Raw genomic sequence first — 56,657 nt, forward strand, 5'->3', positions numbered from 1 at the left:
CGACGGACACCCTTGCTGTTCAGCTAACGGTTCCCGCTATCAGGGTCCGTAGGGGACTCTCACCCCCAAGTCATCCCGCCAACCACCACGGTTGACCGGATAGCGCCTGAGCGGCGCTTCGCGCCATGCCTGGCGCACCACCAAAAAAAGCCCAGCGCGTTGGCGCTGGGCTTTTAGACCACAGAACAGGCAGGTACTTCGCACGTTAAGGAAAATCTGGCACTATCCTGCAGGTCTCGATGGTTCACCACCGCCAGAGGCGGTGGCAACAGGCTTATGACTGGCTAGCCATTTCTTGAACGCGCTGCATCATTTCCGGATCCTGCTGGATGGATTGACCGATAGCATTGAACGTGTCGACGTCCAGACCGCTGTCTTCGACCACTTCGATCATGCGGTCATTGGCTTCAGCGCGAACTTCCTGTTGGGCAGCTTCGTCTTCTGCTTCCTGCAGACGCTGGGTGTACTCCTGAGAGATCACGGCGATTTCTTGAGAAGCATCGGCGAACTGCTGTAGCTGCTGATCAGAAAAATCCTGTGCAGGCGCCTGCTGGGTCGCCATCGGATCTTGTGCCGGGTCCTGGGCTTGCTGGGCGTGAGCGGTGCCCGCCATCAGACCCGTCGCAAGAAGTGCAGCAGAGAACAGAGCAGTCATACGTTGCATGGTAAGAAACCTCATTGACGCGTTATGAATGTGCCCAGTGTGACGCGTGGTTCAGGCACAGGTTCCATCTTTTATGTAAAAACACGTTTCAAGAAGAACATAACGTAACAACAACAGATAAACAACACGCTGGCAAATAGGAGCTTTATGTCTAGCCATTTCAAGGCCTTGCAAAACATACACGGCCATTCGCTCGCCCTGGCCGCCATGCCTGGGCTCTTCGTGCTGTTATGGAGCACGGGGTTCATTGGTGCCAAGTTTGGCCTGCCCTACGCCGAACCCTTCACGTTTTTGTTTATCCGCTTCGTGTTGACGCTGCTGCTGCTCGTGCCGCTGACCTTGCTGATGCGCATTCCATGGCCGAGTTCACCAAGGCTATGGATGCATATCGGGATATCGGGCCTGCTCGTGCATGCCACCTATCTTGGCGGCGTATTCTATGGCATTTACCTGGGAATGCCAGCGGGTCTGGCGGCCTTGCTGGTCGGCTTGCAGCCATTGTTGACCGCCGCCTGTGCAGGCCCACTGCTGGGCGAACGCCTGGGCGCGCGGCAATGGCTGGGCCTGGCGCTGGGGCTGGTAGGCATCTGCCTGGTGCTGGGCAGCAAGCTGGAGTTTGGCAGTTCGCTGTTCAGCGGTTTTGGCATGGGGGCACTGGTCAGTGTACTCGCCGCATTGCTGGGTATTTCACTGGGCACGCTGTACCAGAAACGCTACTGCACCAGCATGCCGCTGCTGTCGGGTGCAGTGATTCAGTACCTGGCAGCAGGCACCCTGCTGGGCCTGGGCGCGCTGTTGTTCGAGACCCGCTCCGTAACGTGGAGCACGACCTTCCTGCTGACGCTGGGCTGGCTCGTGCTGATTCTGTCAATTGCCGCTATCCTGTTATTGATGGCCTTGATAAAAAAGGGGGAGGCTTCCCGCGTGGCAAGCCTCTTTTATCTGGTGCCTCCCGTGACCGCGCTGCAGGCGTGGTGGTTATTTGATGAACGGCTGCCGCTGATGGGGCTCATCGGCATGGTCATTGCCATCGCAGGGGTGGTGATGGTCGTCAAATCCGCCAGCAAATAACCCTAATAATTTTGATCGTTCCAGGGCTTGGAAGAACATGACAGCACAACCTCATTGCGCCAGAGTAAACGGCGTCTGCAACCGCTGCGACACACCGGTACCATTCGCGTTTACCATGGCCTTTCAGCCCATCGTGGACGTAGCACGTCGTAAAGTGATCTATTACGAGGCGTTGGTACGAGGCGTCAACGGTGAGTCCGCTTTTTCCATTCTTGAGCAGGTGACCGACGACCTGCTGTATCGCTTTGACCAGGCATGTCGGGTCAAAGCCATCGAGTTGGCCAGTGAGCTGGGGATGGAGGCGCGTCTCTCGATCAACTTTCTTCCCAATGCCGTCTACGAACCCGAAGCCTGTATTCAATCTACCCTGGAAACATCACGCCGGGTGGGCTGGCCCACCGAGCGGCTGAACTTCGAAATCACCGAAACCGAACGGGTGGTCGACCGAACACACCTGCGCAACATCATCGATAGCTATCGCCGCATGGGGTTCACCACGTCGTTGGATGATTTTGGCAACGGCTATGCCAACCTGAACCTGTTGACCGATTTGCGACCGGATACGCTGAAGGTAGACCGAGAGCTGGTCATGGGCTGCGACGGCAATCCACGGCGGCAGGCCATTCTCAAAAGCCTGGTCGCCCTGGCGCGCACGCTGGGCACCCAACTGGTGGCCGAAGGGGTCGAGACACGGGCAGAGTCACGCTGCCTGCTGGACTTGGGCATTTCGGTACAGCAGGGGTACTATTTCGCCAGGCCACAGGTAGGTGTGCTGGCCAGCGTGGCTGACGAGCAATACGATTGAAGAAGGTTCAAAGCCGTTCGAGGTAAGCCGTGCCACCCAGATTACGCATCTGTTGGCGGATCCACTGGCCGCGGCGCTCGACCTGGGCGTCGGGTCGCGATGCGCTGCGAGTGCGCGGGCTAGGCAGGATGGCCGCCAGCAGGCTGGCCTGGCGCTCGGTCAAGGCACTTCCGGAAGCACCAAAGTAGTGGTCGGCGGCAGCTTCCAGCCCAAACACCCCGGTATCCCACTCGGCCACGTTCAGGTACACCTCCAGAATCCGCTGCTTGCTCCAGAAGGTTTCGATCAGCAGGGTGAACCACGCTTCCAGCCCTTTGCGCAGCCAGCTGCGCCCACTCCATAGGAAAACGTTCTTGGCCGTTTGCTGGCTGAGCGTACTGGCTCCCCGCAGCCTCGAGCCATCGCGGCTGGCCTCCCAGGCACGACGCAGCTCCACCACATCGAAACCACGATGAATCGGGAAGCGTTGGTCCTCGGCGGCAATCACCGCCAGCTTGGCGTTATTCGAGAGATTGTCCCAACTACGCCACTGGTGCTGGATGGTGATGGGTTCGCGATGGACCCAGCTTTGTACCTTGCGTTCCACCATCACCATGGAACCCGGCGGCGGCACGAAGCGAAACAGCCACACCAGCGCCACCGAGAGCAGCACAAAGGCCAGCGCGCCACGCCAAACAAGACGCCAAAGCAGACGAAGAACTCGGCGCAGCGCGCGATTGACCATGTCTCGGTACCCTTAACGTTTCATGAGGTGCTCCGCATGATAGCGCAAATGGTCCTCGATGAACGAGGCGATGAAGAAGTAACTATGATCGTAGCCTGGCTGACGGCGCAGCGTTAGCGGGTGATCATGCTCGGCGCATACCGCTTCCAGACGCTCGGGCATCAGCTGCTCTTCCAGGAACTGATCGGCTTCCCCTTGATCGATGAACAACCGCTGCCGGGAAGCGCCATTGGCTACCAGCTCGCAGGCATCGTACTGGCGCCAGCGGGTCTGATCTTCCCCAAGGTAGCTGGTGAAGGCTTTTTGCCCCCAAGGGCAGTTCATCGGGTTCACGATCGGCGCAAAGGCCGATACCGAACGGAAGCGCCCCGGATGACGCAGCGCCAGGATCAATGCACCGTGCCCCCCCATGGAGTGCCCACTGATCGACTCGCGGCCATTGACCGGAAAATGCTGACGCACCACGGACGGCAGCTCTTCGACCACATAATCGTACATGCGGTAGTGAGGCTTCCAGGGCGCCTGGGTGGCGTTCACGTAGAAACCTGCGCCAGACCCCAGATCGTAGCTTTCATGCTCGCCGGGCAACTCCGTGCCGCGCGGGCTGGTATCCGGACATACGATCGCCACGCCCAGCTCTGCCGCAATGCGGTGCGCGCCGGCTTTCTGCATGAAGTTTTCGTCATTGCAGGTCAACCCCGACAGCCACCACAGCAGGGGCACCCGCTCGTTTTCGGCTTGTGGCGGCAGGTACACCGCAAAGACCATGTCGCAGTCCAGGGCTCGGGAGTAGTGGCGGTAGCGCTTGTGCCAACCGCCAAAACTGCGGTTTGCCGACACCAGCTCCAACGTTTCACTCATGCTCATAGGCAGGCTCCTTAAACAGTGAAACGCGGCGGGTTGCCCCGGCCGCGTTCTTTCAGGCTGCTTTCATCATACTCAGTAATGCAGAACGGTACGAATGCTCTTGCCGGCATGGAGCAGGTCGAAGGCTTCGTTGATCTTCTCAAACGGCATGTCATGGGTAATGAAGTCGTCGATGTTCAGCTCGCCGTTCATATAACGCTCTACATAACCCGGCAGCTCGCTACGGCCTTTCACACCACCGAACGCCGAGCCTTTCCAAACGCGGCCTGTCACCAGCTGGAAGGGACGGGTTGAGATCTCTTCGCCTGCGCCTGCCACGCCGACAATGATCGATTCACCCCAGCCTTTGTGGCAGCACTCAAGCGCTGAACGCATCACGTTGACGTTGCCGATACACTCAAACGAGTAGTCGACGCCGCCATCGGTCATATCAACGATGACCTGTTGGATCGGGTCACTGTAATCTTTGGGGTTGACGAAATCAGTCGCGCCGAACTGCTTGGCCAGCACAAATTTGTCTGGATTGACATCAATCGCGATGATTTTAGAAGCTTTCGCCATCACCGCCCCCTGAATCACCGCCAAGCCAATGGCACCCAAGCCGAACACGGCAACGGTAGAGCCGGGCTCTACTTTCGCGGTATTCATAACGGCACCAATACCCGTGGTAACACCGCAGCCCAGCAGGCAGATTTTATCCATCGGCGCTTCTTTGGAGACCACCGCCAGCGATACTTCCGGCAACACGGTGTACTCACTAAACGTGGAGGTGCCCATGTAGTGGTGCAGCATTTTGCCGTCTAGCGAGAAGCGTGATGTGCCGTCTGGCATGACACCTTTACCTTGGGTCGCACGTACGCTACCACAGAGGTTGGTTTTACCTGAGAGGCAGAATTTACACTTACCGCACTCGGCGGTGTAGAGCGGAATAACGTGGTCGCCAGGTTTCACGCTGGTAACACCTTCGCCCACTTCTTGAACAACGCCCGCGCCCTCGTGGCCCAGTACGGCAGGGAAGTTGCCCTCAGGGTCGGCACCGGACAGCGTAAAGGCGTCTGTGTGACACACGCTGGTGGCGGCCATTTTCACCAGCACTTCTCCCGCCTTCGGGCCTTCAACATCAATCTCAACCAGCTCAAGCGGCTTACCCGCTTCTAATGCAACCGCAGCACGTGATTTCATGGTCACTCCTAGCTAAAGTTTATTGACTATCGTTTAAATGTCTGTGAGTGAGCACGCCGTGGCGCACTCGACTTACCAAGGGTGTGGATTACTCGCTATCGCGGGCGATAGGCGCAAACTCAATGGGCAGCCAGCGGTAGCCTTCTTCGTCTTCGACGATGTGACCGATGCCCGGGAACGGCATGTGAGCACCGGCCACCCAGTGCTTCTCATCGACCGCTCTCTCCAGCACCGCTTCACGTGTGTGTACCGCTTGCTCGGGGTCGGAATCGAATTCGATGGCAACGCTTGGGTCAGCAAACTGCACGCCGTAGCTGTGGACGACATCGCCCCATACCAACATGGCGTCGTCATCACTATTGAGCATAAAGCTCGCATGGCCCGGCGTATGGCCGTGAGTATCCCGCGCAACGATGCCCATCAGCAGCTCATCGCCCGACGCAAAGGGGCTGAATCGGCCAGCCTCTTGATAGGGCGCCACGGCCTCTTGTGCCATGGTAAAGAAGGCACGCTCCTCCTCTGGAAGCGCTTGAGAGCGCTCTTCGTCCAACCAGAAGTCAGCGTCGCCTTCGCTGGCGCGCAGCTCGGCATTGGGATAGACCGCCTCACCGTTCTCATCCACCAAACCGCACACATGGTCCGGGTGCAGGTGGGTCATCAAGATCGTATCGACCTGTTCCGGTGCATAGCCCGACGCGCGTAAGTTCTGCTCGACCTGGCCCAGTGTGGGACCAAAACACGCCGCCGACCCTGCATCAACGAGCACCAGGTTCTGGCCGGTGTGAATCAAAAAAGCGTTCACGGCAGTTTGCATGCCGTTCTCAGCATCGATGAATAATGCGTCGAGATGGCGCAGAATCTCGTCATGCTCCATGCCTTTTAAGAGCGAGGTGTCTAGTGTGGTATGGCCATCGTACAGCGCCGTCACTTCGGTATCGCCTACCATCATACGGAACCAGCCCGATGCCTGCTCTTGCTGCTGGGCAGGCACCTCTGCCTGAGCGGCAGCGACCCAACCGGCGCTGATAGCAGCCACCAAAGCACGCCGTGGCCAGCGTGAAGAGATCATCGACATCATCAAACACTCCATGAAAACGCGAGATAGACCTGAAGTGTAGGTCAGCTAGGCGAGAAAGATAAAGCGGGATACACTCACAAGATTATTGCTCCTGAGCAACAATCTCTTTCATTAAGGGTTCGCCATGCAGCGCTGGGATCGTATCGAAGCCTTCGTCGAGGTGGTCAGGCTGGGCACCTTTTCCGCCGCCGCTCGACACCTCAAAGTCTCTACCTCGCATATCAGCCGTTTGGTCAGCCAGCTAGAGAACCAACTAGGCGTGCAGCTACTCTACCGCACCACACGGCAGATTCGGCTGACCGATGCTGGGGCCTTGTACGCGGAGCACTGCCGCCATTTGTTCGATGGGCTGCGTGATGCCGAGCAGGCGATCAGCGAGCTGCAGGCCAAACCCCATGGGCTACTAAAACTGACCTCGGCAACGACTTTCGGTGAGCGCTACGTTGCCCCGCTAGTCAATGACTTCCAGCGCCTGCACCCTCAGCTCGAAGTACACATGCACTTCACCAATCGCCCGGTGGAGTTGATCGAAGAGGGTTTCGACATCGCCATTCGCATGGGGGTGTTGAAAGACTCCAGCCTGATTGCCCGGCGGCTGTGCGGACGCCGCGAATACGTGGTGGGCTCACAGGCCTATTTTCGTCAGGCGCCCCGTCCCCACACGCTGGGCGAGCTGAGCCAACACCGCTGCCTGCTGGGGTCGCGCCCCAACTGGCTGTTCGAAGTGCACGGTCAGCGGCGAGAGGTCAAGGTAGAGGGGTGCTGGAGCAGCAACTCGGGGCCTGCCCTGCTGGATGCCGCCCTCAAAGGGCTGGGGCTCGCCCAGCTGCCGGATTACTACGTGGCGCCTTATCTGGCCAGTGGAGAGTTAGTGTCGGTGCTGGAGCCATTCCAACACCACGACACGGCGGTGTGGGCGGTGTACCCTCGCCACCGCCACTTATCGCCCAAGATTCGTCAGTTGGTCGACCATTTGGTCGACCATATCGACACTCTGTTACCCGCTCATTAGCATTCGATGGCATTGACTGCGAGACCACCTTTCGAGGTCTCTTTGTACTTATCCTGCATATCGCGCCCGGTATCGCGCATGGTGCGGATCACTTTATCCAGCGAGACGAAGTGGTCGCCGTCACCGTGCAGCGCCATGCGTGCGGCATTGATCGCCTTCACCGAGGCAATGGCGTTGCGCTCAATACAGGGTACCTGCACCAACCCTGCCACCGGGTCGCAGGTGAGCCCTAAGTTGTGTTCCAGGCCAATTTCCGCGGCGTTTTCTACCTGCTTGGGCGTACCGCCCAGCACTTCGGCCAGCCCGGCCGCGGCCATGGCGCAGGCAGAGCCCACCTCCCCTTGGCACCCCACTTCAGCGCCGGAAATTGAAGCGTTCTTTTTGCATAGAATGCCCATGGCACCGGCAGTCAGCAAAAAATTCACTACATCGGCATCGCAGGCGTCCGGCTCGAACTTTAGATAGTACGCCAGCACGGCGGGCACGATACCCGCGGCACCGTTGGTAGGCGCGGTCACCATCCGCTTACCAGCGGCATTCTCTTCGTTCACTGCTAGCGCAAACAGGTTGACCCAGTCCATCACGGTAAAACTGGTCACAATCAGGCGCTGATTGTCGGGCGGCGAGAGCAATTGCTGATGCAGTGAATGGGCGCGGCGGCGGACATTTAAGCCGCCCGGTAGGCGCCCGGTGGCCTCCAGGCCATTATCAATGCTCTGGCGCATGGCGTGCCAGATGGTGAGTAATTCGTCACGTATCGCGGCTTCGCTACGCCAAGCTTTCTCGTTTTCTAACATCAGCTCGCTGATGCTTAGGCCGTGCTGCTGGCACAGTGTCAGTAACTCATTTGCTGACTCAAAGGGATAAGGCAACGCTGTTTTGTCTTCATCCAGCCCGCCTCGGTCAGCGCAGGCCTGGTCCACATAAAATCCACCGCCCAGGGAGTAATAGGTGTTCGTACTGATCACCGTATCTCCTTCATACGCCGTGAGTACCATGGCGTTAGGATGAAACGGCAGGCAGGCCTCATCCCATTCGATATCACGTGCGCGCTGAAACGCTAGCGCTTGGCCGTTGGGAAGCCTCAATGGCTCGCTGTTATCCAATGCGGCTAAGCGCTCGGCGATAGTATCAAGGTCAACCGCCTCTGGCGTCTCGCCCATCAACCCCATCACCACGGCATTATCAGTGCCGTGACCGACACCAGTCGCTGCCAGCGAGCCGTGCAGCCTTACCACAACACGGCTGACCTTGGGCGCTGTCAGCGCCATGACGAAATCTCGCGCTGCCCGCATGGGCCCAACGGTATGTGAGCTGGATGGGCCAATGCCAATCCGAAACAGATCAAACACACTAATTGCCATAAAAGTGCCTGCCCCTAGAGGTAATTATTACGCTTCTTGTAGCGCTACTTTGTAGCCTAACCGGCTAGCCGTCGAGCAATTCTCAGCTAGTTAGACGTGCGAGCATAGAAATGTGACGATATAATTAACATTCACCCCTGCATGTTTGTTTACCTCCCGTAACATTTTATCTCCGATAAGGACACTGGTATGTCACCATCTCCCCCCTGGGCGATTAGCTTTCGCACCGCGCTACTTCGTGCCACTCTGTACACGCTCGCCATCGGTGGTATCGCCCAAGGCGGTTACCTGGAAGTGCTTTACCTGCCTGAAGTTCGCTACACCGAGCTTGGTTTTACCGAATTCACCCAAACCTTGGTATTAGCAAGCTGCTGCGCGCTACTGATCTATATTCGCCACGTATTGAACGTATGGCCCACCGTCACGCTGCTGCTGGCGTTTATCAGCGCATCGCTCGTGCGTGAGCAGGACTACTTTCTCGATCACTACGTGGCGGAAGACACCTGGAAATATCTCGTCGCGCTGATTGTGCTACCGAGCCTTGCCTGGGTCATTATTCATCGTCAGCGTTTCCTGGATGAGTTCCGCTACTACAGCAATACGTTTTCATTTGGGCTGTTCGCGGCAGGTGTCCTGGTCACTTATATCTTTTCTCGTCTATATGGACGTCAGGATTTTTGGCGCGCCGTGCTTGAAGAGAGCTACATTCGCGACTTTAAAGATATCGCCGAAGAGGCCATTGAACTGCTGGGCTACAGCTTAATTCTGTTCGCCCTAATTGAACTATTTTTCCTCGCTCGCCGCCTGCATCGCGCACGGCTGACGCTTTAATACCTCCTGACGTTCGCCCCTTCTCAAGCGCCGCTGACTGGCTCAGTCAGCGGCGTTTCATTTTTTAAATTCCGCTATGCGTAAAGCCATTTGCGCCGCTTGCATCATCAACGTAGTGTCAGCCACCAAACCTATATAGGCATTTTTGCTGAAAAATAACCTATCAACGATATAAACCTTATGACAAACCCACAAAATCGTGAAGAAAACCTAAAACGCGGAGCATTTACCCGCTTTCTCGATAGCGTCGAGTGGCTAGGTAATCTGCTGCCGCACCCGGTCACACTATTTGCCATTCTCTGCGTACTGGTCGTTGTGGCGAGCGGCATTGCGGCAGCGCTTGGCGTTTCAGTCGCTGACCCGCGCCCCGCCAATGAGGGCGAGTGGATTGCAGTGAACTCACTCTTAAACGCGGAAGGTCTACGCCGCCTGGTTACCGAAATGGTGACTAACTTCACCAGCTTTGCGCCCCTGGGCACGGTACTAGTGGCCATGCTAGGGGTGGGAGTTGCCGAACACTCTGGCTTGTTGTCCGCTAGCATGCGCGCACTAGTGCTTAACCGTTCACCACGCATCGTCACCTATGCAGTGGTGTTTGCCGGAATCATGTCGAACATGGCCGCCGAGCTTGGCTATGTGGTACTGATTCCGCTAGCAGCGATGATCTTTCATTCCTTAGGTCGGCACCCGCTAGCGGGCCTGGCGGCGGCGTTTTGTGGCGTCTCCGGCGGCTACAGCGCCAACTTATTGATTGGCACCGTCGACCCGCTGCTCTCTGGCATTACCCAGGAAGCGGCACGGTTGCTCGACCCTACCTATTCAGTCGGGGCTGAAGCCAACTGGTTCTTTATGTTTGCCAGCACCTTCTTTGTGACTCTCATTGGCGGCTTGGTCACCGAACGCATTGTGGAACCTAAGCTTGGCAAGTTTGACTCCGCCTATGCGGATAGCGATATCGACCAGAACCGTATGGAGGGCCTGACGCCCACTGAAAAGCGGGCACTAAAAGGTACCGGCTTAGCCACCCTGGCCCTCATTGCGCTGGTCGCTGTGATGGTAGTGCCAGAAAGTGGCATTCTGCGGAACCCGGAGACGGGCCTTGTGAGCGGCTCACCCTTCCTGCGCGGCATTGTGGTTATTGTCGCCATTGCCTTCACCGTGCTGGGCTTTGTCTATGGTCGACTCGCGGGCACCATGCAAAACGATCGCGATATCGTCGATGCCATGGCCAAAAGCATGAGCAGCCTGGGGCTCTATATTGTACTGGTGTTCTTTGCCGCTCAGTTCGTGGCGCTGTTCAACTGGAGTAATTTTGGCACCGTGACTGCCGTGGCGGGCGCTGACCTGCTGGACTCCCTTGGCTTGCGCGGCCCTGGCCTGTTTGCGCTGTTCATCCTCATGTGCGCCTTCGTGAACCTGTCGCTGGGTAGCGCGTCGGCGCAGTGGGCGGTCACTGCCCCTATCTTCGTCCCCATGCTGATGCTCATGGGTTACGCGCCCGAAGTCATTCAGGCGGCGTATAGGATCGGCGATTCCGTCACCAACCTGATTACGCCCATGATGAGCTACTTTGGCCTGATTCTCGCAGTGGCGACCCGTTATCGTAACGACATGGGCATCGGCACGCTGGTCGCTCTCATGCTGCCTTACACGCTGTTCATGCTGATCGGTTGGAGCGTGCTGTTCTTTATCTGGGTGTTTATTCTTGGCTTGCCGGTTGGTCCAGGCTCTGCCACTTACTACACGCTCTAAGCTTTAAACGGCATAACATAAACCGAAAAGCCCGCCGTTCAGAGAACGGCGGGCTTTTCGGTCTTCGTGGCGACTCTATTTCACCACTCACTCTTCACTACTCGCGGCTTTACTCGTCTAGGAACGAACGAAGCGGTTCTGAGCGGCTGGGGTGACGCAGCTTGCGCAGCGCTTTGGCCTCGATCTGACGAATCCGCTCACGGGTGACGTCAAACTGTTTGCCCACCTCTTCCAGCGTGTGGTCAGTATTCATATCAATACCAAAGCGCATACGCAGGACTTTCGCTTCGCGGGCAGTCAAGCCACCCAGCACGTTGCGGGTTGCTTCGATCAAGCCTTCGCCGGTGGCCATATCGATCGGCAGCAACATGGTGCCGTCTTCGATAAAGTCACCCAGGTGCGAATCGTCGTCATCACCAATCGGCGTCTCCATGGAGATCGGCTCTTTGGCGATTTTGAGCACCTTGCGCACCTTGTCTTCCGGCATTTCCAGGCGTTCGCCCAGCTCTTCCGGCGTCGGCTCACGACCCATCTCTTGCAGCATCTGGCGGGAAACACGGTTGAGCTTGTTGATCGTCTCAATCATGTGTACCGGGATGCGAATGGTACGCGCCTGATCGGCAATCGAGCGAGTGATGGCCTGACGAATCCACCATGTCGCGTAGGTCGAGAACTTGTAGCCACGACGGTATTCGAACTTGTCCACCGCCTTCATCAAGCCGATGTTGCCTTCCTGGATCAGGTCCAGGAACTGCAGGCCACGGTTGGTGTACTTCTTGGCAATCGAGATTACCAAGCGCAAGTTCGCCTCAACCATCTCTTTCTTGGCGCGACGAGCTTTTGCTTCACCAATCGACAGCTTGCGATTCACCTCTTTGAGGTCGGCAACCGAGAGCTGCACCATGTCCTCTTCGAAGGCAATCTTACGCTGAGCGCGGGCGATATCGGCACGCAGTGGCTCTAAGCGGTCAGCGTACTTGGGATGCGCTTCTTGGAAGGCGTCCAGCCACGTCGGATCCGACTCGTGGCCCGGGAACGACTTGATGAACGTCTTGCGCGGCACCTTGGCTTTCTTGACGCACAGCTGCATGACCGCTTTTTCTTGGGCACGCACCTGTTCAACGCTGATACGTATCTGACCGACCAAACGCTCAAAGTGTTTAGGCACCAGCTTAATCGGCGAGAACAGCTCCGCTAGGCGGGCTTGTTCAGCCTTGAGCTCAGCGCTACCCCGACCATGCTTGGCCAGCACTGCTTCAACGGCAGCATTTTGCTCACGAATCTGCTCAAAACGTGCCTTCGCCTCTTCGGGGTCCGGGCCACCTTCACTGGCGGTAGTGTCGTCCTCTTCGTCGTCATCGTCGCTGTCGATATCGTCATCATCGCTCAGCTCAGTCTCAACGACAGGCTCCGGCACTTCCGCTTCAGCAACACCCGGAATACCTTCGTCGGGGTCGATAAAGCCAGAGAACAGGTCAGATAGGCGCCCAGGTGCTTCTTCATCCTGGGTAGCGTCGTAGGCTTCGAGAATAGAGGCAACTGCACCCGGCAAATAAGCCAGTGCGGACATCACTTCCCGCGTGCCTTCTTCGATCCGCTTGGCGATTTCGATTTCGCCTTCACGGGTCAAAAGCTCAACCGTTCCCATTTCACGCATATACATACGTACGGGGTCGGTGGTGCGACCTACGTCGCTTTCCACGGCGGCGAGTGCCGCAACGGCCTCTTCCGCAGCGGACTCGTCCGTGGAGTGATCCGACATCATCAAAGTGTCTTCATCTGGCGCTTCCTCAACGACACTAATACCCATGTCGTTGATCATGCCAATGATGTCTTCCACTTGATCCGGGTCGGCGATATCCTCGGGTAGATGGTCGTTGACCTCGGCATAGGTCAGGTAGCCCTGCTCCTTGCCGCGCGCGATCAACTCCTTCAGACGTGACTGCTGCTGCGCATTTCCAGCCATAGAAACCCTATCTCGACGAAGAAGAATGAAACACCTGGGGCGCTGAATCGATTAAACTCAACAAGCCGAACAGTATAGCGTAAATAGCTGGAATTTTTCCAGCGAAACGTATTTGCGCGGTCATTCAGGTGTGTTAGGTTGTTCGGTTAGGCCAGCGCCTGGCGACTAACCCTGTATGTGGTGCTGAAGCTTGTTAATTCAACCCCATTGTGCGAATTGCTTTGGTTTGACGCCCTCATATGCGCTGAATTAGCTCCATCATCAGACTCGCCAACCGCTGCCGCTGAGCTTTATCCAGCTTCTGGCCAGAACGCTCTAGTGCCAACAGCGCATCGTACTCTTCCTGGGGCGAACGCTTACGCTGCTTCTCGACCAAATGCTCTACCAGCCCGCTTAGCTCTGCTTCCCTTGCCCCCTTAGGAATCAGCAGCTCCCGCTGTGCCAGCTCTGCCAACACCTGCCCCTCATGACTACCCTGAAAATGCGCTAACACCACCTGCGGACTGCGATAGCGTCCGGCGCGCAGCAGCTCGATTAAAGCGCGGCACAGCGGCGCCTCTTCACTATTTTCTGGCAGCCAATCCAGCGATTCGGGTAGCGACGCCACCAAACGCGGCTCATGAAGCAGCAGTTGCACAATACGACTCACCGTAGAGAGCGTTTGCAGCCTTGCCCCTTGGCGGCGGCCACGTGCCGCCGAGCGAGGCAGCGCCTGCTCTGGCACCATTTCAGCGGCTGGCTCCTCAACAGGCCCCCACTGCGGCAACGCTTTTGCAGCGGCATCTGCCGTGCGCCTATCTAACAGCGCCTGCAACTGCGACTGCGCCAGCCCGCTACGCTTTGCCAGTGATTCAAGCAGTAGCGATTTGAGCATGCCTTCAGGCACTTTGTTCAATGCCTCTAGCACCTGGGTGGCAAAACGCTCGCGCCCTTCCACCGTGTTCAAGTCACGCCCCTGGGCGGCCTGCTCAAAGAGAAACTCCGAGAGCGGCATCGCACAGGTCACACGATCCTGAAATGCTTCGCTACCCTCGCGACGCACCAGTGAATCAGGGTCATCGCCATCGGGCAGAAATAGGAAACGCGCCTCACGTCCATCAATCATTTGCGGCAGCGCCGTTTCCAAGGCGCGGCTTGCCGCCTGACGGCCAGCACGGTCACCGTCAAAGCAAAACACTACTCGGCTCACCAAACGAAACAGGCGGCTTAAGTGGTCTTCCGTGGTGGCAGTTCCCAAGGTGGCGACGGCGTTATGAATGCCGTACTGGGCCAATGCCACCACGTCCATATAGCCTTCGACCATCACCAGCTGCTCGAGTTTGCTGGACGCTTGGCGCGCCTCATACAAACCATACAGCTCGCGCCCCTTATGAAAGACAGGGGTTTCTGGAGAGTTCAGGTATTTAGGCTGCTCATCCCCCATAACACGGCCACCAAAGGCGATGGTTCGGCCACGCAGATCGCGGATGGGAAACATCACCCGGTCACGAAAGCGGTCATAGGTGCGGCCGGTATCTTCCCGGTGAATCAGCAGGCCGTACTCTACCTGTACCGACTCGCCGATACCTTTTGCAGACAAGTGCTGTTTGAGCGCCTCCCAGCCACCCGGTGCATAACCAATACCATAGGTGTCGATGACCTCTGGCGACAGTCCACGGCCCTGCAGGTAGCGCTGAGCACTTTGACCCTCCTGCATTTTCAGCCGCTCACGGTAGAAACTGGCAGCCACTTCCAACAGGTTAACGCCCTCTTTACGCTTCTTCTCACGCTGCTGAGCACGCGGGTCATCCGCCCCCTCGCGGGGTACTTCGAGCCCTAAACGTCCAGCCAGTTGCTCCACCGCTTCGGGGAACGGCAGCTTGTCGTACTCCATTAAAAAACGCAGCGCGTTGCCATGAGCGCCACAGCCAAAACAGTGGTAGAACTGTTTATCGGCACTCACCGTAAACGACGGCGTTTTTTCTTGATGGAAAGGACACAAACCGGAGAAGTTGCGGCCCGCTTTTTTAAGCTGCACGCGCTCGCCAACCACTTCCACCACGTCAACGCGGCCAAGCAGGTCGTCAATAAAACGCTGTGGAATTTGGCCTGCCATGAACTGCGGGCATCCTCGCGCGAAGCGCTAATGGGCGGGCCTAACGTCATCAGGCAACGCGCCTGATCACCTTAAACCGCGCAAAACACACATCACAGAACGAAAAACAAACGGCCACCTAGTGGCGGCCGCTTGGCATCCCTCTTGAGATAACCGGCTAACTGCGCAGGCTATCCCCAGGTACGGATCAATAGAGCCGTTCGAAACGCTTACGCTCACGCTGCAACTTCTTGGCGTGACGTTTTACGGCAGCGGCCGCTTTGCGCTTACGCTCAGCAGTCGGCTTCTCGTAGTGCTCGCGACGACGTACTTCAGACAGAACGCCAGCTTTTTCGCAAGAACGCTTGAAGCGACGCAGGGCGACGTCAAACGGCTCGTTATCACGTACTTTTACAGAAGGCATTAAGCACTCACCTACCTTAAGGAGTCTTGAGTTCGGATAGTTCGCACACCGAACACAACGGTGTACGACCCAGTTTTACAGCGCACAGTAGTCTAGTCGCGGTTGGCGATCTTTGCAAATGCTTACGCCCCTCTACTGCCATAATGCTAGACTAGCCGGTTTTAAACCTCTGCCTTACCACCTACACGAGTTCTTTTGCCATGCGCGTACTGGGCATTGAAACGTCTTGCGATGAAACTGGCGTCGCTATTTACGATACCGCGTTCACCGGTGGACAGGGTCTGCTGTCCGATGCGCTGTATAGCCAAATCGCCATGCATGCGGAGTATGGCGGCGTTGTGCCTGAGCTGGCCTCTCGGGATCACACCCGCAAGCTATTGCCGCTAATTGAGCAAGTACTGAAGGATGCCAACCTCACCCGTCAAGACCTGGACGGTATCGCCTACACTGCCGGACCGGGCCTGGTTGGTGCCTTGATGGTGGGCGCTAGCACCGCTCACGGCATGGCCAAAGCTCTGAACATACCGGTGCTGGGCGTTCACCACATGGAGGGCCACCTTCTCGCCCCGATGCTGGAAGATGACGCGCCGGAGTTCCCGTTCGTGGCCCTTCTGGTCTCGGGCGGCCACACTCAGCTAGTCGAAGTACAGGGGTTAGGGCACTACCAACTGCTGGGGGAGTCGGTGGATGACGCCGCCGGGGAGGCTTTCGACAAGGCCGCCAAAATGCTCGGCCTTGCTTATCCAGGCGGCCCGCTGGTCGCAAAGCTTGCCGAACAGGGCGACCCAAAGCGCTTTCGTTTTCCGCGCCCAATGACTGATCGTCCGGGGCTGGATTTTAGTTTCTCCGGTTTAAAAACCCATACCCTGACGGCGATTCGCCAGTTAGAAGCAGCGGGCGAGCTGGATGAGCAGGCCAAAGCAGATGTGGCCCGGGCCTTTGAAGAGGCCGTGGTGGATACGCTGGTGATCAAATGCCGCCGAGCGCTCGACCAAACCGGGCTAAAGCGCATTGTTATGGCAGGTGGCGTGAGCGCCAATACGCGCTTGCGTGAACGGCTAGCGCTGGAGACCCAAAAGCGCCAAGCCCGTGCTTATTACCCTCGCGGGCGCTTTTGTACCGACAACGGCGCCATGATTGCCTATGTCGGTGCGCAGCGCTTGGCAGCCGGCGAGCGTGATGACAACGGCATAATGCAGGCGACCCCTCGCTGGCCGCTCGATACGCTTACAGCACCACGGTAGCTCTCGCGCCTATCCGCGTAGGGCTATCCGCGTAGGGCTATCCGCGTAGGGCTATCCGCGTAGGGGCGGCTCTTCCCCACGGCGTAAGCGGCGAATATTGAGGCCATGGCGGGCCAATACGAGCAGGCTAAAGCCCCCTACAACGCTGACGTAGCCGGGGGCTAGCCAGAGACACAGCAGCGGTGCCAACAGCGCGCTAACGAGCGATGCCGCCGCCGCCGTGCGCAACCGCCACGCGAGTAGCGCCCAGCAAAGCGCCGTGATCAGCGCCACGCTGGGCACCAATACCAGCAACACGCCAAACGCACTGGAGACCGACTTTCCACCACGGAAGCTAAACCAAATCGGGTAGCTGTGTCCCAGCAGCACAGCCAAGCCGACAAGCCCCTGCAGCCATACCGGCAGCGCCAGCAGCTTGGCAGCCAGCACTGCAGGCACCCCTTTTAACGCATCGAGCAGCAGCGTGGCCGCGGCGAGCCTTGGACCATACAGGCGGAGCACGTTCGAAAATCCTGGGTTGTAAGAGCCGCAAAACCGTGGATCCGTCACACCGGCCCACCGACATACGCTCACTGCCGCCAGCCAACTGCCGCTTAAATAGCCGATCACTATCCATATCATGGCCTGCCCACCCTGGCATTAGCGGCCAACGCCGCTGCCTTACTGTCGTTTCTGGTCATCCTCAAGTACAATCGCCCGCTTGTTGACCCTGGGGAAGGCCTGTGGACCGCATTTTGATCGAAGCACTCACCGTAGACACCGTCATCGGTGTCTACGACTGGGAACGCACGATAACGCAATCGCTGAGCCTGGATCTATCGCTGGCAACGGATATTCGGCCAGCGGCCGCTACGGATGATTTACGCTTAACGCTTGATTATGCCGCGATATGCCAGCGAATCCAGCAGTTCGCCGACGAGCATCAGTTCGCCTTGGTAGAAACCTTCGCTGAACGTCTCGCCGCCTGCTTGCAACATGAATTCCCGATTAGCTGGCTGCGCATGACCGTCCGAAAGCCGGGCGCGGTGCCTCAAGCGGCAAGCGTTGGTCTTGAAATCACTCGCGGTACGCTGCCGGAGGCTACCAAGGACCCGAACTTATGAGCCTGGTAACTCTCAGTCTAGGCAGCAACATTGATCCCGACACGCATATTCGCCTCTGCCTGGATGCTCTAGAAGCTACGTTTGGCCGCCTACAGATATCGCGCATTTTTGAAAGCGAGCCCGTAGGTTTCAAGGACAGCCGCAACTTTTACAACTTAGTGGTGGCGTTTGATAGCGACTGGTCGGTGGGTGAGCTCCAGGCGTGGTCTAAGCAGCTTGAGATTGATCATGGCCGCACCCCCAACATGGCTAAATACAGCCCCCGTGCTCTGGATATCGACCTGCTGACCGTCGGCAGTGTCTGCGATACGATTGATGGCGTCGCCCTGCCCCGCGCGGAAATCACCCGCAATGCCTTTGTGCTCCAGCCACTCGCTGAACTGTTACCCAACGAGCGCCACCCCGCCTGCCAAACATCCTACGCTACACTCTGGAAGCGCTTCACATTAGGTGACCAGCGCCTGTGGGCGATTGATTTTCACTGGCGGGGCCGTTGGATTTCCCAAGCAGATCCGCAGCCTCGTGCGGCGATGCCGCGCTAGCGCGACTACCCCTCGCCTAACGCACCTGCCACCGCCTTCTGCCGATGCTGGCGCAGCGCTTCTCCTAATGCCGCTCCCCGATACCCCTCGCTCAGCAGCGCTTGCGGGCTTACCGCTTGCGCTGCCTGCCACGCAGCGCGCAGCACAGCTTGGCGCTCAGGTGCCAGACGACTAACAAGCGCCAGCTGCGCCGCTACCTGGGCAGGTTTACGCCAGCCATCCAGCCGCTCCAGCCAGTGCAACACTCGCTCGCCGTTTAACGGTTCATTGAGCAACGCTTTAGTCAGCGCGGTATGGCGAGCCAACTGCGCTACTGAGTTGGGCAGCCGCAACCTGCTCGCTAGCGCGTCGCGCTGCTCATCACTAAGCACCGATACCAATAGCGCATAGCGCCAGTGGGCCAGCGCGGGTGACGAGGTCTCAGGCGCGCTGGCTAGCGCATCGAGGGCAGCAGTCAACGTCTCGCCCTCGGCAAGCTCAGGCCACCAAGTGGCAAGCGCCTGGCACTCGTTTAGCGTGGTGAAATATTGTTCAGGATTGGGTTCACCCAATGCTTTCTCGGTTTCTATCCACACCCGCTCTGCGGCTAAGTGGCCAAGCTCACCGCTTTGGCTCACTTCACGCATCAGCGTGTGGGTATCTGGGGCAATGGTAAAACCCAAGTGAGCATAGCGGGCTAAAAAGCGCGCAGTACGCAGCACCCGCAGCGGGTCTTCGCTAAACGCAGGCGATACATGGCGCAGCAGGCGCTGCTCTATATCCTGCTGGCCGTGAAAGGGGTCTGTCAGTTGGCCGCCTGGCCCTTGGGCAATGGCATTGATCGTTAGGTCACGCCGGGAGAGATCCTCTTCCAGTGTTACATCGGGGCTGGCATACACCTCGAAACCACTGTAGCCATGACCTGACTTACGCTCGGTGCGCGCCAGCGCATACTCTTCCGCCGTGTGCGGGTGCAAAAACACCGGAAAATCTCGGCCAACGGGTTTAAAGCCCCGCTGACGCATCGCTTCCGGTGTGGCCCCCACCACCACCCAGTCGTGGTCCACTACTGGCCAGCCAAGCAGCGCATCCCGCACCGCGCCGCCTACCCGGTAAACGTCAAGCCCTTGGGTCAATGCATCCTGTTGAAACACTTAACGGCCTCCTTGCAGGCTCGGCACGCTAGTACGCTCACCGGTGTCCAGGTTCATCGCGGTGAGCGAGCCACCCCACACGCAGCCGGTATCTAGCCCTTGAACGTTGATCTTCGCATTCGGCGTGCGCCCTTCCAGTGCCGCCCAGTGGCCAAACAGAATGTGCAGATCATCCTGACGAGCAAATTGAAACCAGGGGGCAAAGCCTGCCGGTGCGCTATCGAGCCCCTCCTTGGCGGCAAAATCGAGGCGCTCCTGCGCATCAATGAAGCGCATGCGGGTAAACACGTTAACGATGCAGCGCAGGCGATCCACGCCTTCCAAGTCCTCCCGGAAACGGTCAGGCTGATTACCAAACAACTGGGTCAGAAACGCACCCGCGCTTTCACTGTGTAGCGCCGCCTGAACTTCACCGCTCAGCGCCAGAGCCTGCTCAGCACTCCAGCTCGGCAACACTCCGGCGTGGGTCATTAACGTATTGCCTTCTTGAACCGCCAAAGGCTGGCTCTGCAGCCAATCCAGCAGCGCTTCCCGCTGGGGCGAGGCGAGAATATCGTCCAGCGTATCGTTTTTCTTCAATCTGCCGCCCCCGCGGGCGACCACCAGCAGGTGAAAATCGTGGTTACCGAGCACACAGCGCACGGCACTGCCCAGCGCTTTAGCTTCCTGCAGGCAGGCAAGCGACCCTGGGCCACGGTTAATCAAATCCCCAACCAGCCAGAGCGTATCGTGGGTCGGGTTAAAGTCTATTGCTTCCAGCAGGCTAATAAATTCAACATGGCAGCCGTGCAGGTCGCCAATGACATAGATACTCATGGGCATTCCCGGCTAACAGAGTTCAGTGCAGTTGACGGGGCACCGCTAGACGAAAAGGCGAAACGGGCACATCAAAAGCCCGCTGGGTATACGTATTAAGCAGGGTGTAGGCACCCTCCATCACACCGACCGGCGTTTGCAAAATCGCCCGGCTGGTATAACGAAAACGCTGGCCAGGGCCAATCAGCGGCTGCTGGCCCACCACGCCCTTGCCACGCACCTCTTGGCTGTCGCCGCTGCCCTGGGTGATTTTCCAGTAACGCGCCATTAGCTGTACGCTGTGCGGGCTTTGGTTATGAACCGTCACCGTGTAGCTAAACACGTAGCGGGATTCACTGTCGCTAGACTCTGCGTCACGAAACTCCGGCGTGACGCTCACCTCAATGTCTAAACCGCTCAAGCCTCATCACTCCCCTTAGTATCACCGTTAGCCACTGCGCTGGCCGCCTCATCGGCGGCTACTTGGTTGGCAATTGCCACGTACTCCGCCACGGTTAGAGTTTGCGGCCGCCGTGCAGGGTCAATGCCTAGCGCTTCCAACGTGTCGGCACTCACCCGCCCTTTCAGGTTATTCCGCAGGGTTTTACGCCGCTGGCCAAAGGCCAGCTTCACCAGCTCGAACAGCAGCGCCGGGTCATCGGCGGTGTGGGGCAGGTGTTCGCGGGGCGTTAAGCGCACAATCGCGGAATCTACCTTCGGACGCGGTACAAAGGCTTCCGGCGGCACGATGAATAGCTGGTCTACCTGGCAGTAGTACTGCGCCATGACGGAAAGACGGCCCCAGTCGGTGCTGCCTGGCTCGGCGGCCAAGCGCTCCACTACCTCTTTTTGCAGCATGAAGTGCATATCGGCGATGGCGCTGCCCATACTCAGCAAATGCACGATCAAAGGCGTGGAGATGTTGTAAGGCAGGTTACCCACTACCCTCAGCGCCGGGCCATCGCCCTTCAGCTCGGCAAAATCGAACTTCAGCGCGTCGCCTTCGTGAATCACGAACTCGGGGTAGTTGAAAAACTGCACCCGTAGGCCAGGAATCAGGTCGCGGTCGAGTTCGATTACTTCCAGCTTGCCAGTCGCCTCTAACAGCGGCGCCGTCAGTGCCCCTTGCCCAGGGCCGATTTCAACGAGTCGGTCACCTTCACGTGGCCCAATGGCGCGGATGATACGAGAAATAATACCGAGATCCCGCAGAAAGTTTTGACCGAAACGTTTACGAGCGCGGTGCTGCTGAGGCACTTGAGACATCTAACAGTGTTCCTTGGAGGGTTGATTCATGGAGCGGCCAGGGTGCTGGCACGCTGGGCAGCAAGCCGCTGTGCAAGCGATAGCGCGACGCCCAGGCTGTTGGGGTCGGCAGTGCCGCGGCCCGCCAAATCCAGCGCGGTGCCGTGGTCCACTGAAGTACGTACCAGCGGTAGGCCGAGGGTAATATTCGCAGCTTGCCCAAAGCCTGCGTATTTTAGCACTGCCAAGCCCTGGTCGTGATACATCGCCAGCACCGCATCGACTCCGGCTAGGTGGCGTGGAGTGAACAGCGTATCGGCGGGCAGCGGCCCTTGGATATCCAACCCGTCGGCACGCAGCGCGTCGAGGGCCGGAATGATCGTGTCCAGCTCTTCGCGCCCCAAATGCCCTTCTTCCCCGGCATGGGGGTTGAGGCCGCACACCGCAATGCGCGGATTCAAGATGCCAAATTGGCGCCGCAGGTCAGCGGCCAGTAAGCGGCTAATCTGGGTGACCCGCTCGAACGTGATGGCATCGGCCACGTCACGCAGCGGCAGATGAGTCGTCACCAGCGCCACGCGCAAATCGCCGCTGCCTTGCCAAAGCGGGTTCTTGGCATGCAGCGCGGCATCGGTCGCCAGCAGCATCACCACCTCATCGACGCCACAGGCGTCGCGCAACCACTCGGTATGGCCGGTGAAGTGGGGAAAGCCCCCTTCGATGATGACCCCTTTATGCAGCGGCGCGGTGACCATTGCCGCAGCCTGCCCTGCTTGGCAGGCGTCTACGGCAATTTGCAGTGTCTCCAACACGTAGCGGGCATTGGCGGGATCGAGCCCCCCAGGCGTGGCAGGCGCTCGCAGTGTGGCGGGCCACACCACCAAACGCCCTGGAGAGGATATATCCAAGCCACCCGGCGCGGCCTCGACGACCTCTACGGCCAGCCCGAGCAGCGCGGCGCGCTGGCGCAGCATCTGCGGGTCACCCACCGCCACCGTGTTGGCTAATTGCCCACGAGCGGCCAGCATCAGCGCAAGCTCTGGCCCGATGCCCGCAGGCTCACCGGTGGTCAACAGCAGCGGCCGCGTCATTAGAGACGGATATCCACGAAGGCCTGTTCACGAATTTCACGCTGCCAGGTTTGCAGCTCTTCGTTGGCACGACGCTGGAAAATCGCTTGGCGCACCTGCTCACGACGGCTCTCTTCGGTCACGTCCTGACGGCGACGCTCCAGCACTTCGATGACGTGATAGCCGAACTGAGAGCGCACAGGCTCGGAGAGCTGGTTAGGGCTGAGCGATGTCATGGCTTCTTCGAACGCAGGGACCGTTTGGCCAGGGCGCACCCAGCCCAGGTCGCCGCCGTTCATGGCGCTACCACGATCGTCGCTGTACTCACGGGCCACCGACGCGAAGTCTGCGCCCTGCTGTAAACGCTGGCGAGCCTCTTCTGCGCGGGCGCGGGCTTGGTTCTCGTTACGCGTAGGCGTCAGTTCCACCAGGATATGGCGGGCACGGGTCTCTTCGATAAAGGCTTGCCCCTGCTGCTGGCTTGGCTGCTGGCTCAAGAAACGCTCCACATCGCGATCGGAGACCGTGACGCGCTGACTGATCTGGCGCTGCTGTACTTGACGCATCAACATTTCACGGCGTACGTCTTCGCGCACGTCGGCCAGAGTAATGCCGTCGGCTTCTACCGCATCGGCAAACTGATCCAGCGTCATGTTGTTGGATTCGGCAATGCTGCGTAGCTGGCGGTTGAGTTCGGTGTCATCCACACTCAGATTGGCTCGGCGGGCCATTTGCAGCTGGATTTCATCCATGACCATACGCTCCAACACTTGCTGGGCCAGCTGGTTACGCGGCGGCAAATTGCCGCCCTGAGCCGCTGCTTGCTGCTCCACCTGGGCAATGCGGTCATCCAACTCGCTGCGCATGATGACGCCATCATTGACGACCGCGACGACGCTATCCAACTGCTGACGCTGGGCCGACTCGAAATTTTGCGCATGCACGGTCAGCGGAACCAGCGCCGCGCTCGTGCCCAGGCAAAGCACCATCAGGCTGCCTGCGGACAGCTGGGTGGCTCGTTTCTTCAGCGCGCAGCTCAGCAAGGTCTTTCTGATCATCATAAAAAGTCTCTTTCAGTCGCTATTTTAAAGTGGTCGTTCATAAGGGCGTGGGACGGTAGCCAGGAATCGCCTGCTCAAAGTAGCCGTCGGCCTCTTGACCCACGCCACCTAGACCACGAAACACAAAGCGCAAAAATAGCCCGCGGTCGTTGAAGTCATCGCCAACCCGCGCCGTATCGTTATCGTCGATCCATTCACGCCATACCAGCTGTACGCCATAGCAGCAGTCGTTCCACTGCAGGCCCGCGAGCTGTTCCAGGGGACGGTTGTTGGTTTGATCGTGCAGGTAGCGGCCAATCAAATCAATCCTTGGGTTCGCTTTCCACGCCAGCGAAAGATCCCACTCTTCGCGACTGTAGTCACGGAAGCCATCGTCGCCGGGTATCACGCTCGGATCGAACCCTTCGATCTCCCAACGGTAGCCAAGGTTCACTACGTGCCCTTCCGGGTGGCGATAGCGTACATCCACACTGGAGCGCTCGGTCTGTTCACGCTCGTCATCGTAGAGCCATTCGTAGCCGGTACTCCAGCGATCCGATATTTGCCAATCCAGGCGAGTGACCAGCGGAGAGCGGTCACGGGTGGCCTGATAGCGGCTTTCCGGATTCACGGAAGGGTCTTCGCTGGGGCGCGGCGGCAGCGTGTCCGGGTCGCCTTCGCTATCGATGCGCCGCTCGGAGAAGTAGTAGCTTTGACCGACGCCGAAGGTGAGTCGGTCCCGACCAGCGCTATCTTCGATCAAGCGTGACTGTACGCCCAACGAGACGCGATTCAGATCACCGACCCGGTCAGCCCCCGAGAAGCGGTGCGGGGACCAGAGCTGATCCCAGGAGAATACCCGTTCACGGCTATCGAAGTCCGGCAGCTGGGTCTGGTCGGTACGCGGCACGTAGGCATAGTTAACGCGGGGTTCAAGCGTCTGGCGATAACCGCGCCCGCCTAGCTCAAGCTCACGCTCAAATACCAGGCCGCTGTCGATGGAAGTGATCGCCACGCTGCGCGTCGGTGAGGTCGTGCGATCGGTCACTCGGTCGCCATAATCCAGCTCGTAAGCAGTGTGCCAAAGCTCGGTGCGTGGCTCGATATAGCCCCAGGGCTGCTCATAGCGCCAGCCCACCGCAGGCGTCAGGTGAAGGCGCGAACCGATGGCCGCCTCGCGCTCCGGAACTCGCCGCTCATCCACGTCGCGCCAGAAATAGGTCGCGTTCGAGCGCCACTGGGTATACAGGCCGTTGTCTAGCTGCCAGTTGGCATTGGCGGTCAAACTCGGCAGGCGGTAGAACGGACGGTCGGTATCGCTGAGCGGGTCTTCCAAACGTTGGAAGCCCTGGGCACGGGCGTCTAACTGCCAGCGCTCGCCGCGGTAGTCCACCTGCGCCAGGCGCTCCATACTGACCCGATCACCGCTGCCGAACTCACCCCCAAAGTCGTCGAAATAGCGCCCGTCGCTGGCGGCGCCGTAACGGAGCCGGTAATCACTGCGGGGCGTTAACGTGCCCGCGTGCTGGGCATCAATGTACCAGCGGTCGTCGCCTTCAAAGCGGTTGTCACCTCTATTGGTGCCGCCGTCGCTATCGAGATAACCGCCCTCGACCAAGCCTTGGCTCTCTTCCAGCAGGTAGCGGTACTCGCCGTTGAGCAGCAGTCCTCGGTCAGACATCCAGCGCGGGGTAATGGTGGCATCCTGGTTCGGTGCAATGTTCCAGTAGAAAGGCTGGGTATAACCAAAGCCATCGCTTGAGAAGCTCACTGACGGCGAGAGCAGCCCGGTATGGCGGCGGTCATCAATGGGGAAGCGCAGCCACGGCCAGTAAAATACCGGCACATCTTTAACTTCCAGGCGCGCATGGCGGGCAGTGCCAAACCCCGAGGCTTGATCGAGGCGAATATCACTACCTACCAACTGCCAGCTATTGGCGCCGGGGTCACAGGTGGTAAACGTGGCCTCCTGAAGGCGGTACTGATTTTCGCCGGTCTGCTCTAGCTGGCTGGCCTGGCCGCGCAGGTGCTGGTCGTAGAGCACATAGTGGCTGTTACGCAGCGAGGCGCGGTCTTCGTTCAGCATGAGGGTGGCTTGCTCGCCACGCACCAGGGCTTGTCCATCGCGGATAGCCAGGTTGCCCTCAGCATCCACCTGCTGACGGTCTGCGGGTAGAAAGACGCGCTCTGCCTGCAGTTCGGTATCGCCCCGGCGTAGTACCACGTCGCCACGCAGCAGGGCTTCACCGTCTGCGGCGTAATCCACTTCCCGGGTTTCTACCGAGAGCGTTTCCGGGTTCTCTTCCGCTGGCAAGCGGTAGGCGGGCATCACATAGCGCCCCCGACATAGCTGTTGCGGCGCTTCGTCTTGGCTCCAGGCCTGCCAGTCCAGCGCTTCTGCGGGCAGGGTTTGGTCCTGCGCCACCGCTGAAAACGAGGCGCCAGCGAGCAAACTGCCCAGCAGCGTATGCGCAACCGGTACGGTGCGCGAGATTCGCTTGCCCATGTTCGTTATCCTTGGCATCCAGAATCGGTATTATACAGCCCGCATGATGCCCGACCAGCAAGGAGCTTGCATGTCCTCTTCTCGGATTGACGCCCTCACTCAGTGGGCGGCGCAACACCACGGCCTTGATAGCGCCACCATTCGCCTCTCTGCTGCGGGCGGTGACGCCAGTTTTAGGCGCTATTTTCGACTAACGCTACCGGATGGCAACACCCAAGTGGTGATGGATGCACCCCCGGCACAGGAGGACTCGGCGCCGTTTGTGGCTATCGGCCAGCGCTGGCACGCCGCCGGGCTGCCTGTGCCTTACATTCACGCCAGCGACTTAGACGCTGGTTTTTTGCTGCTTGATGACTTGGGCGACACACCGCTGCAGGCTACCTTCACCGATCCAGCACGCACAGAGCAGAGCCATTTAGACGCACTCGCTCTCATTGCCCAGTTGCAAAACCGCACTAACCCGGCCGCCCTGCCTGATTACGATGCCGCCCTGCTTGGCCGGGAGCTGGACCTATTTCCCGAGTGGTGCCTGGGGCGCTGGCTGTCGCTATCAGTTCCCGATAGCTGGGAGGCAGTACGCGATAAATTGATAGAGCATGCATTAGCGCAGCCGGTGGTGAGCGTCCACCGCGATTTCGATGCCATGAACCTGATGCTGCACGATCAAACGCTTTACATGATCGACTTCCAGGACGCCGTGGCAGGCCCGCTCAGCTACGACGTTATTTCGCTACTGCGGGGCCGCTACTGCCGTTTTAGCGCTGACCAGTTTGCCTCCTTCGTCGGCGCTTTCTATCAGCAGGCGCGGCAAGAGGGTCGCCTGACCCGCTCGGTCAGCGAGGAAACTTTTTTAGCGCAGTGCCACGCCATGGCCGCACAGCGCTCGCTGAAAGTGCTGGGCATCTTTTGTCGGTTGACGCTGCGCGACAGCAAAGAAGGCTATTTAGCCCGCCTGCCCCACTTTTTGGCGCACCTGGAAGATAGCCTAGCGGCCCTACCCCAACACCGCGAGTTTACCGACTGGGTAACGGGCGTGCTGCGCCCGGCGATCATGCAGCGCCTGGAAGAGGGCGCGCCATGAAGGCGATGATTTTGGCGGCAGGCCTGGGCAAACGGATGCGCCCGCTCACCGACCACTGCCCTAAACCATTGCTGCCCGTGGCGGGCAAACCGCTGATCGTGCACCACTTGGAGCGTTTAAAGCGTGCAGGCATTAATGAAGTGGTCATTAACGTGAGCTACCGTGCCGAGCAAATTATCTCTGCACTGGGCGATGGCTCGGCCTACCAACTGCGCATTCACTGGAGCCAGGAGGCTAGCCCGCTTGAGACCGGCGGTGGTATTCAACAGGCACTACCGCTGCTGGGCGATGCGCCGTTCTTACTGGTCAATGGTGATGTGTGGTGTGACTACCTACCGAGTGCTTCCACGCTGGCAGCAGGTGATTTGGCGCATCTGGTATTGGTGGATAACCCTGCCCATCACCCTGAAGGCGATTTTTCACTTCGCCAGGGGCGCGTTTCACCACACGGGGAGGCTCGCTTCACCTTTGCAGGCATCAGTTTGATACGCCCTGAACTGGTCGCCTTTGAACCTGCCGGCGCCTTCGCCCTGGCCCCACTACTGAAACGGGCCATGGCAGAGCACCGCGTTAGCGGCGAGCACTTTGCGGGCCACTGGGTCGATGTGGGCACGCCTGAACGACTGGCCGAGCTTGATAGGCACCTTCAATCAGCCTGATACCAGCTGGCAGCGCACGATGAAGCCGTGCGTTGCCTTCTAGAAATGTTATGCTGCGCGACTTACCTTTCGTCGCCAAGATGAGGAGAGCAACGTGAAAGCACGGGTAAAATGGACCGATGGCCGCCAGTTTGTAGCGGAATCCGGTAGCGGACACAGCGTTGTGATTGATGGCCCACCCGACCACGGCGGTCGCAACACCGGCCCTCGGCCGATGGAAATGCTGTTGATGGGCATGGGCAGTTGCACCGCCTTTGATATCTTGAACATTCTTGATAAGGCCCGCGCAGAGGTCACCGACTGCGTTGCCGAGCTGGACGCCGAGCGCGCCGATGAAGTGCCGTCCGTGTTCACCAAGATCCACGTCCACTTTGTGGTCACTGGTCGTGGCTTAAAAGAGAAGCAGGTTCAGCGGGCTGTGGAGCTATCGGCAGAGAAATACTGCAGCGCTTCTATCATGCTGGTCAAAGGCGGCGTTGAGATCACTCACTCCTATGAGATCCGCGAAGCTTGAGCCGTCATGGGTCGGCTGGCCACGCGGGTGACGCTGCAGCATCAAAAAAATGGCGTGACTGGATGCAAGCCACGCCCTGGGCGGGCATAATACGCCCGCTTGTTTTTCCCTTTACTGCGTAGTGCGGGGTCGTCTTCACGGCGGCTGCGTTAGCACGGTGACAAGTGTTTATCGGTTCCGGCGCTGGCTCGTCGGGGTGTCCTCATCTGCCATAGGGAGGTTCGGAAGTGTCAGATAATCTCCGACTCCACGGGTTCAACAACCTGACCAGCTCTTTGAGCTTCAATATTTACGACATCTGTTACGCCAAAACCGAAGAGCAGCGTGCGGCTTATATCGACTATATCGATGAGCTTTACAACGCCGAACGTTTGACGCAGATCCTGAAAGACGTCACCAACATCATTGGCGCTCATGTACTGAACATCTCGCGTCAGGATTATGAGCCGCATGGCGCGAGTGTGACCATCCTGATCGCCGAACACGAGCTGGATGAGCCAACGCCTGGACAAATCGAACCAGGCCCAGGCCCGCTACCGGAAACCGTGGTGGCCCACCTGGATAAGAGCCATGTGACGGTACACAGCTACCCGGAGTCGCACCCTGACAACGGCATCAGTACCTTCCGTCTGGATATCGATGTCTCGACCTGTGGGCATATCAGCCCGCTGAAAGCGCTGAACTACCTGATCCATAGTTTTGATTCCGATATCGTGACCATGGATTACCGCGTGCGCGGCTTTACGCGGGATGTGGATGGCAAAAAGCTGTTTATTGACCACGACATCACCTCGATCCAGGACTACTTGGCGGAAGACACCAAGCAGGCCTATCAGATGATCGACGTGAACGTGTATCAGGAAAACATGTTCCACACCAAGATGCTGCTCAAGGACTTCGAGCTGGACAACTACCTGTTCGGCACGTCGCGCCGCGACATCACCTTCGAAGAAGCGCGGGATATCGAAAGCCGCCTACGTAAAGAGATGCTGGAGATCTTCTACTCCCGCAATCTCGATTAAGGCGTTGCCTTAAGCAAGCTATCAAGCCAACGAAAAGCTGCCCGCGGGCAGCTTTTTTTATGCGCTTTGTTGATACGGCTAGTAAAAACCTGCCTCGCCCTCAGGACGGGTTTTAAAGCGTCGATGCAGCCATAGGTACTGCTCGGGGTGCTTGCGAATCGCCCGCTCAATAAACGCATTTACCCGCGCAGCATCGGCCAGTTCATCGCCGCTGGGGAAATCTTCAAAGGCGGGCAAACACTCAATGGTGTAGGTGCGATTATCCGGATTACGGTGGAACATAAGCGGCACCACAGGGGCGCCCGTCATGCGGGCAATTTTGGCCGTAAGACGAATCGTCGCCGCTTGCTGACCAAATAGCGGCGCAAAGACGCTCACATCGCGGCCAAAATCCTGATCCGGTGAGTACCACACGATGTGCCCCGCTTTGATGCGGCGCACCACGCCGCGCAGGTCATGGCGATCAATGGCTTGGCCAAAGATGCGTGAACGTGCTCGGGTCATAAATCGCTCGAACAGCGGGTTGTTATGGGGGCGGTAAACCACATCTGCCGGGAAGAACAGCGAGTGCAACGCCCCGCCTAAGTCCAGCGTCGAAAAGTGGATACCCACCACCAGCACGCCTTTGCCCTGGGCTTTAGCGCGTGCAAGGTGCTCTTGGCCGTGATAGGCCACTCGATGACGCAGCCCTTCGGCATCACGACACCAGCCAGTTGCGGTTTCAACCAAACCGATCCCGTTGGCAATGAATGTCTCTTTGACCAGTTGACGCTGCTCGTCGGCGCTTTTTTCTGGAAAGCAGAGCGCGATGTTCGTGGCGGTGATGTGCCGACGACGCTTCACGAAGCGCCACGCCAGCAGGCCAATCGCTTTACCTACCCATAGCTTCAACCGCCAGGGGAGCCACGCGGCCACATACATTAGGCCAATCGCCAGCCATGTCGGCCAGTAGCGAGGGTGCGCAAAGGAGCGCGGATAAGACGCTTTTGACATACAGATAACCGTTTAAACGTGAGCCCCATGATAACGCCGCGGCGCCCTGGGCAGAACACCGGTCAGCAGCGTATAGCTGATGGTATCGCAGTAGCGGGCCACCTCGTCCACCGGCAGCACACTGCCATTGCTAGCAGTTCCCCATAGCACCACTTCACTGCCAATCGCGGCATCAGGCACGTCGGTAACGTCCACCGTCAGCATATCCATCGAGACCTTACCGGCAATGGGGCAGCGCTGGCCGTTGACCAGTACCGGTGTACCATCGACCGCGTGGCGGTCATAGCCATCGCCATAACCTGCGGCGACTACGGCAATTTTAGAGGGTCGCTTGGCCTTCCAGCGGCCGCTATAGCCCACCTGCTCCCCCTCCGCCAACTCGCGCAACGCAATAATCTCTGAGCGTAATGTCATCACCGGGCGTAGCTGCTGGGTGATCTCGTTGGGCACTTCCAGCGGGTCGCTGCCATAGAGCATCACGCCGGGGCGATTCCAGTCGCCATGTGCGGCAGGCCATGCCAGCGTCGCCGGGGAGTTGGCCAGACACAGCGGTGCCTTCAGCTTGGCAGCCAGCGCTTTTAGCGTATTCATCTGGCGGTTGAAGTAGCTAGGATCTTTCGCATCGGCGGTGGCAAAGTGGCTCATCAGATGCAGCGCCGTTACCTGCGGCGCATCCACCAAACGCTGCCAAACACTGGTCGCCTCCTCCGGCGAGAACCCCAAACGGTGCATCCCCGAATCCACCTTTAACCAAACAGGAATAGGCTGCCGTGGCGAATACGCCAGCAGCGCTTCGACCTGCCACGCACTGTGCACACTGATCCATAAACGGTGCTGATCGACCAGTGCCAGCTCATCGGCACTGAAAATACCCTCTAGCAGCACAATGGGCGCTTTGATGCCTCCTTCGCGCAGGCTCAGCGCCTCTTCGATGCAGGCCACTGCAAATGCCGGAACGTCAGTTTCTAAGGCACGGGCACAAGCCAGTGCACCGTGGCCGTAGGCATCGGCTTTAATGACGGCAACTGAGCGACTTTGCGGGGCGCAGCGGCACGCCAGTTGATAGTTGTGACGCAGCGCGTCCAAATCAATATGGGCCACTAACGGGCGCATGGCTCTCTCACTTACTAGGTCACTGACCGGCGTACTTGCCGGACTGAGCGGAGTCACTCAGTAATGTATGAATGAAAATGGTTCGCCCTAAAAACAGCGCACCGAGCAGATAACTCGGTGCGCTATTTAATACTTCCGTTGGGCTTGTCGGAAGCAGCTGGTTTAACTCTCGACCCGGAATTAACTCTCGAAAATCGCGTCGAGGGAAAGCCCCTGTTTTTCCAGGGAGCGGCGCAGCTTCTTTAACGCTTCTACCTGAATTTGTCGAACGCGCTCCCGCGTTAGGCCAATCTCGGCACCCACTTCTTCCAGCGTTGCTGCCTCGTGACCGCGTAAACCGAAACGGCGTACCACGACTTCGCGCTGTTTTTCGCTTAGCTCATCCAGCCAGTGGTCTACGTGTTCGCGCACGTCGCCATCTACCAAACACGCTTCCGGCCCCAGCACCTCATCGTCGGTGAGCGTATCAATCAGCGGCTTATCGCTGTCGCCGCCCATGGGAGAATCCACCGACGACACCCGCTCGTTAAGCCCCAGCATTTTCTTAACTGTCTCGACCGGTTTATCAAGATGCTCAGCGATCTCTTCGGCGGTAGCTTCGTGATCCAGCTTTTGAGTCAGCTCACGGGCAGCACGCAGATAAATGTTGAGCTCTTTCACCACGTGAATCGGCAGACGAATAGTACGCGTCTGGTTCATCAGCGCACGCTCTATCGTTTGGCGAATCCACCACGTGGCGTAAGTAGAGAAGCGGAAGCCCCGTTCGGGGTCAAACTTCTCCACCGCCCGAATCAAACCAAGATTACCTTCCTCGATTAAATCGAGCAGCGTTAAGCCTCGGTTCAGGTAGCGTCTGGCAATCTTGACCACTAGGCGCAGGTTAGACTCAATCATCCTTGAGCGGCCAAGCGCATCGCCTTTACGCGCTAGGCGGCCATAGTACACTTCTTCTTCCGGCGTCAGCAGCGGAGAAAAGCCAATTTCGTTAAGGTAGATCTGTGTCGCATCCAAGCTTTGAGTCGATTGACGGTCTTCACGGCCCAGCGCTTTTTCAAACGCTTCCTCCTCTGCCGTGGCGTCGTCGTCGGCGTCATCTAACGCCTCTTCAACCTCATCCAGGTCAATCTCCTGTAGGTCCTTCTCCAGCATACTCATGTTCATACCCCCGTTGTCTCGCCTAACCGCCATTTAGAAAAGTAAGGGTGGTCGCACTCCCTGTGCGCATACACCTTATTGTTATATGACGCTCTAATTCAGCTATGCGGGTTGCCCTAGCAGGCTTGACACGTTACACCTGCTAGGTAATGACTAGCGCGATGGCAGATAGTCCAACGGATTTTGCGGCTGACCATTGCGGCGCACCTCAAAATGCAGTTTGACGGCATCTGCATCGCTATCGCCCATCGTGGCAATCACTTCACCAGCCTCGACGACATCATTCTCTTTGACGCTTAAACTATCATTATGTGCATACGCGCTGAGAAACTGATCGTTATGTTTCAGTAGTATTAGGTTACCGTAGCCACGTACACCGCTACCGGCATAGACCACAATACCAGGGCCTGCTGCACGAATAGGTTGCCCCTTTTGCCCAGCGATATCAATCCCTGCTGTAATGCTGCCTCCCTGCCCAAACTCACCGATGACCTGACCATCGGTTGGCCATTGCCAATCGATGTTTTCGGCAGGCGTAAAGGTACGCGACGAGCGATCGGTGCGGACGGTTTGAGTGGGCTGAGCGGCAGGCTCTGGCTCAGCGGCAGGTTCCGGCTCTGGCTCTGGGGTCGGTTCAGGCGTGGGCGCTGGCTCCTGCGCGGGCTGGGCTGGCGGCTGTTGATTAGTGGATTCAACCGGGGCATTAGCAGCGGCAGCTACCTGCTGGGATGCTTCCACCGCCGTGCGCTCAGCCCGCTCGGCGGTTAGGCGCTGGTTGCGCTCGATGGCACTCTCGTCCGGCAGCAGCCAGTCGAGCTCCTGGTCATTGCTTGCCACGGCAGTGGCTTGTGGTTGCAGCCCCGTAGCAACGGCACCGCTGGTCGAAGCGGGTGACGCGTTGCCGCCAGACGAAGTCGACATACCTCCCGCGCCTTCACGCAAAGCGATGGTTTGACCAGGATAAATTTGGTAAGGCGCATCGATATTGTTGATGGCGGCGAGCTGGCGATAGTCCAGATTGTGCTGCCACGCGATGCCATAGAGCGTATCGCCTGCTTTGACGGTGTACTGTGGTGAGTTTTCCACCGCACGGCGTGCGTCGCTCAAATCGCGCACCTGGGGAGTGTTGGACTGCTGACTGGCACAGCCACTCACCGCCAGTGCAAGCACCGTCATCATAAAAACCTTACGCATGGAAACCCTACTCCTGTTCAACGCCGTGCTAACGATCAATGGAACGATTATCTGTCGAGTGATGCTGGGCATGAGTGGCCGCACGACGGTTGAGCGCTACGACGAGTAGCGCACCGACGACCATCAACGTTATCACGCCAGTTACCTGTGCCGACGCCCCTGTCAGCACGGCGTAATCGCTGGGTAATAGATAGCGATAATCCAGCGGAATCATTTGCCCATCGGGACCTAGCTGGTAGCGTAACAGCTCACGCCAGGGCCAGAGAACCGGTAGCGAGCCAACAATAAAGCCCAACAATAGTTGTAGTGTCGCGCCATGGTAGCGCCGCAATAGCCACGAAAGCAGTCGTGAAAAGAGCGCCAACCCGATGATGCACCCCACTCCAAACAGCATGATAATGCCAAGATCGAAGCTGCGAATAGCCCCCATGATGGTGCCGTAGAGTCCCATCGTCAGCAATAAAAAGCTGCCGGATACGCCGGGCAGCAACATGGCACTGATCGCGATAGCGCCAGCCACTATGACTACCAGCGCTTCATTGCCAATCATGAGCACCAGCGGCATCATGCCGGGAAGCAATTTGGCTAACATTAACCCAATCGCCAGCGGCAGCAAGTACCAAATTTTCCATCGTTCTCCAGCCTGCCCAACCACCAGTGCCGAGGCCGCTACAAGCCCGAAAAAGAACCCCTCCAACAGCAGCGGTTGCGCCTCCATTAGCCACAGCGCTAAGTGAGCCACGCTCACCAAACTGACCGCAACACCCAGCAGTAGCGGTATTAGAAACGCCAAGTTCAGGTGCCGACTTAAGCCCACCCAGCCCCCGCGACGCCAAGCACCAAAGGCGCTAGGCCCAAACTGTTTAATAGTGTTAATTAACTCTTCATAAATACCGGTAATAAAGGCAATCGTGCCTCCCGATACGCCAGGTACTGCATCGGCAGCGCCCATCCCGGCGCCTTTTAAAAACAGTCCTATGGGTCGACGCTTCAATCCACCACTCCTTGCAATAGGGGTACAAAACGCACGGGTTCAAGCCTGCGTTTTTCAAAGGCAGAGCCAATACGCTTAATTTGGGTAAGCCACTGACTGCCATCTGACTCTTCCAGCGGTGCAATAAGCACACCGTCATAACTCAGCTGTTCAAGTAATACTTCCGGCAGCGTTTGCGCGCAGGCCGTGAGCAAAATAACGTCAAAGGGCGCAGCTTCCGGCCAGCCTTCGCTGCCGTCGGCCACAGCTAATGTCGCTGGGGCACCTAGCCGCCATAGCCGCTCTGCTGCTCGCTCGTGCAGCGTATAGATTCGCTCCACGGAGTAAAGCGTTTCTACTAGGCGCGACAAAATCAGCGTTTGATAACCTGAACCAGTCCCCACTTCCAGCACGCGCTGGGGCGACGCGCGCAGCACTAACTCCGTCATGCGCGCGACGGTTAGCGGCTGCGACAGCGTTTGGCCGAAGCCAATGGGTAGAGCGGTATCTTCATAGGCGCGATGAGCGAGCGCTTCATCGACAAACAGATGACGCGGCTCGCTGGCCATCACGTCTAACACGCACTGGTTACGCACGCCTTGTTGAATCAGGCGCTTGATCATACGGTCACGGGTGCGCTGGGAAGTCATTCCACGGCCGCGCCGCTCACCAGGAGATAGCTCAGGCAAAGGCATCCAACCAGTCCTGCACATCACGACGCGCGGAGTGGCGCGTTAAATCAGTTTGCAGTGGCGTAATCGATACATAACCTGCTTCGATGGCCGCAAAGTCGGTATCTTCACCGTCGTCAGCGTTAGCCGCCACCGGGGCAATCCAGTAGCGGGTACGGCCCCGGGGGTCTTGCACCGGCACAGGCTTTTCGGCTGGGCCGCGGTAGCCCAAGCGGGTAACTTTAACACCTTTGATTTTTTCCCAGGGCAGGTCAGGGACGTTCACATTCAGCAGCGTACGAGGCGGCAGTGAGAGTTGATCAGCGGCACCGATGAGGCTCGCGGCAAACTGGGCTGCCGTCGCAAAATGGTGGGCGCCGCACAGCGACATGGCAATCGCCGTCATACCTAGATTACGCCCCTCCATCGCGGCGGCGACCGTGCCTGAATAAAGCACGTCATCACCGAGGTTACTGCCATGGTTAATCCCTGAAATGACCAAATCAGGACGCTCGTCCCACATCCCATTCACGCCTAAATAGACGCAGTCGGCCGGAGTGCCGTCCACACTATAAAAGCCGTTGTCTAACGCCGTCAGCGCAAGCGGACGCGATAGCGTCAGCGAATTACTGGCCCCGCTGCGGTCACGGTCAGGGGCAACCACGCGTAGGTTAGCGTGGGGTGTTAGTGCCTCGTAAAGCGCTCTAAGGCCGGGGGCGTGAACACCGTCATCGTTGGAAAGCAGCAGTCGCCGCATCAGAATCTCCTCACCTCAGCGTTAAGCCGTGTCGGGATGATGAATTAACTCGCCAATGACCGCCGTGGCAAAGCTGCCTCGCGGCAGGGCAAACGAGAGTAGCACGGCGTCTGCATCGAAGGTTATTTGCGGCGCAATAAGCCGGGCACGTAGCGCACGCTGCCCGCGCCTGACGCCGCTCTTTTCAAGCCCTTCACACAGCGCAGGGTGCTGAGCGGCGAGCTGCGCTTCATAAGCCCCAGCATCTCCTTCAGCCGAGCGGCCAACGCCCCACAGCACGCCGGTTGGGTGAACGTCTAGCGCAGCGGCGCGCTCCACCAAACTCTCCTCCACCGCCTCAATGCCAAACACACTTTGGGTGCCATCAAGCATGAGAGCATCCCCAGCGATGGGCTGGCACCAGTTACCATCCTGCAGCCGCGCGCTAAGCAGCTCATTGAATAAAAAGCTGCGAGCGGTGGAGAGCATCATGCCCTGCCGGTCGTCGCGCTTGCGCCAGCCTTTCGCCAGCACGGCGGCGGCACGCTGTAAGTTGCGCGCCCCTGCGCCAAAGCGCTGATGGCCGAAATAGTTGGGCACGCCCTGGGCGCAGAGCGTTTCCCAGCGCGGCAAAAAATCGGCCGACTGAACGGCCTCACCGCTCAGGCGTAGCGTAAAGTGGTTAGTGCGATGCACGCCCCGCTTTAGCTTACGTGGGTGGCGCGCCTGCTCAAGTACCGTAACCCCCAGCGCTGCCAAAGAAGCCGACAAATCCGCCGGGGCATCGCGCCCTGGCAAATGGACGCTTAACCATTGGCGAGCCACCGCGACCCGATCTTTCATGCCGGAATAGCCAATATCTCTAGGCGTGACGCCACACAGTCGGCTTAGCTGTTTCACCATATCTAACGTGGTTTGGTTACGCTTTTCAAGCCGCAGCCACAGGTGTTCACCATGAGCTTCCGGGATAAAATCAAGCTGCTCATCGACGATAAAGTCTTCCGGCTGAGCACGGTACTGCCCTGGCGCGGGCACGCCGAAAGCGGGCGTTAGGCTACGCTGCCATGGGGGTAGGTTAAGCATTCAGCGCCTCTGGGGCCGTCAGCAGTACCACCGCCTCTGCGGCAATGCCTTCACCGCGCCCGGTGAAGCCAAGGCGCTCAGTAGTGGTGGCTTTGACGTTTACCTGGCCAAGACTAATTCCTAAATCTTCAGCGATGACGGCGCGCATAGCGTCAATATGGGGAGCCATTTTGGGCGCCTGGGCCATTAACGTTGCATCCAGATTCACCACGCGATACCCCTCGCTACGCACCAGGGTTACCACATGGCGCAGCAGGCCACGGCTGTCAGCACCGGCCCAGGCGGGGTCGGTATCCGGAAAGTGACGGCCGATATCCCCCAGCGCACAGGCACCCAGTAGCGCATCGCTGATCGCGTGGAGCAGTACGTCGCCATCAGAGTGGGCCACAAAACCGTGGTCAAACGGCAGCTTAACGCCGCCAATCATTAAATGGTCACCCGGCCCAAAGCGGTGTACGTCAAAACCGTGGCCAATTCGCATTAGGAACTCCTGTTGCTGGCGGTTGCCGACTGGGCGGCCAGAATGGCAGCCGCCAGGGCTAAGTCGTCAGGGTGGGTCACTTTTAGATTATCTCGGCGTCCGCTCACTAGCCGTGGCGCCTCGCCCAGCGCTTCTACCGCCGAGGCTTCATCAGTGACCACCGTGCCGGTTTGCTGAGCCTGCTCAAGCGCATGGCGTAGCAGCGAGTAACGGAAACTCTGTGGCGTCAGCGCGTGCCATAGGCCATCCCGCGGTTCGGTAATTTGGCTGAGCTGGTCACCGTTATCGCGCTTCATGGTATCCGCCACCGGCATTGCCAGAAGCGCACCGCCTGAGTGTGTCTGCGCTGCTTGATAGAGCGCGTGGAGATCATCACGAGTAATGCACGGACGCGCGACATCGTGCACCATCACGAGGTCTGAGTCCTCGGCGGTCATCGCTTGCAAAGCGTTTAATACGCTATGCATACGCTCAGCACCGCCTGACACACGCTGCCACTGCGCAAAAGGCACCCAGGTGGGGTCGAACCAGCGGTCGTCGCTGTCTAGGCAAAGTACCAACCGCGCCTGCGGAAAAGCGGCGTGAAGCCTTGCCAAGGTGTGGGCCAGAATGGGCTGATTGTTCAACGTCAAATACTGTTTAGGCTTATCGGCCCCCATACGTCTGCCCTGCCCCGCTGCAGGAACGACGAGCCATAGTGTGTTACTCATTCTGCGGCGCCTTCACTGCTCGGTGGTATAGCTCCAGGCAGGGAAACCAGCCCCGCATTGATTCCCACTAGCTCGTTTTTGATGGCAACACCGGGCACCCAATAAAATTGTTCATCGGTGCGCACCATTCCCATATCGCTACGGGCGCGCTCTTCAATGGCATCGAGTCCCGTTTTTAAGTCAGTGACTTCCGCTGCGAGCCTTGCATTGCGCTCACGCATTGGCACGTTATCGGCTTCCTGCACGGCAACGCGTTGCTCTACCTCCTGGAGGTCTTGCCAGCCGCCGTTTCCCAGCCACAGCTGGTACTGCAGCAATCCCAGAGCGGCAAGCAGTATCACCACAAGCCATTTGTGCATCACAGAGATCCTTTGTGAAAGCGAGAACGGCGCGCATTATGCCATTAAGGGCGATAGGCAGCGAGCCGCAGCGCTGTGGGAATTATTTAAACGGTAAGGCATCTTCGGCGGCACGGCGATAGGCCATGATATGGGCAGCCTCTTCTTGGCAAAACTGCGCGACCCCTGCGGCAAGCCCTGGATGGGCCACATAGTGCAGCGAGCGAACCCGCTGCGGTGCAAAGCCCCTTACCAGTTTATGCTCGCCCTGGGTGCCAGGGTCAAATAGGGTTAGCCCCTTGGCTAGGCAGTAGTCGATACCTTGGTAGTAGCAGGCTTCGAAATGCAGGCAGTCCGCGATGATTTCACTGCCCCAGTAGCGTCCATAAAGAGTGTGTGCACCGCGAAAATAGAGCGCAGCGGCCACGGGCCTGCCCTCCAAACGCACCTGCACCAACATCAGCGCCTCGGGCATTACTTGGCGTAAGCGTTCAAAGAAGACGTGATTAAGATAGGGTGGTCGGCCACGCTCATGATATGTAATGGTGTAGCAGCGATAGAAGTGCGCCATATCGACATCACTAATCGCAGCACCTTCCAGACGATGCAGCGTAAGGCCCTGATCAGCGACTAACCGCCGCTCACGCTTTATCATTTTGCGACGCTTTGAGGTCAGACTAGCTAAAAAGCCGTCAAAATCGCCGACACCTCGGTCTCGCCACTGAAACTGTAGCCCTTCTCGCGCAATTAGCTCAGGACACTGGCGCTGCCACGCCTCGACCTCTGGCTCCTCGGCAAACAGCAAGTGCCAACTGGAAAGCCCCACCTCATCGCACTGCTGTTTCCAACCGATGGCTAACTGCTCACGGACAGCGGCAGTATCGGTATTCGCGGCTATCAGTGCTCGGGGGCCAGGCGCGGGCGTAAAAGGAATAGCGCTTAGCCCTTTGGGGTAGTAGTCGCCACCTGCCCGCTCCAGCGCCTCCGCCCACCCCCAATCAAACACATATTCGCCATAGGAGTGGTCCTTGCGGTACATGGGCAGCGCCCCGACCAATCGGGAATCTTGCCAAACGCATAAATGGCAAGGCACCCAGCCAGTAGCTGCACTCACCGAACCGCTCGCTTCAAGTGCAGCCAAAAAGGCATGGCGTAAAAAGGGCTGCTCTTCACTCACCAGCGCATCCCACTGGCTTGCCGCAACGGTATCAATCGCAGGTAGAATGGTAAGGGACAGCGAGTGTGAACGCATAACATCTCCCATGGCACACTGGCATAGGTTGTGAATCGTTTACTGTACCATCAAGGCCATGACAGCGTACCAACCACCTTGTTTTGCTTACGATCTTTTGGACCGATAAACACTGCACCCACGCGCAATGAAACCAGCACTGTCAATAACGGATGATTCCAAGGAGAGGCTATGAAGCGCGACCTGACGAGTATGTTTAATGCTCAGCGTCATACGGCTGGCCAAGCGCCATTTCCAACGTTAGGGGTGCGCCGAGAACGTTTGGCCCGCTTAGCCAAAATGACGAAGCGCCATCAGCAAGAGATCGTGCGAGCAATCCAAACCGACTTTGGCCAGCGTAGCGACGTAGAAATACACCTTGTTGAAATTAGCGCTGTGCTGCAAGCAATTCGCCATGCACGCCGCCACTTATGGCACTGGATGCGCCCTCGCCGAGCAGGCGTACCTTGGAAAATGTGGCCCGCTCGTGCTCACGTTGCCCCTCAGCCCCTTGGCATTGTGGGAGTGATGTCCTCCTGGAACTACCCTTGGCATCTTGCTTTGATGCCGGTGGTAGATGCGTTCGCCGCAGGTAATACGGTACTGGTAAAGCCCAGTGAGCAGGCGCCACATACCAGCGCTCTATTGGCCAAACTGGTGCCTCAATACTTCACCGACGAAGAGTTTGGCGTGGTGGAAGGTGGCGCTGATATCGCCACAGCATTTAGCGCGCTGCCGTTTGATCACTTGCTCTTTACCGGCTCAAGCGCAACGGGCCGCCAAGTAGCCGCTGCCGCGGCAACCCACCTCACCCCCGTCACGCTGGAGCTGGGTGGCAAATCACCTGCGCTTGTCGCGGGTGACGCTGATTTAGAACAGGCGGCCGCCGCGATTATCTTTGGCAAAGGCATGAATGGGGGACAATCCTGCATAGCGCCGGACTATGTACTGGTTGAGAGCCGCCACCTTGACGCCCTTACTCACGCTTTAGAGCGAGCCATCCAACATCAGCGGCCAAACGCAAAAGAGGCCACCGGCTATGTGAGCGATGTCCACCAAGCGCGCATCAAGCAGCTATTGGATGAAGCACGCGACCACGGCTGCCGTGTAATTGACCAAGGCACCCATTCCCCCGCGCTCGTCATCGACCCGCACCAGGGTTTAGCGCTAATGCAGGAGGAGATTTTTGGCCGCATCCTGCCGCTTATTAGCGTTAAGCAAATGGACGACGCCATTCGTTTTATTAATGCTCGCCCTCACCCACTCGTTCTCTACGCGTTCACCCGTAACAAGGCGCTCCAGGAATCCCTTCGTCATACCACCCGCTCTGGTGCGCTGGTGTTTAATGAGACGCTGCTGCACCACGCCGTTTCCTCTTTACCCTTTGGAGGCGTTGGTGAAAGCGGCATGGGGGCTTACCACGGCCGTCACGGTTTTGAACGTTTTAGCCATTTGCGCGGCGTCTTTTATCAATCCCAGCGCCCCACCAGCCGGTGGTTAAGCCCCCCTTATCGACGTTGGTTGCTGAAATTACTCGGGCTTGACTAAAGCTATTAAGCTAATGTCCGATATTCACTGAATACGCCTTATAGTTACAGGCCACTACGTTTAGGAAACATTATGCAAGCCGCCGACCTACCTAATAATGAAACACAGCGCCTGACGGCCTTGCATGCACTCAATGTTCTCGATACACCTGCCGACACAGCCTTTGATCGCATCACTGAGCTGGCCTGCGAACTGTTTGATGTGCCGATTGCTTTAGTATCGTTGGTTGATAAAGAGCGCCAATGGTTTAAAGCTCACAGCGGGCTTGAGGCCTATGAAACCAACCGTGATATCTCATTTTGTGCTCATGCCGTAGCAGCTAATCGCCCCTTAGTCATTGAAGATACCAAAAACGACCCGCGCTTCGCTGATAACCCATTGGTATTAGAGCAGCCTCATATCCGTTTTTATGCAGGCCACCCGCTTTGCCCCAGCGATGACCAGTTACCCGTTGGTACGCTGTGCTTAATTGGTGAACAACCACGCACCTTTACTGAGCGTGATCATCGCATCCTGCACAATTTAGCCAAGCAGGTAGATGAATTGCTCCGCCAACATGAGCTTAAGGAGCGGCTTTCACGTACGGCAAAACAGCTTGAAGCACTCTTTACCAAAAGTGCGACAGGTAAACTACGCGTCGATCGGGCGGGAAATGTCATCGCCATTAATCCATTTGCACTCAACTTATTGGGCTACCAAGCTGAAGAAGTTGTCGGCAACAATGTGGGAATGCTCGCCTTCCCAGAGACCGCGGAGAAATACAATTATTTAATTAGCCGCTACTTCTCTTCTGATGCTAATGAACAGAGCGCTGGAAAAGGGCGCGAAACCGTGGTGCGCCACAAGCAAGGGCATCAGATTCCCGTACACTTGGTAGTAAATGCCATCCACAATGACCGTCAGGAATTTGTTGAGTTTCTGGCGATACTCACTGACCTTTCAGATATTAATAAAGCAAAACATCGCGTAAACCGGGAACGCCGCTTATTACAAGTGCTTCATCAGGGCATTACCGACTACCAGGCACTAATGTCCGGCGAGCGGCTTTGGACCTTTCTGATGGAAGCACTGCGTGAGCTAACCGACAGCGACTACGCGCTGATTGGTGAAGTACTACCAACTGAGACCACCAACGCGCTGAAAATACACGCCATTACCGATCTCTCGTGGAACAAAGAGTCCCGCGAGCTGATGGAGAAGCTGCGCAGTGGCGATATGATGCTTACCAACCCTAACTCCTTACTAGGGCAGGTTTATGCCTATGGCAACGTGGTGATTACCGATGATGTGTATAGCCATGCCAAGCGTGGCGGTTTCCCACCGGGCCACCCACGGATCAATAACTATTTGGGCGCGCCTATTTTCAACGGCGACCAGCTGATTGGCATGTTCGCTATTGCCAACAGCCAGCAGCCTCTTAGCCAAGCGCTGCTGGACTGGCTACAGCCGTTTACCGACACCTGCGCCCTACTGATTAATCTCTATCGCCAAATGGCCGAGCGCGAACAAGTCACCAAAGACTTAGCGGCCGCACGGGATCAGGCAGAGAAAGCGAATAAGGCGAAGAGTGAATTCCTCTCTTCCATGAGCCACGAGCTACGTACCCCGCTAAATGCCATCATTGGTTTTGCCCAGTTACTCAGTAAAGGGCGACGCGACCCTCTTAGCGAGAAGCAACAGCGCCAGGTCGGCCAAATTGAGAAGAGCGGCCAACACTTGTTGAGCTTAATTAACGAAGTGCTTGATCTAGCGAAAATTGAAGCTGGGCATATGACCCTCTCCATAGAACCGATCTCTATCGAAGGCGTCATTGAAGATGCTTGCAACACGTTAGAAGCTAATATGAATGCCACTGGCATTCAGTTAATTCGCTACCCAATAAACAGTACCTGGTCTGTCTCTGCTGACTACACCCGCACGAAACAGATACTGCTCAACCTGTTATCTAATGCCATCAAGTACAACCGCGAGCACGGCACCATTACCATTGGGGTAACGCAGCAAGATTCTGAACTACGCTTCAGCATTAGTGACACAGGACCGGGTATTGCCCCCGAGCGGCAAGAGGAACTCTTTGAGCCGTTTAATCGCCTAGACGCTGAGTACGGTACCATCGAAGGCACGGGTATTGGGCTAGCAATCACTCGAGAACTGGTTGAGCGCATGTCGGGGTGTATTGGCGTGGACAGCCAGCCGGGCGAAGGATCTACTTTCTGGTTTACGCTCCCTGTTGCCAACGTTGCCCCACTAACAGAACAGACCGCAACACGCACCTTGGCCGATGCGGAAAAAGCTCAGCGCGATTATCGACTGCTTTATATTGAGGATAACCCCACCAACCAACGCCTGATGGAAGACATTATTGATGACTTCCCCCACGTGGACCTTCAAACCGTTAATAGCGCTGAACTCGGGCTTGAGATTATGCGTCACTCACCGCCTGATCTTGTACTTATGGATATCCACCTGCCGGGGATGAACGGCTACCAAGCCCTCGCTGCCATACAAAACGATACGCAACTGAAGCATATTAATGTAGTTGCGCTCTCTGCCAATGCGATGGAACGTGATTTAACCCACGGCTTAGCCGCTGGTTTTGCTGATTACCTGACCAAACCTATCGATATCGACAAGCTATCGGCAACGCTCAGCACCTATTTTTCCGCTGCACCGGCAACAGACGCACCAAGGAAGGCTCCATGACATTGATGAACAAACACCTGCTTGTTGTTGACGACAACAGCGTGAATATTGAGCTGCTTCTCGACCTATTAGACGATCATGGGTTTGACAATGTGCATGGGCTAAGCGACCCGCGTCACGTACTTGCCTACTGTCAGCAGCAGTTGCCCGATTTGATTTTGCTCGATATCCGCATGCCTCATATAGATGGCTACGCGGTGATGGAGCAACTGCAGGAACATTTTGCAGACCAGACGCCCCCTGTCATTGTACTGACCGCCCAAATTGACGACGACACCCGCCACCGGGCGCTTAAAATGGGCATTCGTGACTTCCTTACCAAACCGTTTAAGCACGATGAAGTGCTACAACGCATTCGTAATACGCTTGATGTCGAGCATCGCTACCAGGTTCGCGATAAACAAGCAGAAACCCTGGAGCAAATGGTTGCCAAGCGGACAGAAGAGCTTGATCACCAGTCACGCACCGACCCCATCACACAGCTACCCAACCGGCGGGCACTGACACAGCTATTGCAAGAAGCCGCTCAACGAGGGCACGGCACTGGGCTGCTGTTTATTGCTTTGGATCACTTGGACGATGCGGTTCGACTCCATGGCTACGGTATTGCAGACCAGTTAATAATGCATATCAGCCACCGCTTAAACGCCCAATTATCCCCTAAATGTACATTAGGACTCTGGGGCGGCAGCGAGCTACTGGTGATCACCCAAAGTGCTGAGCTCACCGGGCTACGGCAGTTAGCCTCTCGTCTACTAAGCTGTTTCGACCATGACCAGACGCTGGGCGATTTACTGCTACCGCTCAACGCCCGCATGGGTATTAGCTGGTCCCATGGCCATTTTGAAACCGAGCGACTTGTGCACATGGCCGCCCTAGCCCTGCCCCAAAACGGCTCTTTACGTATCCAAAACTACAACGAAACTCTGGAAACCCAGCAGCGTCATCGCCTACACCTGCAACAGGCGGTTCGCGGGGCAACCCAACGGGGGGAAATGTCACTGGCGTTTCAGCCCAAGCTATCGCTCGCCACCCAGCAAGTCATCGGCGCGGAAGCCCTGCTCCGCTGGTACCATCCAGAACTTGGTCATGTGTCACCTGCAGATTTCATCCCCCTTGCCGAGGCAAGCGGTGATATTCTCTCCATTGGTGAGTGGGTGCTAGAAGAGGCCATGCGCTATATTGTGCAGTGGCGCCAGCAAGGGCTTCTTAATGACCGCTTCCATATTGCGGTTAACGTGGCAGCCCGCCAGCTGGCACGTAAGGATTTTGCTCAAAACCTACTAACACGCTTAGCTAAGCACAACATTCCTGAGCGCTTTTTTGCTTTAGAGGTCACCGAATCCGGCCTGCTCAGCGATATGCACAACGCGCGCATCCAGTTAGCTCAATTGACCGAAGCAAAGATTGCTGTTGCCATCGATGATTTTGGTACCGGGCACTCCTCGCTGGCTTATGTAAAGACACTACCTTTTTCAACCCTAAAGATTGACCGCGCCTTTGTGCTGGACTTGGAAAAAGACACGGTGGATCGCCAACTGGCTCTGACCATCACCCAGTTAGCCCATGCAGTAGGCTGTAATGTGGTGGCTGAAGGCATCGAAACCGCAGCTCAAGCAGACTACTTACGTTCTATTGGTTGCGAAGCTGCACAGGGGTATTACTATGCTCGTCCGTTGCCCGCCGATGAATTTTATCGCTGGTGCACGAATTGGAAACCTCACCCAAACTTAACGCCTGCCACGGAGTCTGTTAATGGCGCATGACCTGCTAGACCGCTTACGGGAACGCTTAGAAGAGTTGAACCGCTCAGAGCGCAAAGTCGCGAACGTAATTTTGGAAGACCCCGCCGCGGCCACCAGCCTGAGCATCGCAAGCCTTGCCCAGGCAGCTAGTGTCAGCGAGCCGACCGTTAACCGTTTCTGCCGTAACTTTGGCGCCAAAGGCTACCCGGATTTTAAAATCAAGCTGGCCCAAAGCTTGGCGGGGGGCACGCCCTACGTCACCCGCGCCGTTGAGCCCGGCGATACTGCCACTCAGTACACCCATAAAATCTTTGGGGCCACCATTGCCGCGCTGGACGAAGCCCAGCGGGAAGTGGATATGGCCGCCGTCGAGCGGATGGTGGATTATCTGACGCAGGCCAAGCAGATTCACTTTTTTGGGCTGGGTGCGTCAGGTGCCGTGGCGCAAGACGCGCAGCATAAGTTTTTCCGCTTTAACCTGCCGGTCATGGCCTATGTAGACGTGCTGATGCAGCGCATGGTAGCCGCCGCCTGCCACACCGGCGATGTGGTGGTGATCATCTCTTATACCGGACGTACCAGGGAGCTGGTGGATATCGCCAAAGTGGCCAGGGAAGCAGGCGCCGTCGCACTCGGCATTACCGCACCGAACTCTCCGCTCTCACAGGAGTGCACCGCCACGCTTGAAGTCGCCACTCCAGAGGACACCGACCACTATATGCCGATGACCTCACGAGTTATTCAGCTCACCTTAATTGATGCGCTCGCCACCGGGGTAACGCTTAGGCGCGGCGAAGATTTTCTGCCGCACCTGAAAAAGATCAAAGACAGCCTGCGCGATACCCGCTTTCCAGCGGAAAAGCCCACTAAATAAGCGTCGCTAGTGGTTACGCGTCCACAGCGGTGGTGACGGTAATTTCCACTTTTAACTCGTCGGCAGGCATTGGCGCGCATACGCAGGTGCGTGCCGGTGCATAGCCATCTGGCACCCAGGCATCCCATACTTCGTTCATCGCTGCGAAATCGCCACCATCTTTCAGGTAGATAGTGGCACTTAGCAGCTGCTCGCGGCTGGAGCCAATCTCTTTTAGCAGCGCATCTACCCGCGCCAGCATGCTCTCAGTTTGCTCTTTGATGTCGCCATGGCGCGCCTCAGGACCCGCCACCTGACCGCATAAATAGGCAACGCCCTGGTGAATCACGGCGCGGCTCATACGAGCTTTTGTATCATGACGCTGAATGCTCATAGATTAATCTCCTAAGAAGATGAAAAAAACTAGTGTAAACCGCCACCAAGCCACTGCCTATGCTTCGTTAGCCAACGCGCATTAGGTGGGCACGGGACGATGCTCAAACACGCGGCGCAAAACGAAGCTCGTATGGGCCCCGGTAACCCCTTCAATTCGGTTGATGACGTGCAGCAGCAGGTGCTGGTAATCATCCATATCCTTCACCAGAATTTTGAGCTGAAAATCCGCCGCTTGCCCGGTAATGATCAAACACTCCACCACGTTGGGGATAGTGCGAATATGTCGCTCGAAGTTATCAAACCGCTCAGGGGTGTGCTGGTCCATCGAGATGTGCAGCAATGCCATCAGTTGAAACCCCAGCGGGCGCGCATCCACCACCGCACGGTACTGGGTAATCAGCCCATGTTCCTCCAGCGCCCGCACCCGGCGTAAGCAGGGCGATGGCGAAAGGCCAATACGCTCGGCCAACTCCTGGTTACTAATGCGCCCTTCCACCTGTAGCACATCCAGAATACGCCGATCAAAACGATCCAGCGTCAAGGGTGATACCGTCATAGCCGACAGCTCCTACCAATAAAAAAGCATATATTGATACATTCTGCCACTTACTCTCAATAATGCCATTTTTTCGCAATAACCTTTCAAGGCAAGTTGAGTAAACTGGTGTGACTGTCACAAGCAGGATCGTCTTAAAAGCGGCTGACGCCACAAGCGGCCGCCCCAAACAACTCAACGTTTTCAGGAAACTTACCATGGCTGCTTTTGATCATCGCAAATATCGCCCTGCTCCGCGGGTGCCCGCCTTTAACCGCCAGTGGCCCGACCGGGAGCTTACCCACGCTCCTATCTGGGTAAGCGAAGACCTACGCGATGGTAACCAAGCCCTACTGGAGCCCATGACAGTTGAGCAGAAGCAGCGCTTTTGGCACCAGATTATTAAAGTGGGCATTAAGGAAGTCATGGTGGGCTTCCCCTCCGCCAGCCAGCCGGATTACGACTTCGTGCGCTGGTTGATCGAAGAGGACCAAATCCCTGAGGACGTCACCATCGCCGTGCTGGTACAGTGCCGCGAACACCTGATCGAAAACACGTTTGCTTCGCTGGTGGGCGCTAAACGCGCCATTATCCATCTGTACAACTCCACCTCGACCATTCAGCGAGAGCGGGTGTTCGAGATGGACCGCGATGGTATTACCGATATCGCCGTGCAAGGGGCGACCTGGGTGAAAACCTATGCCGCGCAATATCCAGACGTTGATTGGCGCTTCCAGTACTCGCCGGAGAGCTTCTCCAGCACGGAAATCGACTTCTCACTGGCTATTTGCGAAGCGGTGATGGATGTCTGGCAGCCCACCCCAGACAACAAGTGCATTCTTAACCTGCCCACCACAGTAGAAGTGGCTGGCCCGCATCATCACGCCGACCAAATCGAGTATTTCTGCCAGCACATTAGCCGCCGCGACAGCGTGATTATTTCAGTGCATACCCATAACGACCGCGGCGGTGCCGTGGCCTCGGCTGAGCTTGCACTGTTAGCGGGTGCCGACCGGGTAGAGGGCACCTTGCTGGGTAACGGCGAACGCACCGGCAATATGGATATTGTCACGCTGGCGATGAACCTCTACAGCCAGGGGATTGACCCCGAGCTGGATCTTTCCAATCCAGACGAGATCATTCAAGTGGTTCACGAATGTACCGGCATTACGATGCACCCCCGCCACCCCTGGGTAGGCGAAATGGTCTACACCGCCTTCTCAGGCAGCCACCAGGATGCGATTCGCAAATCGCTCAAACACCAGAAACCCGATGAGCCGTGGCAAGTGGCCTACCTGCCGATTGACCCCCACGATATTGGGCGGGATTACCAAGCGGTCATTCGGGTCAACAGCCAGTCGGGTAAGGGTGGTATGGCCTTCCTACTGGAGCGCGACTACGGCATTAACCTGCCCCGCTGGATGATGCTAGCGCTGGCCCCTTACGTGCAGAAAGAGAGCGAGCGACGTAACGGCGAGCTCTCTAGCGAGATGATTCGCCAAGTGATGTTCGATAACTTCTCCCATGACGCCCCCCTAGCGCTGGCCGACTACCGGCTCTCGAAGGGGCAGCAGGAAGGTATCGATGTGACGCTGTGGCAGGGTGCCGAAACGCTGCGCCTATCCGGCACGGGAAATGGCGCGATGTCATCATTCACCGACGCCTGGAAGAAACATACCGGCACCCATGTGGCCATTCTCGATTACAGCGAGCACTCGCTAGGCGGCGACAGCGAGGCCAACGCCATTGCCTTCGTGCAGCTTAATATTGATGGGCAGCGCATCTGTGCCGTGGCGGAAGATAGCGACACGGTCAGCGCCTCGCTTAAAGCGGTGCTATCGGGGATTAACGCAGCGCAACCAACCCGCACCACTCAGCCAGAGGCCGCCACCAGCCTCGCGTAAGCCGCCTGGCCGCCACCAAGGGGTATAGCGGCGGCCAGGGTTTAGCGTCAACCGCAATTCAGCGCAGTATCAACACCGGTAAATGCGCATTACGCAGCATTGCCGTGGTGGTGCTGCCCACCAGCAGATGGCGAATGCGCGAGTGGCCGTAAGCCCCCATCACGAGCAGGTCAATGTCCTTTTCTTGCTTATAAGCGCGCAGCGTCTCTTCCACCTCACCGGCGCGAATAGCGCCTTCGGTTTGGCGGCCTGCGGCCTGGAGGGTATCCATAGCCCACTGCAGCTGCGAGTGATTCTCTGCAGTCTCTGCGCCCACAATCACCACATAGCATGATGCGTCATCAAACAAGGGGCTTTTCGCCAGCATTTCAACGCCTTTTCGCGCTGTTTTGCTGCCATCGAAGGCCATCAGCACGCGTTTGGGCAGCGTAAACGCCTTCGGCACCATCAAGATGGGACGGTGAAGCTCACGTACCACGCGCTCAAGGTTAGAGCCCAAGTGGCCGCTGGCTTGGTGGGCCGTTTCCCCTCGCTTTCCTAGCACTAGCAAGCGGATCTCTTTTTCATGCTCGGCCAAGGTATCCACCAGGGTGCCATTGCGCTGCATACAGGGCGGCTCTGCAAACCCAGCCGCTGCTACCCGCGCTTTTGCGGCATCCAATATCAAGCGCCCCTGCTGGCGAGCAAGCTTGCCGCGCTGCTCTTCAATATCCGAGAGCTGTTCCAGAAGATGTTCTCGCGTGCCCAGGCCTAGATGGCCGGTTAAGTCAGGCTCCGCCACCTGCGTGTGGTTATCAACGGTGTGAAGAAAACGCAGCGGTGCCGAAAGCGCCGTGGCTGCCCAAACCGCATAGTCACACACACTTTCTGCATAGTGGGACCCATCAATGGCTGCTAACACGTAATCAGACATACTGGCTTCTCCTTGAAGAGGGTGCACCAAACGTTGTCGTTATTCTGACTCTGTTGTACACGAAGACGTTGGACAGCAACACCGTCAGCGGCACGTTTTTAGGCGCTCCGCCCTTGATGGATACAGATGCTACAATTAGCCGCCTATCAATAGATTCATCATAGGGCGAGGAGCAGCATGGGACATGGCATCACCAGCGTATTACTCGTGGCACTGGGCGGCGCACTGGGGGGTATCGGGCGCTTTGCCATTTCCAACGCGATGGCTCATGCGCTGGGTAAAGCCTTCCCCTGGGGAACACTCTGCGTCAATGCTAGCGGAACGCTATTAGCAGGTTGGCTACTAGGCGTTTACGGCGTGGCTAATACGCAGTCGCTTTGGCTATTTGCGGTAGCGGGCCTGTTAGGCGGCTATACCACGGTGTCGTCGTTTAGCTTGCAGACCCTTGAGCTGTGGCAGCGCGGCCAGGCAATTCGCGCCGCGCTCAATATGGTCGCTACGTTACTATTAGGCATCGCCATGACAGCGCTAGGCTGGTGGTTGGCCCAGGGTTAGCAAGGAGTCCTTGATGAGTATCAACGCCTATCTAGCCGTCGGCCTTGGCAGCGCTATAGGAAGCGTTCTTCGCTATAGCGTTTCGCTGGCTTCTATGGCCGTGCTGGGTAGCCACTTCCCCTGGGGAACACTATTGGTAAACATACTGGGTTCTTGCCTCATCGGCTGGTTAGCCGCGACAGCGTCTCGCGCGCCACATGGCAAACTGGCGCGCTGGCAGCCGCTGTTAGTGGCAGGGTTTTGCGGCGGCTTCACTACCTTTTCGCTCTTCAGCCTGGAAACGCTGCACTTGGCACAGCAGGGCAGTCTAGAGCTCGCACTGCTTTACGGCATAGGCAGCCTGCCCCTCTGTGTATTCTCCGCCTGGATGGGCGAGCGTTTGGCCTTTTCACACCCACCAGCGGCCTAACCTTTTGATACGCGGGTCGCTCGAACAGCAGCAGCCCTAGGTTTATCTCTCCTTGATCCTCTGGCTGCCACAAACTGCTGCCGGGGCGAGTGGTTAGCTAACACGGGAGTATCCACCAAGTATCCCTTGCTTGCTCATCACTAGTTGCCAGAGCTGAATTTGCCGGGCGCGAAAAGCCCCTGCACACACCAGCAGGTAATAGCGCCACATGCGGTAAAAGCGCTCGCCATACTGCTCTTTAAATCGCGGCCAGTGGGTTTCGAAGTTATGGTGCCAAGCCATTAAGGTGCGATCATAGTCAGCCCCGAAGTTATGTAGATCTTCAATAACAAACAGTGCTTCGGCGGCGTCTGTGATTTGCCCTAAGGTAGGCAGCTCACCATTGGGGAAAATATACTTATCAATCCAAGGGTCGGTCACGGTATTGCTTAAGTTTTTACCAATGGTATGCAGCAAAAATAGTCCATCATCTTTTAAGCAGCGGTGAACAACACTCATATACTCGCGATAATTTTTATGACCTACGTGCTCAAACATACCGATACTCACTACGCGGTCAAACGTCTCGCTTTCATCACGATAATCCTGCAGGCGAAACTCTACCGGTAAGCCTTTTCTTAGCAGCCGCTGCCCAAATTCAGCCTGCTCCTTAGAAATGGTCAGGCCCACACACTCCACCCCATAATGCTCGGCAGCGTAGCCCATAAAACTGCCCCAGCCGCAGCCGATATCCAGAACACGCATCCCTGGTTTTAGCTGGAGCTTACGACAAATAAGATCAAGCTTGGCTTCCTGGGCTTCATCCAGCGTTTGGGCATGTTTCCAGTAGCCACAGGTGTAGGTCATCCGCTGGTCGAGCATCGCGGCATAAAAGTCGTTGCCGAGATTGTAGTGCTTCTCCCCTACTTCCCACGCCCGCTTCGCTGTTTGGCGGTTGAGCAGGCGTGAACGTAGCGAGTGGTAAATCAGCTGGGTGGGCTTAATGCGTTGGCCAAGCTGGGCACGCATGATGCGGTAAAACAGCTCATCTAGCCGTATGGCATCCCACTCCCCTCGCATGTAGCTTTCGCCAAGTCCCAGATTACCTCGCGAAAGAGCACTATCGATAACGCCGGGTGCGTACAGCTGTATATCCCAAGGGCGGCTCCCATCCAGTTGAATGTCAGCCTCGCGCAATAGCTCGGCAATAAAACGGTGAGAGGGTGAGGTTGCATCAAAGCCAATAGGCGATTTTTCCAACGTTGGCACGGCAGGCTCCTCGCTATTCCAGAGAGTGGATAGGTAACAACCTGCCTAACAGCATAGTATCGAATAGCACAGTATTGCACTGCAGCATCAACAACCTCCCACAAAAAAGCCGGGCTGCTCTTACGAGCAGCCCGGCTTAAGCGATGTTGATAAGCGGTTAACGCAGTATTAACACAGGTATCCGGCTGCTTCGCAGCATGGCCGTGGTGGTACTGCCTACTAGCAAATGACGAATGCGCGAGTGCCCGTAGGCTCCCATCACCAGTAGATCAATACCGCTTTCCTGCTCGTAAGCTTGCAAAGCGTCATCCACTTCACCCGCGCGAATCGCGCCTTCTGCATGATGCCCTGCTTCACGCAAAGTGTTTAGCGCCCACGCCAGCTCACTGCGGTGCTCGGCTGTTTCTGCTCCTACAATCAGTACATGGCAGGTTGCCCCCGCAAATAGCGGCGAGCGGGCCAGCATCTCCACCCCTTTGCGGGCGGTTTGGCTGCCATCAAAGGCAATCAGCACCTTTTCCGGCCGCTGAAAGGCTTTCGGCACCATCAAAATCGGGCGGTGCATTTCCCGCACCACCCGCTCTAGGTTAGCGCCCAGGTGCCCACTTGCCTGGTGGGCGGTTTCGCCGCGCTTGCCTACCACTAGCAGGCGCACGTCTTTTTCCAGCTCTACCAGTGTTTCCACTAGCGTGCCGTTTAACTGGCGGGTCGTGGGGCTACTTACCCCATCTTCCACCGCCCTGGCCTTGGCCGCTTCGAGCATCAGCTTGCCTTGCTCACGATTTACCCTGGCACGCTGCTCATCAAGCGCTGAGAGTTCTTCCATCAGCTTTTCGCGGGCACCGAAGCGCAGGCTGCCGGATAAGTTTTGCTCTTCGGGTGCCCAAGAGTGATTATCTACAACGTGCACAAAGCTTAGCGGTGCACCCAGGGCCAGGCTTGCCCAGGCGGCATAGTCGCAAACGCCTTCGGCAAATTGGGAGCCGTCAATGGCGGCGAGTACGTGTTCAGTCATGCTGTTCTCCTTGCCTGGTTTAGTGGCCGCCCATCAGTTTTTCAACGGCTTCCGGGTCGTTGTGAACGGCGTAGCGGTCCACCACGGTGGCGCTTGCTTCGTTTAGGCCTACCAGTTCAACCTCGGTGCCTTCACGGCGGAATTTAATCACCACGCGGTCAAGCGCCTGAACGGCGGTCACATCCCAGAAGTGCGCCTTCGAGAGATTAATGGTCACCTTATCGATGCTCTCTTTGAAATCGAACGCGGCCATAAAGCGCTCGGACGAGGCAAAAAACACCTGCCCAACCACTTGGTATTCGCGCTCTTTACCGGACTCTACTTCTTGAGAGCCCACGTACATGATGTTGCCGACCTTGTTGGCGAAGAACAACGCCGCCAATAGCACGCCCACAAAAACACCGATGGCTAGGTTATGGGTGCCTACCGTGACCGCCACGGTCGCCAGCATGACAATATTGGTGCTCATTGGGTGCTTTTTCAGGTCGCGGATGGACTCCCAGCTAAAGGTACCAATCGAGACCATAATCATCACCGCGACCAGCGCCGCCATGGGGATTTGCGACACCCAATCCGCCAAGAACACCACCATCAGCAGCAACACTACGCCTGCAATCAATGAAGATAAACGCGTCCGGCCACCCGATTTAATGTTGATCACCGACTGGCCAATCATCGCGCAACCGGCCATACCGCCCATTAAACCAGCGCCAATATTGGCCACCCCTTGGCCTTTACACTCGCGGTTTTTATCGCTGGGCGTGTCGGTGAGGTCATCCACAATCGTGGCGGTCATCATCGACTCAAGCAGACCTACAACGGTAAGCATGATGGCGGTAGGGAAGATAATCATCAGCGTTTCAAGATTTAACGGCACGTTCGGCCATAGGAAAACCGGCAGCGTATCCGGCAGCTCACCCATATCGCCGACGCTGCGAATATCCATACCGCTCACCATATACACTGCGGTCAGCACCACGATGCACACCAGGGGGGAAGGAATCGACTTGCCAATCACCGGCAAATAAGGGAACAAGTAGATAATCCCCAGGCCGGCCAGCGTCATGGCATACACGTGCCACGTCACGTTGGTAAGCTCCGGCAGTTGCGCCATGAAAATCAGGATCGCCAGCGCATTTACAAACCCGGTGACCACCGAGCGGGAGACAAAGCGCATCAGCTCCGCCAGGCGCAGGTAGCCCGCGATAATTTGCAGCACGCCGGTCAGCAACGTGGCGGCCAGCAGATACTCCAAGCCATGCTCACGCACTAGCGTTACCATCAAAAGCGCCATGGCACCGGTGGCCGCAGAGATCATACCGGGGCGGCCACCGGTAAAGGCGATAATCACCGCGATACAGAACGAGGCGTAAAGCCCCACTTTCGGGTCCACGCCCGCGATAATTGAAAAGGCGATCGCTTCAGGAATTAGCGCCAGCGCGACGACAATACCTGAGAGCGTGTCGCCCTTAATGTTAGAGAACCACTCATGCTTACTGAAAAGTGCCATTCAGGGAGTCCATGGTTAGAGGTTTAAAGACATTGCGCGCCGCAGCCGCACACAAAGGCAGCACAAGAGCGCACGTTAGTAATAGATTGTCGGATGAGTGCTACCAATCGAAGACGCAAACGCGCCGATAGCCAAATAGCGGCAACGGGGTGCCATAGCACCGATATAACGCGAAGAGCGTTATGGCGCTAATTAAGGAGGGAGAACCTAGGGTGGAGTCATCAGCCCTGGTGTCGGCAGAGCAACGGCTGCCATTGCATTGATCATTACAGATAAACCTTGCTGTTTTAACATCGTTATTCAGGCGAGATGGCGGCAGCTAAGTGCGTTCCAGTCGCCTTGAGCGCGGCATTCTACCAGCAAACAGGCCAATTCGCACCCGCCACCCTAGACGTTTAGACGATGACCTGATCCCTAAGCTTGGCTTACCATGGCACTCAAACGGCGGCCCCACCGCCCTTTCCTCGCCACTTTCTACCCTACCAACGAGAGGACCCGCTCATGAGCCAGACAGTCGCAGTGATTAAAGGCGATGGCATCGGCCCCGAAATCATGGATGCCACCCTGCAAGTGCTAGACGCCCTTGAGTGCGGGCTGAACTACGAGTTTATCGACGCGGGCCTGGTAGCGCTTGAAAAGCACGGCACGCTGATTCCTCAAGCCTCGTTGGATGCCATTGAAAAGCACGGCATTGCCCTGAAAGGCCCACTCACTACGCCGATTGGTAAGGGCTTTTCATCGATTAACGTGCAGCTACGCCGCCACTTTGACCTCTATGCCAACGTGCGCCCCGCCATCAGCTTTCCGGGCACCCGCTCCCGCTACGATGATATCGACATGATCACCGTGCGGGAAAACACCGAAGGGGCTTACCTCT

The 56,657-nt window shown here is 57.4% G+C and carries 55 protein-coding genes (1 of these 55 running past the window's edge); 20 read left to right on the top strand and 35 right to left on the bottom strand.

What is annotated here, in order from left to right:
- Positions 1-274: 274 nt before the first annotated feature.
- A complete protein-coding gene (locus tag AC13CN_RS10585; RefSeq protein ID WP_039175645.1) occupies positions 275-664 on the bottom strand; it encodes a DUF4168 domain-containing protein in 390 nt (129 codons plus the stop codon).
- 147 nt (positions 665-811) lie between these two features.
- On the opposite strand from AC13CN_RS10585, the gene AC13CN_RS10590 reads away from it, so the two are divergent.
- Both AC13CN_RS10590 and AC13CN_RS10595 read left to right on the top strand, forming a co-directional pair.
- A complete protein-coding gene (locus AC13CN_RS10590) occupies positions 812-1,735 on the top strand; it encodes a DMT family transporter (RefSeq protein ID WP_062361032.1) in 924 nt (307 codons plus the stop codon).
- A gap of 37 nt (positions 1,736-1,772) precedes the next feature.
- Positions 1,773-2,540, top strand: coding sequence for an EAL domain-containing protein (locus tag AC13CN_RS10595; protein ID WP_455685089.1), 768 nt, complete (start codon positions 1,773-1,775; stop codon positions 2,538-2,540).
- Positions 2,541-2,547: 7 nt separating this feature from the next.
- On the opposite strand, the gene mtgA is transcribed toward AC13CN_RS10595, so the two are convergent.
- The 4 genes from mtgA to AC13CN_RS10615 form a co-directional block, all read right to left on the bottom strand.
- Positions 2,548-3,264, bottom strand: a complete 717-nt coding sequence (gene mtgA / locus AC13CN_RS10600; RefSeq protein ID WP_016916327.1) for a monofunctional biosynthetic peptidoglycan transglycosylase — start codon at positions 3,262-3,264, stop codon at positions 2,548-2,550.
- A 12-nt stretch (positions 3,265-3,276) separates the two neighbouring features.
- Positions 3,277-4,131: an S-formylglutathione hydrolase gene (fghA, locus tag AC13CN_RS10605; RefSeq protein WP_016916326.1), complete on the bottom strand. Its 855-nt coding sequence runs from the start codon at positions 4,129-4,131 to the stop codon at positions 3,277-3,279.
- A 72-nt stretch (positions 4,132-4,203) separates the two neighbouring features.
- Positions 4,204-5,313: an S-(hydroxymethyl)glutathione dehydrogenase/class III alcohol dehydrogenase gene (locus tag AC13CN_RS10610; RefSeq protein WP_062361028.1), complete on the bottom strand. Its 1,110-nt coding sequence runs from the start codon at positions 5,311-5,313 to the stop codon at positions 4,204-4,206.
- 88 nt (positions 5,314-5,401) lie between these two features.
- Positions 5,402-6,391 carry an MBL fold metallo-hydrolase gene (locus tag AC13CN_RS10615; protein ID WP_244891583.1) on the bottom strand — a complete coding sequence of 330 codons (990 nt, stop codon included), beginning with the start codon at positions 6,389-6,391 and terminating at the stop codon, positions 5,402-5,404.
- Positions 6,392-6,515: 124 nt separating this feature from the next.
- On the opposite strand from AC13CN_RS10615, the gene AC13CN_RS10620 reads away from it, so the two are divergent.
- On the top strand, positions 6,516-7,403 hold the full coding sequence (locus tag AC13CN_RS10620; protein WP_054641524.1) for a LysR family transcriptional regulator: 888 nt from the start codon (positions 6,516-6,518) through the stop codon (positions 7,401-7,403).
- Here AC13CN_RS10620 and AC13CN_RS10625 read toward each other — a convergent pair.
- Positions 7,400-8,767 carry an L-serine ammonia-lyase gene (locus tag AC13CN_RS10625; protein ID WP_083024172.1) on the bottom strand — a complete coding sequence of 456 codons (1,368 nt, stop codon included), beginning with the start codon at positions 8,765-8,767 and terminating at the stop codon, positions 7,400-7,402. The two genes, AC13CN_RS10620 and AC13CN_RS10625, sit on opposite strands and share 4 nt — an antisense overlap.
- A gap of 189 nt (positions 8,768-8,956) precedes the next feature.
- Here AC13CN_RS10625 and AC13CN_RS10630 point away from each other — a divergent pair, with 189 nt between their 5' ends.
- Positions 8,957-9,598, top strand: a complete 642-nt coding sequence (locus AC13CN_RS10630; protein ID WP_083024174.1) for a hypothetical protein — start codon at positions 8,957-8,959, stop codon at positions 9,596-9,598.
- A gap of 180 nt (positions 9,599-9,778) precedes the next feature.
- Entirely contained in the window at positions 9,779-11,350 is a 1,572-nt protein-coding gene (locus AC13CN_RS10635; protein WP_074210216.1) for an AbgT family transporter, read from the top strand.
- Positions 11,351-11,459: 109 nt separating this feature from the next.
- Here the strand turns inward: AC13CN_RS10635 and rpoD are convergent, their stop codons facing one another.
- From rpoD to rpsU, 3 genes are all read right to left on the bottom strand, one after another.
- A complete protein-coding gene (gene rpoD / locus AC13CN_RS10640; RefSeq protein WP_044629663.1) occupies positions 11,460-13,316 on the bottom strand; it encodes an RNA polymerase sigma factor RpoD in 1,857 nt (618 codons plus the stop codon).
- 235 nt (positions 13,317-13,551) lie between these two features.
- On the bottom strand, positions 13,552-15,411 hold the full coding sequence (dnaG, locus tag AC13CN_RS10645; protein WP_253557035.1) for a DNA primase: 1,860 nt from the start codon (positions 15,409-15,411) through the stop codon (positions 13,552-13,554).
- A 187-nt stretch (positions 15,412-15,598) separates the two neighbouring features.
- The gene (rpsU, locus tag AC13CN_RS10650) at positions 15,599-15,814 is read right to left on the bottom strand and encodes a 30S ribosomal protein S21 (RefSeq protein ID WP_016416934.1); all 216 of its coding nucleotides are present in this window, start codon (positions 15,812-15,814) and stop codon (positions 15,599-15,601) included.
- A 200-nt stretch (positions 15,815-16,014) separates the two neighbouring features.
- Between rpsU and tsaD the strand changes: the two genes are divergently transcribed.
- The gene (gene tsaD / locus AC13CN_RS10655; protein ID WP_137093553.1) at positions 16,015-17,058 is read left to right on the top strand and encodes a tRNA (adenosine(37)-N6)-threonylcarbamoyltransferase complex transferase subunit TsaD; all 1,044 of its coding nucleotides are present in this window, start codon (positions 16,015-16,017) and stop codon (positions 17,056-17,058) included.
- Between the two features lie 51 nt (positions 17,059-17,109).
- On the opposite strand, the gene plsY is transcribed toward tsaD, so the two are convergent.
- Entirely contained in the window at positions 17,110-17,679 is a 570-nt protein-coding gene (gene plsY / locus AC13CN_RS10660) for a glycerol-3-phosphate 1-O-acyltransferase PlsY (RefSeq protein ID WP_054641174.1), read from the bottom strand.
- Between the two features lie 101 nt (positions 17,680-17,780).
- On the opposite strand from plsY, the gene folB reads away from it, so the two are divergent.
- Both folB and folK read left to right on the top strand, forming a co-directional pair.
- On the top strand, positions 17,781-18,161 hold the full coding sequence (gene folB, locus AC13CN_RS10665) for a dihydroneopterin aldolase (protein WP_044629667.1): 381 nt from the start codon (positions 17,781-17,783) through the stop codon (positions 18,159-18,161).
- A complete protein-coding gene (folK, locus tag AC13CN_RS10670; protein WP_044629668.1) occupies positions 18,158-18,703 on the top strand; it encodes a 2-amino-4-hydroxy-6-hydroxymethyldihydropteridine diphosphokinase in 546 nt (181 codons plus the stop codon). Before folB ends, folK begins: the two co-directional genes overlap by 4 nt.
- 5 nt (positions 18,704-18,708) lie before the next feature.
- On the opposite strand, the gene AC13CN_RS10675 is transcribed toward folK, so the two are convergent.
- From AC13CN_RS10675 to AC13CN_RS10705, 7 genes are read right to left on the bottom strand one after another with little or no spacing between them, the layout of a single operon-like run.
- Positions 18,709-19,836 (bottom strand): tRNA nucleotidyltransferase/poly(A) polymerase-related protein, encoded by a 1,128-nt coding sequence (locus AC13CN_RS10675; protein WP_074210212.1) that lies wholly within the window; start codon positions 19,834-19,836, stop codon positions 18,709-18,711.
- Positions 19,837-20,652 (bottom strand): symmetrical bis(5'-nucleosyl)-tetraphosphatase, encoded by an 816-nt coding sequence (locus AC13CN_RS10680; protein WP_089675383.1) that lies wholly within the window; start codon positions 20,650-20,652, stop codon positions 19,837-19,839. It lies immediately after the preceding gene.
- A gap of 22 nt (positions 20,653-20,674) precedes the next feature.
- Positions 20,675-21,052 carry a Co2+/Mg2+ efflux protein ApaG gene (gene apaG / locus AC13CN_RS10685; RefSeq protein WP_044629671.1) on the bottom strand — a complete coding sequence of 126 codons (378 nt, stop codon included), beginning with the start codon at positions 21,050-21,052 and terminating at the stop codon, positions 20,675-20,677.
- A complete protein-coding gene (gene rsmA, locus AC13CN_RS10690; protein WP_253557034.1) occupies positions 21,049-21,897 on the bottom strand; it encodes a 16S rRNA (adenine(1518)-N(6)/adenine(1519)-N(6))-dimethyltransferase RsmA in 849 nt (282 codons plus the stop codon). Before rsmA ends, apaG begins: the two co-directional genes overlap by 4 nt.
- Positions 21,898-21,923: 26 nt before the next feature.
- Positions 21,924-22,967 carry a 4-hydroxythreonine-4-phosphate dehydrogenase PdxA gene (gene pdxA / locus AC13CN_RS10695; RefSeq protein ID WP_044629673.1) on the bottom strand — a complete coding sequence of 348 codons (1,044 nt, stop codon included), beginning with the start codon at positions 22,965-22,967 and terminating at the stop codon, positions 21,924-21,926.
- Positions 22,967-24,007 (bottom strand): peptidylprolyl isomerase, encoded by a 1,041-nt coding sequence (locus tag AC13CN_RS10700; RefSeq protein WP_172416447.1) that lies wholly within the window; start codon positions 24,005-24,007, stop codon positions 22,967-22,969. Before AC13CN_RS10700 ends, pdxA begins: the two co-directional genes overlap by 1 nt.
- A gap of 37 nt (positions 24,008-24,044) precedes the next feature.
- Entirely contained in the window at positions 24,045-26,492 is a 2,448-nt protein-coding gene (locus tag AC13CN_RS10705; RefSeq protein ID WP_253557033.1) for an LPS-assembly protein LptD, read from the bottom strand.
- Between the two features lie 70 nt (positions 26,493-26,562).
- On the opposite strand from AC13CN_RS10705, the gene AC13CN_RS10710 reads away from it, so the two are divergent.
- The 4 genes from AC13CN_RS10710 (at position 26,563) to speD (ending at position 29,768) form a co-directional block, all read left to right on the top strand.
- Entirely contained in the window at positions 26,563-27,573 is a 1,011-nt protein-coding gene (locus AC13CN_RS10710; RefSeq protein WP_253557032.1) for an aminoglycoside phosphotransferase family protein, read from the top strand.
- The gene (gene murU, locus AC13CN_RS10715) at positions 27,570-28,232 is read left to right on the top strand and encodes an N-acetylmuramate alpha-1-phosphate uridylyltransferase MurU (RefSeq protein ID WP_253557031.1); all 663 of its coding nucleotides are present in this window, start codon (positions 27,570-27,572) and stop codon (positions 28,230-28,232) included. The genes AC13CN_RS10710 and murU overlap by 4 nt, the downstream gene beginning before the upstream one ends.
- Positions 28,233-28,326: 94 nt before the next feature.
- Positions 28,327-28,746, top strand: coding sequence for an OsmC family protein (locus AC13CN_RS10720; protein ID WP_054641169.1), 420 nt, complete (start codon positions 28,327-28,329; stop codon positions 28,744-28,746).
- A gap of 227 nt (positions 28,747-28,973) precedes the next feature.
- Positions 28,974-29,768, top strand: a complete 795-nt coding sequence (speD, locus tag AC13CN_RS10725; protein ID WP_058577493.1) for an adenosylmethionine decarboxylase — start codon at positions 28,974-28,976, stop codon at positions 29,766-29,768.
- 78 nt (positions 29,769-29,846) lie between these two features.
- Here the strand turns inward: speD and lpxL are convergent, their stop codons facing one another.
- The 12 genes from lpxL to AC13CN_RS10785 form a co-directional block, all read right to left on the bottom strand.
- On the bottom strand, positions 29,847-30,761 hold the full coding sequence (gene lpxL / locus AC13CN_RS10730; RefSeq protein WP_062373990.1) for an LpxL/LpxP family Kdo(2)-lipid IV(A) lauroyl/palmitoleoyl acyltransferase: 915 nt from the start codon (positions 30,759-30,761) through the stop codon (positions 29,847-29,849).
- Between the two features lie 12 nt (positions 30,762-30,773).
- A complete protein-coding gene (gene alr / locus AC13CN_RS10735) occupies positions 30,774-31,874 on the bottom strand; it encodes an alanine racemase (RefSeq protein ID WP_044630244.1) in 1,101 nt (366 codons plus the stop codon).
- 180 nt (positions 31,875-32,054) lie between these two features.
- Positions 32,055-33,029, bottom strand: coding sequence for an RNA polymerase sigma factor RpoS (rpoS, locus tag AC13CN_RS10740; protein WP_044630278.1), 975 nt, complete (start codon positions 33,027-33,029; stop codon positions 32,055-32,057).
- A 153-nt stretch (positions 33,030-33,182) separates the two neighbouring features.
- Positions 33,183-34,223, bottom strand: coding sequence for a peptidoglycan DD-metalloendopeptidase family protein (locus tag AC13CN_RS10745; protein ID WP_213262124.1), 1,041 nt, complete (start codon positions 34,221-34,223; stop codon positions 33,183-33,185).
- A gap of 28 nt (positions 34,224-34,251) precedes the next feature.
- Entirely contained in the window at positions 34,252-35,217 is a 966-nt protein-coding gene (locus AC13CN_RS10750; protein WP_089675381.1) for a DUF368 domain-containing protein, read from the bottom strand.
- Entirely contained in the window at positions 35,214-35,891 is a 678-nt protein-coding gene (locus AC13CN_RS10755; RefSeq protein WP_054641166.1) for a protein-L-isoaspartate(D-aspartate) O-methyltransferase, read from the bottom strand. Before AC13CN_RS10755 ends, AC13CN_RS10750 begins: the two co-directional genes overlap by 4 nt.
- On the bottom strand, positions 35,878-36,624 hold the full coding sequence (surE, locus tag AC13CN_RS10760; RefSeq protein ID WP_062374003.1) for a 5'/3'-nucleotidase SurE: 747 nt from the start codon (positions 36,622-36,624) through the stop codon (positions 35,878-35,880). Before surE ends, AC13CN_RS10755 begins: the two co-directional genes overlap by 14 nt.
- 21 nt (positions 36,625-36,645) lie before the next feature.
- Positions 36,646-37,686 carry a tRNA pseudouridine(13) synthase TruD gene (gene truD, locus AC13CN_RS10765; protein ID WP_228219445.1) on the bottom strand — a complete coding sequence of 347 codons (1,041 nt, stop codon included), beginning with the start codon at positions 37,684-37,686 and terminating at the stop codon, positions 36,646-36,648.
- Positions 37,679-38,167, bottom strand: coding sequence for a 2-C-methyl-D-erythritol 2,4-cyclodiphosphate synthase (ispF, locus tag AC13CN_RS10770; RefSeq protein ID WP_062360982.1), 489 nt, complete (start codon positions 38,165-38,167; stop codon positions 37,679-37,681). Before ispF ends, truD begins: the two co-directional genes overlap by 8 nt.
- The gene (ispD, locus tag AC13CN_RS10775) at positions 38,167-38,877 is read right to left on the bottom strand and encodes a 2-C-methyl-D-erythritol 4-phosphate cytidylyltransferase (RefSeq protein WP_089675380.1); all 711 of its coding nucleotides are present in this window, start codon (positions 38,875-38,877) and stop codon (positions 38,167-38,169) included. Before ispD ends, ispF begins: the two co-directional genes overlap by 1 nt.
- On the bottom strand, positions 38,874-39,236 hold the full coding sequence (ftsB, locus tag AC13CN_RS10780) for a cell division protein FtsB (RefSeq protein WP_044630252.1): 363 nt from the start codon (positions 39,234-39,236) through the stop codon (positions 38,874-38,876). The genes ispD and ftsB overlap by 4 nt, the downstream gene beginning before the upstream one ends.
- Before the next feature lie 82 nt (positions 39,237-39,318).
- Entirely contained in the window at positions 39,319-40,467 is a 1,149-nt protein-coding gene (locus AC13CN_RS10785) for a GNAT family N-acetyltransferase (protein ID WP_228219444.1), read from the bottom strand.
- Positions 40,468-40,638: 171 nt separating this feature from the next.
- Between AC13CN_RS10785 and AC13CN_RS10790 the strand changes: the two genes are divergently transcribed.
- The 4 genes from AC13CN_RS10790 (at position 40,639) to AC13CN_RS10805 (ending at position 47,316) form a co-directional block, all read left to right on the top strand.
- Positions 40,639-41,994, top strand: a complete 1,356-nt coding sequence (locus tag AC13CN_RS10790; protein WP_058577486.1) for an aldehyde dehydrogenase family protein — start codon at positions 40,639-40,641, stop codon at positions 41,992-41,994.
- Positions 41,995-42,066: 72 nt separating this feature from the next.
- Complete coding sequence (locus AC13CN_RS10795) at positions 42,067-44,697, top strand: GAF domain-containing protein (RefSeq protein WP_228219443.1); 2,631 nt, start codon at positions 42,067-42,069, stop codon at positions 44,695-44,697.
- Positions 44,694-46,463: a GGDEF/EAL domain-containing response regulator gene (locus AC13CN_RS10800; protein ID WP_089675377.1), complete on the top strand. Its 1,770-nt coding sequence runs from the start codon at positions 44,694-44,696 to the stop codon at positions 46,461-46,463. Before AC13CN_RS10795 ends, AC13CN_RS10800 begins: the two co-directional genes overlap by 4 nt.
- Positions 46,453-47,316, top strand: coding sequence for a MurR/RpiR family transcriptional regulator (locus AC13CN_RS10805; protein ID WP_137093576.1), 864 nt, complete (start codon positions 46,453-46,455; stop codon positions 47,314-47,316). Before AC13CN_RS10800 ends, AC13CN_RS10805 begins: the two co-directional genes overlap by 11 nt.
- Before the next feature lie 13 nt (positions 47,317-47,329).
- Here AC13CN_RS10805 and AC13CN_RS10810 read toward each other — a convergent pair whose 3' ends face one another.
- Both AC13CN_RS10810 and AC13CN_RS10815 read right to left on the bottom strand, forming a co-directional pair.
- Positions 47,330-47,689 carry a RidA family protein gene (locus AC13CN_RS10810; RefSeq protein ID WP_172416451.1) on the bottom strand — a complete coding sequence of 120 codons (360 nt, stop codon included), beginning with the start codon at positions 47,687-47,689 and terminating at the stop codon, positions 47,330-47,332.
- A gap of 81 nt (positions 47,690-47,770) precedes the next feature.
- The gene (locus AC13CN_RS10815; RefSeq protein ID WP_044630259.1) at positions 47,771-48,247 is read right to left on the bottom strand and encodes an Lrp/AsnC family transcriptional regulator; all 477 of its coding nucleotides are present in this window, start codon (positions 48,245-48,247) and stop codon (positions 47,771-47,773) included.
- A gap of 197 nt (positions 48,248-48,444) precedes the next feature.
- Between AC13CN_RS10815 and AC13CN_RS10820 the strand changes: the two genes are divergently transcribed.
- Positions 48,445-50,130, top strand: a complete 1,686-nt coding sequence (locus AC13CN_RS10820) for a 2-isopropylmalate synthase (protein WP_228168300.1) — start codon at positions 48,445-48,447, stop codon at positions 50,128-50,130.
- 58 nt (positions 50,131-50,188) lie between these two features.
- Here AC13CN_RS10820 and AC13CN_RS10825 read toward each other — a convergent pair whose 3' ends face one another.
- Positions 50,189-51,043, bottom strand: coding sequence for a universal stress protein (locus tag AC13CN_RS10825; protein WP_228168301.1), 855 nt, complete (start codon positions 51,041-51,043; stop codon positions 50,189-50,191).
- 177 nt (positions 51,044-51,220) lie between these two features.
- Between AC13CN_RS10825 and crcB (AC13CN_RS10830) the strand changes: the two genes are divergently transcribed.
- Positions 51,221-51,598: a fluoride efflux transporter CrcB gene (gene crcB, locus AC13CN_RS10830; protein ID WP_062374016.1), complete on the top strand. Its 378-nt coding sequence runs from the start codon at positions 51,221-51,223 to the stop codon at positions 51,596-51,598.
- Between the two features lie 13 nt (positions 51,599-51,611).
- Positions 51,612-52,007, top strand: a complete 396-nt coding sequence (gene crcB, locus AC13CN_RS10835) for a fluoride efflux transporter CrcB (RefSeq protein WP_228168302.1) — start codon at positions 51,612-51,614, stop codon at positions 52,005-52,007.
- Between the two features lie 93 nt (positions 52,008-52,100).
- Here crcB (AC13CN_RS10835) and cfa read toward each other — a convergent pair whose 3' ends face one another.
- The 3 genes from cfa to AC13CN_RS10850 all read right to left on the bottom strand — a co-directional run bounded on the left by cfa (position 52,101) and on the right by AC13CN_RS10850 (position 55,780).
- Entirely contained in the window at positions 52,101-53,255 is a 1,155-nt protein-coding gene (gene cfa, locus AC13CN_RS10840) for a cyclopropane fatty acyl phospholipid synthase (protein WP_054641161.1), read from the bottom strand.
- 157 nt (positions 53,256-53,412) lie between these two features.
- The gene (locus tag AC13CN_RS10845; RefSeq protein ID WP_058577479.1) at positions 53,413-54,270 is read right to left on the bottom strand and encodes a universal stress protein; all 858 of its coding nucleotides are present in this window, start codon (positions 54,268-54,270) and stop codon (positions 53,413-53,415) included.
- A gap of 19 nt (positions 54,271-54,289) precedes the next feature.
- Positions 54,290-55,780 (bottom strand): SulP family inorganic anion transporter, encoded by a 1,491-nt coding sequence (locus tag AC13CN_RS10850; protein ID WP_228219442.1) that lies wholly within the window; start codon positions 55,778-55,780, stop codon positions 54,290-54,292.
- Between the two features lie 501 nt (positions 55,781-56,281).
- Here AC13CN_RS10850 and AC13CN_RS10855 point away from each other — a divergent pair.
- Positions 56,282-56,657, top strand: the beginning of a protein-coding gene (locus AC13CN_RS10855) for an isocitrate dehydrogenase (protein ID WP_074210197.1). Its footprint extends 638 nt past the window's final position; the window shows 376 of its 1,014 coding nt (coding positions 1-376); it begins with the start codon at positions 56,282-56,284; its stop codon lies off the right edge, out of view.

The organism is Vreelandella sp. L-25 (genome assembly GCF_056857535.1).

What these genes read in the sequence shown, in the direction of transcription:
- AC13CN_RS10585 (WP_039175645.1), bottom strand. Translation starts at nt 664, where the DNA reads ATGCAACGTATGACTGCTCTGTTCTCTGCTGCACTTCTTGCGACGGGT.
- AC13CN_RS10590 (WP_062361032.1), top strand. Translation starts at nt 812, where the DNA reads ATGTCTAGCCATTTCAAGGCCTTGCAAAACATACACGGCCATTCGCTC.
- AC13CN_RS10595 (WP_455685089.1), top strand. Translation starts at nt 1,773, where the DNA reads ATGACAGCACAACCTCATTGCGCCAGAGTAAACGGCGTCTGCAACCGC.
- mtgA (WP_016916327.1), bottom strand. Translation starts at nt 3,264, where the DNA reads ATGGTCAATCGCGCGCTGCGCCGAGTTCTTCGTCTGCTTTGGCGTCTT.
- fghA (WP_016916326.1), bottom strand. Translation starts at nt 4,131, where the DNA reads ATGAGCATGAGTGAAACGTTGGAGCTGGTGTCGGCAAACCGCAGTTTT.
- AC13CN_RS10610 (WP_062361028.1), bottom strand. Translation starts at nt 5,313, where the DNA reads ATGAAATCACGTGCTGCGGTTGCATTAGAAGCGGGTAAGCCGCTTGAG.
- AC13CN_RS10615 (WP_244891583.1), bottom strand. Translation starts at nt 6,391, where the DNA reads ATGATGTCGATGATCTCTTCACGCTGGCCACGGCGTGCTTTGGTGGCT.
- AC13CN_RS10620 (WP_054641524.1), top strand. Translation starts at nt 6,516, where the DNA reads ATGCAGCGCTGGGATCGTATCGAAGCCTTCGTCGAGGTGGTCAGGCTG.
- AC13CN_RS10625 (WP_083024172.1), bottom strand. Translation starts at nt 8,767, where the DNA reads ATGGCAATTAGTGTGTTTGATCTGTTTCGGATTGGCATTGGCCCATCC.
- AC13CN_RS10630 (WP_083024174.1), top strand. Translation starts at nt 8,957, where the DNA reads ATGTCACCATCTCCCCCCTGGGCGATTAGCTTTCGCACCGCGCTACTT.
- AC13CN_RS10635 (WP_074210216.1), top strand. Translation starts at nt 9,779, where the DNA reads ATGACAAACCCACAAAATCGTGAAGAAAACCTAAAACGCGGAGCATTT.
- rpoD (WP_044629663.1), bottom strand. Translation starts at nt 13,316, where the DNA reads ATGGCTGGAAATGCGCAGCAGCAGTCACGTCTGAAGGAGTTGATCGCG.
- dnaG (WP_253557035.1), bottom strand. Translation starts at nt 15,411, where the DNA reads ATGGCAGGCCAAATTCCACAGCGTTTTATTGACGACCTGCTTGGCCGC.
- rpsU (WP_016416934.1), bottom strand. Translation starts at nt 15,814, where the DNA reads ATGCCTTCTGTAAAAGTACGTGATAACGAGCCGTTTGACGTCGCCCTG.
- tsaD (WP_137093553.1), top strand. Translation starts at nt 16,015, where the DNA reads ATGCGCGTACTGGGCATTGAAACGTCTTGCGATGAAACTGGCGTCGCT.
- plsY (WP_054641174.1), bottom strand. Translation starts at nt 17,679, where the DNA reads ATGATATGGATAGTGATCGGCTATTTAAGCGGCAGTTGGCTGGCGGCA.
- folK (WP_044629668.1), top strand. Translation starts at nt 18,158, where the DNA reads ATGAGCCTGGTAACTCTCAGTCTAGGCAGCAACATTGATCCCGACACG.
- AC13CN_RS10680 (WP_089675383.1), bottom strand. Translation starts at nt 20,652, where the DNA reads ATGAGTATCTATGTCATTGGCGACCTGCACGGCTGCCATGTTGAATTT.
- rsmA (WP_253557034.1), bottom strand. Translation starts at nt 21,897, where the DNA reads ATGTCTCAAGTGCCTCAGCAGCACCGCGCTCGTAAACGTTTCGGTCAA.
- pdxA (WP_044629673.1), bottom strand. Translation starts at nt 22,967, where the DNA reads ATGACGCGGCCGCTGCTGTTGACCACCGGTGAGCCTGCGGGCATCGGG.
- AC13CN_RS10700 (WP_172416447.1), bottom strand. Translation starts at nt 24,007, where the DNA reads ATGATGATCAGAAAGACCTTGCTGAGCTGCGCGCTGAAGAAACGAGCC.
- AC13CN_RS10705 (WP_253557033.1), bottom strand. Translation starts at nt 26,492, where the DNA reads ATGGGCAAGCGAATCTCGCGCACCGTACCGGTTGCGCATACGCTGCTG.
- AC13CN_RS10710 (WP_253557032.1), top strand. Translation starts at nt 26,563, where the DNA reads ATGTCCTCTTCTCGGATTGACGCCCTCACTCAGTGGGCGGCGCAACAC.
- murU (WP_253557031.1), top strand. Translation starts at nt 27,570, where the DNA reads ATGAAGGCGATGATTTTGGCGGCAGGCCTGGGCAAACGGATGCGCCCG.
- lpxL (WP_062373990.1), bottom strand. Translation starts at nt 30,761, where the DNA reads ATGTCAAAAGCGTCTTATCCGCGCTCCTTTGCGCACCCTCGCTACTGG.
- alr (WP_044630244.1), bottom strand. Translation starts at nt 31,874, where the DNA reads ATGCGCCCGTTAGTGGCCCATATTGATTTGGACGCGCTGCGTCACAAC.
- rpoS (WP_044630278.1), bottom strand. Translation starts at nt 33,029, where the DNA reads ATGAGTATGCTGGAGAAGGACCTACAGGAGATTGACCTGGATGAGGTT.
- AC13CN_RS10745 (WP_213262124.1), bottom strand. Translation starts at nt 34,223, where the DNA reads ATGCGTAAGGTTTTTATGATGACGGTGCTTGCACTGGCGGTGAGTGGC.
- AC13CN_RS10755 (WP_054641166.1), bottom strand. Translation starts at nt 35,891, where the DNA reads ATGCCTTTGCCTGAGCTATCTCCTGGTGAGCGGCGCGGCCGTGGAATG.
- surE (WP_062374003.1), bottom strand. Translation starts at nt 36,624, where the DNA reads ATGCGGCGACTGCTGCTTTCCAACGATGACGGTGTTCACGCCCCCGGC.
- truD (WP_228219445.1), bottom strand. Translation starts at nt 37,686, where the DNA reads ATGCTTAACCTACCCCCATGGCAGCGTAGCCTAACGCCCGCTTTCGGC.
- ispF (WP_062360982.1), bottom strand. Translation starts at nt 38,167, where the DNA reads ATGCGAATTGGCCACGGTTTTGACGTACACCGCTTTGGGCCGGGTGAC.
- ispD (WP_089675380.1), bottom strand. Translation starts at nt 38,877, where the DNA reads ATGAGTAACACACTATGGCTCGTCGTTCCTGCAGCGGGGCAGGGCAGA.
- ftsB (WP_044630252.1), bottom strand. Translation starts at nt 39,236, where the DNA reads ATGCACAAATGGCTTGTGGTGATACTGCTTGCCGCTCTGGGATTGCTG.
- AC13CN_RS10785 (WP_228219444.1), bottom strand. Translation starts at nt 40,467, where the DNA reads ATGCGTTCACACTCGCTGTCCCTTACCATTCTACCTGCGATTGATACC.
- AC13CN_RS10790 (WP_058577486.1), top strand. Translation starts at nt 40,639, where the DNA reads ATGAAGCGCGACCTGACGAGTATGTTTAATGCTCAGCGTCATACGGCT.
- AC13CN_RS10795 (WP_228219443.1), top strand. Translation starts at nt 42,067, where the DNA reads ATGCAAGCCGCCGACCTACCTAATAATGAAACACAGCGCCTGACGGCC.
- AC13CN_RS10800 (WP_089675377.1), top strand. Translation starts at nt 44,694, where the DNA reads ATGACATTGATGAACAAACACCTGCTTGTTGTTGACGACAACAGCGTG.
- AC13CN_RS10805 (WP_137093576.1), top strand. Translation starts at nt 46,453, where the DNA reads ATGGCGCATGACCTGCTAGACCGCTTACGGGAACGCTTAGAAGAGTTG.
- AC13CN_RS10810 (WP_172416451.1), bottom strand. Translation starts at nt 47,689, where the DNA reads ATGAGCATTCAGCGTCATGATACAAAAGCTCGTATGAGCCGCGCCGTG.
- AC13CN_RS10815 (WP_044630259.1), bottom strand. Translation starts at nt 48,247, where the DNA reads ATGACGGTATCACCCTTGACGCTGGATCGTTTTGATCGGCGTATTCTG.
- AC13CN_RS10820 (WP_228168300.1), top strand. Translation starts at nt 48,445, where the DNA reads ATGGCTGCTTTTGATCATCGCAAATATCGCCCTGCTCCGCGGGTGCCC.
- AC13CN_RS10825 (WP_228168301.1), bottom strand. Translation starts at nt 51,043, where the DNA reads ATGTCTGATTACGTGTTAGCAGCCATTGATGGGTCCCACTATGCAGAA.
- crcB (WP_062374016.1), top strand. Translation starts at nt 51,221, where the DNA reads ATGGGACATGGCATCACCAGCGTATTACTCGTGGCACTGGGCGGCGCA.
- crcB (WP_228168302.1), top strand. Translation starts at nt 51,612, where the DNA reads ATGAGTATCAACGCCTATCTAGCCGTCGGCCTTGGCAGCGCTATAGGA.
- AC13CN_RS10845 (WP_058577479.1), bottom strand. Translation starts at nt 54,270, where the DNA reads ATGACTGAACACGTACTCGCCGCCATTGACGGCTCCCAATTTGCCGAA.
- AC13CN_RS10850 (WP_228219442.1), bottom strand. Translation starts at nt 55,780, where the DNA reads ATGGCACTTTTCAGTAAGCATGAGTGGTTCTCTAACATTAAGGGCGAC.